The organism is Blastococcus sp. CT_GayMR16, assembly GCF_004570875.1.
In the GTDB taxonomy this organism is placed as follows: domain Bacteria; phylum Actinomycetota; class Actinomycetes; order Mycobacteriales; family Geodermatophilaceae; genus Blastococcus_B.
Genome location: NZ_SPQK01000026.1, coordinates 1 through 48,560 on the forward strand (window position 1 = coordinate 1; position 48,560 = coordinate 48,560).

The 48,560-nt window shown below is 72.2% G+C and carries 50 protein-coding genes and 2 pseudogenes; 30 read left to right on the plus strand and 22 right to left on the minus strand.

Annotation, left to right across the window (positions count from 1 at the left end):
• Both E4P38_RS20475 and E4P38_RS20480 read left to right on the plus strand, forming a co-directional pair.
• Window positions 1-353 (plus strand): annotated as a pseudogene (locus tag E4P38_RS20475) (DNA-3-methyladenine glycosylase 2 family protein); the annotation flags it as partial.
• Entirely contained in the window at window positions 353-892 is a 540-nt protein-coding gene (locus E4P38_RS20480; protein ID WP_135133839.1) for a methylated-DNA--[protein]-cysteine S-methyltransferase, read from the plus strand. The pseudogene E4P38_RS20475 and the gene E4P38_RS20480, both read left to right, overlap by 1 nt.
• A gap of 4 nt (window positions 893-896) precedes the next feature.
• On the opposite strand, the gene E4P38_RS20485 is transcribed toward E4P38_RS20480, so the two are convergent.
• Window positions 897-1,349, minus strand: a complete 453-nt coding sequence (locus tag E4P38_RS20485) for a VOC family protein (RefSeq protein ID WP_135133883.1) — start codon at window positions 1,347-1,349, stop codon at window positions 897-899.
• Between the two features lie 141 nt (window positions 1,350-1,490).
• Here E4P38_RS20485 and E4P38_RS20490 point away from each other — a divergent pair, with 141 nt between their 5' ends.
• Window positions 1,491-2,591 carry a DNA recombination protein RmuC gene (locus E4P38_RS20490; protein WP_245161196.1) on the plus strand — a complete coding sequence of 367 codons (1,101 nt, stop codon included), beginning with the start codon at window positions 1,491-1,493 and terminating at the stop codon, window positions 2,589-2,591.
• 22 nt (window positions 2,592-2,613) lie between these two features.
• On the opposite strand, the gene E4P38_RS20495 is transcribed toward E4P38_RS20490, so the two are convergent.
• A complete protein-coding gene (locus tag E4P38_RS20495) occupies window positions 2,614-3,687 on the minus strand; it encodes a glycosyltransferase (RefSeq protein WP_135133840.1) in 1,074 nt (357 codons plus the stop codon).
• Window positions 3,688-3,853: 166 nt separating this feature from the next.
• The gene (locus tag E4P38_RS20500; protein WP_135133841.1) at window positions 3,854-4,816 is read right to left on the minus strand and encodes a 4-hydroxy-3-methylbut-2-enyl diphosphate reductase; all 963 of its coding nucleotides are present in this window, start codon (window positions 4,814-4,816) and stop codon (window positions 3,854-3,856) included.
• Between the two features lie 128 nt (window positions 4,817-4,944).
• Between E4P38_RS20500 and E4P38_RS20505 the strand changes: the two genes are divergently transcribed.
• The 3 genes from E4P38_RS20505 to E4P38_RS20515 are packed head-to-tail and all read left to right on the plus strand — an operon-like array spanning window position 4,945 to window position 7,713.
• Window positions 4,945-6,198 carry a hypothetical protein gene (locus E4P38_RS20505; RefSeq protein ID WP_135133842.1) on the plus strand — a complete coding sequence of 418 codons (1,254 nt, stop codon included), beginning with the start codon at window positions 4,945-4,947 and terminating at the stop codon, window positions 6,196-6,198.
• 49 nt (window positions 6,199-6,247) lie between these two features.
• On the plus strand, window positions 6,248-7,498 hold the full coding sequence (xseA, locus tag E4P38_RS20510) for an exodeoxyribonuclease VII large subunit (RefSeq protein WP_135133843.1): 1,251 nt from the start codon (window positions 6,248-6,250) through the stop codon (window positions 7,496-7,498).
• The gene (locus tag E4P38_RS20515) at window positions 7,495-7,713 is read left to right on the plus strand and encodes an exodeoxyribonuclease VII small subunit (RefSeq protein ID WP_135133844.1); all 219 of its coding nucleotides are present in this window, start codon (window positions 7,495-7,497) and stop codon (window positions 7,711-7,713) included. Before xseA ends, E4P38_RS20515 begins: the two co-directional genes overlap by 4 nt.
• Before the next feature lie 23 nt (window positions 7,714-7,736).
• Here the strand turns inward: E4P38_RS20515 and E4P38_RS20520 are convergent, their stop codons facing one another.
• Window positions 7,737-7,919 carry a hypothetical protein gene (locus tag E4P38_RS20520; protein WP_135133845.1) on the minus strand — a complete coding sequence of 61 codons (183 nt, stop codon included), beginning with the start codon at window positions 7,917-7,919 and terminating at the stop codon, window positions 7,737-7,739.
• Window positions 7,920-8,221: 302 nt separating this feature from the next.
• Entirely contained in the window at window positions 8,222-8,845 is a 624-nt protein-coding gene (locus tag E4P38_RS20525; protein ID WP_135133846.1) for a DUF4245 domain-containing protein, read from the minus strand.
• 66 nt (window positions 8,846-8,911) lie between these two features.
• Here E4P38_RS20525 and glpX point away from each other — a divergent pair, with 66 nt between their 5' ends.
• Window positions 8,912-9,964, plus strand: coding sequence for a class II fructose-bisphosphatase (gene glpX / locus E4P38_RS20530; protein ID WP_280791098.1), 1,053 nt, complete (start codon window positions 8,912-8,914; stop codon window positions 9,962-9,964).
• A 24-nt stretch (window positions 9,965-9,988) separates the two neighbouring features.
• On the opposite strand, the gene E4P38_RS20535 is transcribed toward glpX, so the two are convergent.
• The 3 genes from E4P38_RS20535 to E4P38_RS20545 form a co-directional block, all read right to left on the minus strand.
• Window positions 9,989-10,630: a DUF1707 domain-containing protein gene (locus tag E4P38_RS20535; protein ID WP_135133847.1), complete on the minus strand. Its 642-nt coding sequence runs from the start codon at window positions 10,628-10,630 to the stop codon at window positions 9,989-9,991.
• Between the two features lie 112 nt (window positions 10,631-10,742).
• Window positions 10,743-11,552: a hypothetical protein gene (locus E4P38_RS20540; protein WP_135133848.1), complete on the minus strand. Its 810-nt coding sequence runs from the start codon at window positions 11,550-11,552 to the stop codon at window positions 10,743-10,745.
• Window positions 11,553-11,664: 112 nt separating this feature from the next.
• Complete coding sequence (locus E4P38_RS20545; protein ID WP_135133849.1) at window positions 11,665-12,243, minus strand: hypothetical protein; 579 nt, start codon at window positions 12,241-12,243, stop codon at window positions 11,665-11,667.
• Between the two features lie 157 nt (window positions 12,244-12,400).
• Here E4P38_RS20545 and E4P38_RS20550 point away from each other — a divergent pair, with 157 nt between their 5' ends.
• Window positions 12,401-13,804: a class II fumarate hydratase gene (locus E4P38_RS20550; protein WP_245161197.1), complete on the plus strand. Its 1,404-nt coding sequence runs from the start codon at window positions 12,401-12,403 to the stop codon at window positions 13,802-13,804.
• 77 nt (window positions 13,805-13,881) lie between these two features.
• Here the strand turns inward: E4P38_RS20550 and E4P38_RS20555 are convergent, their stop codons facing one another.
• The 4 genes from E4P38_RS20555 to E4P38_RS20570 are packed head-to-tail and all read right to left on the minus strand — an operon-like array spanning window position 13,882 to window position 17,743.
• Window positions 13,882-15,261 (minus strand): NAD(P)-binding protein, encoded by a 1,380-nt coding sequence (locus E4P38_RS20555; RefSeq protein ID WP_135133851.1) that lies wholly within the window; start codon window positions 15,259-15,261, stop codon window positions 13,882-13,884.
• Window positions 15,261-16,196, minus strand: coding sequence for a GNAT family N-acetyltransferase (locus E4P38_RS20560; protein WP_135133852.1), 936 nt, complete (start codon window positions 16,194-16,196; stop codon window positions 15,261-15,263). Before E4P38_RS20560 ends, E4P38_RS20555 begins: the two co-directional genes overlap by 1 nt.
• Window positions 16,197-16,200: 4 nt before the next feature.
• The gene (locus E4P38_RS20565; RefSeq protein ID WP_167760648.1) at window positions 16,201-16,932 is read right to left on the minus strand and encodes a class I SAM-dependent methyltransferase; all 732 of its coding nucleotides are present in this window, start codon (window positions 16,930-16,932) and stop codon (window positions 16,201-16,203) included.
• Between the two features lie 34 nt (window positions 16,933-16,966).
• A complete protein-coding gene (locus E4P38_RS20570) occupies window positions 16,967-17,743 on the minus strand; it encodes a class I SAM-dependent methyltransferase (RefSeq protein ID WP_167760649.1) in 777 nt (258 codons plus the stop codon).
• A 253-nt stretch (window positions 17,744-17,996) separates the two neighbouring features.
• On the opposite strand from E4P38_RS20570, the gene E4P38_RS20575 reads away from it, so the two are divergent.
• The 6 genes from E4P38_RS20575 (at window position 17,997) to E4P38_RS20600 (ending at window position 25,519) form a co-directional block, all read left to right on the plus strand.
• The gene (locus E4P38_RS20575) at window positions 17,997-18,539 is read left to right on the plus strand and encodes an FdtA/QdtA family cupin domain-containing protein (protein WP_135133855.1); all 543 of its coding nucleotides are present in this window, start codon (window positions 17,997-17,999) and stop codon (window positions 18,537-18,539) included.
• Window positions 18,536-19,657, plus strand: coding sequence for a DegT/DnrJ/EryC1/StrS family aminotransferase (locus tag E4P38_RS20580; RefSeq protein ID WP_135133856.1), 1,122 nt, complete (start codon window positions 18,536-18,538; stop codon window positions 19,655-19,657). The genes E4P38_RS20575 and E4P38_RS20580 overlap by 4 nt, the downstream gene beginning before the upstream one ends.
• A gap of 102 nt (window positions 19,658-19,759) precedes the next feature.
• Complete coding sequence (locus E4P38_RS20585; protein WP_135133857.1) at window positions 19,760-21,646, plus strand: glycosyltransferase family 4 protein; 1,887 nt, start codon at window positions 19,760-19,762, stop codon at window positions 21,644-21,646.
• A gap of 57 nt (window positions 21,647-21,703) precedes the next feature.
• Complete coding sequence (locus tag E4P38_RS20590) at window positions 21,704-23,020, plus strand: citrate synthase (protein WP_135133858.1); 1,317 nt, start codon at window positions 21,704-21,706, stop codon at window positions 23,018-23,020.
• A gap of 145 nt (window positions 23,021-23,165) precedes the next feature.
• Entirely contained in the window at window positions 23,166-23,357 is a 192-nt protein-coding gene (locus tag E4P38_RS20595) for a hypothetical protein (RefSeq protein WP_135133859.1), read from the plus strand.
• 185 nt (window positions 23,358-23,542) lie between these two features.
• Window positions 23,543-25,519 carry an NlpC/P60 family protein gene (locus E4P38_RS20600; protein ID WP_245161198.1) on the plus strand — a complete coding sequence of 659 codons (1,977 nt, stop codon included), beginning with the start codon at window positions 23,543-23,545 and terminating at the stop codon, window positions 25,517-25,519.
• A 3-nt stretch (window positions 25,520-25,522) separates the two neighbouring features.
• Here the strand turns inward: E4P38_RS20600 and E4P38_RS20605 are convergent, their stop codons facing one another.
• Together E4P38_RS20605 and E4P38_RS20610 are read right to left on the minus strand one after the other, a co-directional pair.
• Complete coding sequence (locus E4P38_RS20605) at window positions 25,523-26,287, minus strand: hypothetical protein (protein ID WP_135133860.1); 765 nt, start codon at window positions 26,285-26,287, stop codon at window positions 25,523-25,525.
• Window positions 26,284-26,631 (minus strand): hypothetical protein, encoded by a 348-nt coding sequence (locus E4P38_RS20610; protein ID WP_135133861.1) that lies wholly within the window; start codon window positions 26,629-26,631, stop codon window positions 26,284-26,286. The genes E4P38_RS20605 and E4P38_RS20610 overlap by 4 nt, the downstream gene beginning before the upstream one ends.
• Before the next feature lie 217 nt (window positions 26,632-26,848).
• Between E4P38_RS20610 and E4P38_RS20615 the strand changes: the two genes are divergently transcribed.
• The gene (locus E4P38_RS20615; RefSeq protein ID WP_135133862.1) at window positions 26,849-28,135 is read left to right on the plus strand and encodes a PQQ-binding-like beta-propeller repeat protein; all 1,287 of its coding nucleotides are present in this window, start codon (window positions 26,849-26,851) and stop codon (window positions 28,133-28,135) included.
• Between the two features lie 111 nt (window positions 28,136-28,246).
• On the opposite strand, the gene E4P38_RS20620 is transcribed toward E4P38_RS20615, so the two are convergent.
• The 8 genes and pseudogenes from E4P38_RS20620 to E4P38_RS20655 form a co-directional block, all read right to left on the minus strand.
• A complete protein-coding gene (locus tag E4P38_RS20620; protein ID WP_245161199.1) occupies window positions 28,247-29,245 on the minus strand; it encodes a hypothetical protein in 999 nt (332 codons plus the stop codon).
• Between the two features lie 162 nt (window positions 29,246-29,407).
• Window positions 29,408-30,508, minus strand: coding sequence for a flagellar biosynthesis protein FliA (locus E4P38_RS20625; RefSeq protein ID WP_135133863.1), 1,101 nt, complete (start codon window positions 30,506-30,508; stop codon window positions 29,408-29,410).
• Between the two features lie 70 nt (window positions 30,509-30,578).
• Window positions 30,579-31,073 carry a hypothetical protein gene (locus tag E4P38_RS20630; protein ID WP_135133864.1) on the minus strand — a complete coding sequence of 165 codons (495 nt, stop codon included), beginning with the start codon at window positions 31,071-31,073 and terminating at the stop codon, window positions 30,579-30,581.
• 413 nt (window positions 31,074-31,486) lie between these two features.
• Window positions 31,487-31,660, minus strand: a pseudogene (gene csrA, locus E4P38_RS23980) (carbon storage regulator CsrA); the annotation flags it as partial.
• Window positions 31,661-31,772: 112 nt separating this feature from the next.
• On the minus strand, window positions 31,773-32,228 hold the full coding sequence (locus E4P38_RS20640) for a flagellar assembly protein FliW (protein ID WP_135133865.1): 456 nt from the start codon (window positions 32,226-32,228) through the stop codon (window positions 31,773-31,775).
• Window positions 32,229-32,271: 43 nt separating this feature from the next.
• Window positions 32,272-33,153, minus strand: a complete 882-nt coding sequence (flgL, locus tag E4P38_RS20645; RefSeq protein ID WP_135133866.1) for a flagellar hook-associated protein FlgL — start codon at window positions 33,151-33,153, stop codon at window positions 32,272-32,274.
• 5 nt (window positions 33,154-33,158) lie between these two features.
• Window positions 33,159-34,565, minus strand: a complete 1,407-nt coding sequence (flgK, locus tag E4P38_RS20650; RefSeq protein WP_135133867.1) for a flagellar hook-associated protein FlgK — start codon at window positions 34,563-34,565, stop codon at window positions 33,159-33,161.
• Window positions 34,566-34,638: 73 nt separating this feature from the next.
• Window positions 34,639-35,124: a flagellar protein FlgN gene (locus tag E4P38_RS20655; protein WP_135133868.1), complete on the minus strand. Its 486-nt coding sequence runs from the start codon at window positions 35,122-35,124 to the stop codon at window positions 34,639-34,641.
• A gap of 199 nt (window positions 35,125-35,323) precedes the next feature.
• Here E4P38_RS20655 and E4P38_RS20660 point away from each other — a divergent pair, with 199 nt between their 5' ends.
• The 15 genes from E4P38_RS20660 to E4P38_RS20730 form a co-directional block, all read left to right on the plus strand.
• Window positions 35,324-36,292 (plus strand): sigma-70 family RNA polymerase sigma factor, encoded by a 969-nt coding sequence (locus E4P38_RS20660; protein WP_135133869.1) that lies wholly within the window; start codon window positions 35,324-35,326, stop codon window positions 36,290-36,292.
• Window positions 36,293-36,441: 149 nt separating this feature from the next.
• On the plus strand, window positions 36,442-37,710 hold the full coding sequence (locus tag E4P38_RS23935; protein ID WP_135133870.1) for a flagellin: 1,269 nt from the start codon (window positions 36,442-36,444) through the stop codon (window positions 37,708-37,710).
• 106 nt (window positions 37,711-37,816) lie between these two features.
• Window positions 37,817-39,217, plus strand: coding sequence for a flagellar filament capping protein FliD (gene fliD / locus E4P38_RS20670; protein WP_135133871.1), 1,401 nt, complete (start codon window positions 37,817-37,819; stop codon window positions 39,215-39,217).
• Between the two features lie 49 nt (window positions 39,218-39,266).
• Window positions 39,267-39,653 carry a flagellar export chaperone FliS gene (fliS, locus tag E4P38_RS20675; RefSeq protein WP_135133872.1) on the plus strand — a complete coding sequence of 129 codons (387 nt, stop codon included), beginning with the start codon at window positions 39,267-39,269 and terminating at the stop codon, window positions 39,651-39,653.
• Window positions 39,650-40,009 (plus strand): hypothetical protein, encoded by a 360-nt coding sequence (locus tag E4P38_RS20680; protein WP_135133873.1) that lies wholly within the window; start codon window positions 39,650-39,652, stop codon window positions 40,007-40,009. The genes fliS and E4P38_RS20680 overlap by 4 nt, the downstream gene beginning before the upstream one ends.
• Before the next feature lie 360 nt (window positions 40,010-40,369).
• Window positions 40,370-40,717 carry a flagellar basal body rod protein FlgB gene (gene flgB / locus E4P38_RS20685; RefSeq protein WP_135133874.1) on the plus strand — a complete coding sequence of 116 codons (348 nt, stop codon included), beginning with the start codon at window positions 40,370-40,372 and terminating at the stop codon, window positions 40,715-40,717.
• Window position 40,718: 1 nt separating this feature from the next.
• Window positions 40,719-41,126, plus strand: coding sequence for a flagellar basal body rod C-terminal domain-containing protein (locus E4P38_RS20690; RefSeq protein ID WP_135133875.1), 408 nt, complete (start codon window positions 40,719-40,721; stop codon window positions 41,124-41,126).
• A gap of 2 nt (window positions 41,127-41,128) precedes the next feature.
• The gene (gene fliE / locus E4P38_RS20695; RefSeq protein ID WP_135133876.1) at window positions 41,129-41,443 is read left to right on the plus strand and encodes a flagellar hook-basal body complex protein FliE; all 315 of its coding nucleotides are present in this window, start codon (window positions 41,129-41,131) and stop codon (window positions 41,441-41,443) included.
• Window positions 41,443-43,041, plus strand: a complete 1,599-nt coding sequence (gene fliF / locus E4P38_RS20700; protein ID WP_135133877.1) for a flagellar basal-body MS-ring/collar protein FliF — start codon at window positions 41,443-41,445, stop codon at window positions 43,039-43,041. Before fliE ends, fliF begins: the two co-directional genes overlap by 1 nt.
• A 73-nt stretch (window positions 43,042-43,114) precedes the next feature.
• Window positions 43,115-44,200, plus strand: a complete 1,086-nt coding sequence (gene fliG / locus E4P38_RS20705) for a flagellar motor switch protein FliG (RefSeq protein WP_135133878.1) — start codon at window positions 43,115-43,117, stop codon at window positions 44,198-44,200.
• A complete protein-coding gene (locus E4P38_RS20710) occupies window positions 44,184-44,960 on the plus strand; it encodes a FliH/SctL family protein (protein WP_135133879.1) in 777 nt (258 codons plus the stop codon). The genes fliG and E4P38_RS20710 overlap by 17 nt, the downstream gene beginning before the upstream one ends.
• Window positions 44,957-46,267 (plus strand): FliI/YscN family ATPase, encoded by a 1,311-nt coding sequence (locus tag E4P38_RS20715; protein WP_135133880.1) that lies wholly within the window; start codon window positions 44,957-44,959, stop codon window positions 46,265-46,267. The genes E4P38_RS20710 and E4P38_RS20715 overlap by 4 nt, the downstream gene beginning before the upstream one ends.
• Window positions 46,268-46,310: 43 nt before the next feature.
• Window positions 46,311-46,778: a flagellar export protein FliJ gene (locus E4P38_RS20720; RefSeq protein WP_135133881.1), complete on the plus strand. Its 468-nt coding sequence runs from the start codon at window positions 46,311-46,313 to the stop codon at window positions 46,776-46,778.
• On the plus strand, window positions 46,766-47,713 hold the full coding sequence (locus E4P38_RS23940; protein ID WP_135133882.1) for a transglycosylase SLT domain-containing protein: 948 nt from the start codon (window positions 46,766-46,768) through the stop codon (window positions 47,711-47,713). Before E4P38_RS20720 ends, E4P38_RS23940 begins: the two co-directional genes overlap by 13 nt.
• Window positions 47,714-47,864: 151 nt before the next feature.
• On the plus strand, window positions 47,865-48,560 hold a 696-nt coding region (locus E4P38_RS20730; protein WP_209309230.1), incomplete at its 3' end, for a hypothetical protein.

Consider the following 48,560-nt stretch of genomic DNA (forward strand, 5'->3'; position numbering starts at 1 on the left):
CCCGGCGCCGCACCGTGCACGCGCTGTCGTCGGCGCTGGCCGGCGGGGACATCGCCCTCGACCCCGGCGCCGACCGCGCGGAGGCCGCCCGGGCGCTGCTCGCCGTCCCCGGGATCGGCCCGTGGACGGCGGCACTGGTCGGGCTGCGCGGCCTGGCCGATCCCGACGTCTGGCTCCCCGGCGACCTCGCCCTGCGGAAGTCGCTCACCGCGCTGGGCAGCACCGACGCGGACGCCGCCACGCGGTGGCGCCCCTGGCGGTCCTACGCCGTCCTGCACCTCTGGGCACTCGCCGTGCCGTCTCTCTTCACCCGTCCGACCACAACTGGATCCGCCCTCCCGAGGAGCGCCTGATGACCGCCCTGTCCCATTCCGCCCGCCACGCCACCATCGCCACGCCGCCCGGTCCCTTCACCGTCGTGGTCAGCACCGACGCCGAGGGCCGGGACGTCGTCCTCGCCAGCGGCTGGACCGCCGACCTCGGCGACCTGCTGCCCGTCATCCATCCGACCCTGCGACCGGTCTCGTCGCTGCGGGCCGACGACCTCCCCGTCCTCGACGTGGTGGAGAAGTTCTTCGCCGGCGAGGTCACCGCCATCGACGACGTCCGGGTGAGCCAGCGCTCGGGCCCGTTCCTCACCGAGGCGTGGGAGATCCTGCGCACGGTGCCCGCGGGGCACCCGGACAGCTACGCCTCCTTCGCCGCCCGCTGTGGCCGGCCGGCCGCCGTCCGGGCAGCCGCGAACGCGTGCGCCCGCAACGCCGCCGCACTCTTCGTGCCCTGCCACCGGGTCCTCGGGTCCGACGGCGGCCTGGGCGGCTTCCGCTGGGGGACGCCGGTCAAGCGCCTACTGCTCGACCACGAGGCGGAGCACGCCCCCTTCTCCGCCTGAGCTGTCAGCTGGGTAAGGGGGCGGTGAGTTCGAGATTGATGTCGTCTGGGTCCTGGACGGACAGGATGGCGATCCCGAAGCCGGCCAGCTCCGTGACCTCACCGTGGTCGACGCCGCTTGCGTCCAGACGGGCCGCGGCGGCCTGCAGGTCCTCGGGTGATCCGACAGCGAGGCTGAGGTGGTCGAGCCCCACCCTGGTGGACCGGAAGCGATCTCCTGCTTCAGCCACCGGACGCAGTCCCAGCAACTGGTCGCCCACGGAGAAAACACAGCCGCCGTAGAGGCGCGCCGGGTCCTCCTGCACAGCCGGGTCACCGCTCTGGTCACTGAAGTCAGCGGCGGGCCCCACCCCCAGCAGGCGCACGTAGAAGTCCTTGGATCGGGCGATGTCGGTCACCGTCAGCCGGACGTGATGGATGGCGCCGGGCCGGGCCAGCGGCTCAGAGGTGTCGGTCATCACGTCACCTTGCGCCATGGTTCCGGTTCGCGCCGGACGCGACGCCACGAGCTGTCGCCGGCCCCACGGCCGGCACCCCGGGGCCGCGGGTCCCACCCGACCTCCGCGGAGTTGTCGGACCCCTCCGGCACCCTCCGGGGCATGGACGCCGCTTCCCTGCTCACCGGTCTCCTCCTCGGCGCACTGCTGGCCACCGCGGTCACCCTCGGCGTCGTCACGCTGTCGGCCCGCCGCCGGCCCGAGGGGTCCGGTCTCGAGCCGGTGCACGAGTCGCTGGACCACCTGCACCGGCTGCTCGCCGGGATGGAACGTGCGCGGGCGACCGCGCACGGCGAGCTGCGCGAGCAGATGGGCACCGTCGGGCAGACGTCCGACCAGCTGAAGCACGAGACGGCGGCCCTGGTCACCGCGCTGCGCACCCCGCACGTGCGGGGCCGGTGGGGTGAGGTGCAGCTGCGCCGGGTCGTCGAGGTGGCCGGGCTGCTGGAGCACTGCGACTTCGTCGAGCAGCCGTCCGGGGTCAACGACCAGGGCGCCGGGGTCCGGCCCGACCTGATCGTGACGCTGGCCGATGGGCGACAGGTCATCGTCGACGCCAAGGTGCCCTTCAGCGGCTACATCGAGGCGGTCCAGGCCACCGACCAGGCGGTCCGCGACCAGCGCGTGCAGATGCACGCCCGCCAGCTCCGCGCCCACGTCGACGCCCTCGCCGCACGCCGCTACCCGACGGCGTTCCGCCCGGCCGCGCCGTTCACCGTGCTCTTCGTCCCCTCCGACGGCTTCCTCACCACCGCCCTGGAGGCCGAGCCCGGGCTGCTCGAGTACGGGTTCGCCCGCGACGTCGTCCTGGCGACCCCGAGCACGCTGCTCGCGCTGCTGCGCACCGTCGCCTACTCGTGGCGGCAGGAGCGGCTCGCCCGCGACGCCGACCAGGTGCTCGAGGTCGGTCGCCGGCTGCATGCGCGGCTCAGCACGCTGTCCGGGCACCTGACCCGCCTCGGCTCGGCCCTCGGCACCACGATGACGCGCTTCAACGAGACGGTCGGCTCCTACGAGCGCTCGGTGCTGACGGCGGCCCGCCGGTTCGACGACCTGGGCATCGCCGAGAGCCCGGTGCCCGAGCCGGAACCGCTGGAGGCCACGATCCGTGCCCTGCGTCCCGAGGCTCCGGCATCGCCGGATTCCTTCGACTTGCTCGAGGATGACGAGCCGTTGGTGGCGCGCGACGGCACCGGCGGCTGAGCGCTCCGCGAGAACCGACCCGCTACGCGCCCTTGCGCCCGGCGCGGACGCGGACGTCGATGGCCTGCTGCCAGGCGTCCACCCAGTGCGCTGCCGTGTGCTCGGTCAGGTGTGCAGCCAGCACGGTCTCCCGCGCACGGACGGCGTGCTCCCGACGATGCTCGGCGTCCTGGATGCCCTTCGTGATCCACTTCGCCCAGTCCCGCGGAGACCGGGCGCGCATCCCGAGGCCGAGGCGCTCGTACTCCGCGCTCGGCGAGCGCACGACGTAGACCCCCCGCGCCGCGAACTCCAGAACCTTCAGCCAGCTCTTGGCCGTGTTGAACCGGTCGTCGCGCAGCGGCGCGACGCCCACGTCGAACAGCTCGCCGATCGCCCCCGCGTACCCGTCGACCTCCCGGATCCAGGGCACGTGCCCGGGCTCCTCCGTCAGCGCCAGCCGCTGCCGCGCGTCCTCCTTCTGCCCCAGGATCGTGAAGCGACTGGTGCCGCGGGTGGAGGCCAGCGCCTGCTGCAGTCCGGTGCCCATCTCCTGCAGGTCGTACGGGTGCCCGAGCACCGCGCCCGTCCATCCCACGGTGACGATCTCCGGCACCCGGTCGTAGGCCGGCGGCAGCTCGGCGATCCGGCGCGGAATGGCGTTGGGGACGACAGCTCCCCGGCCGCGAGAGGCGTACTCCGCCAGCAGCAGCGGCGTGGACGTCGTCACGAAATCGGCCGCCCTCGCGCACTCCAGAGCGATACGGGCCAGGCCTTTGCGAACGAGGGTGCCGTGGGCGGGGTGACCGAAGGGGACCGCGGACAGCAGGTCGTCCATCTCCACGACCACGGCCACGCCCTGCGCCTGCAGGATGCGGATGCAGTCGAGCATCGCCGGCGTCTTCGGCAGCTGGAGCACCACGACGTCGGCACCCTGGGCGTCCACGTCGCTGATCTGCGGTACCCCACCGGCGGACGACGGCCGCATGCTCGTCGTGAGCCCGCTCTGGACCGTGACGCGGACCCCGAGCCCGGACTCCCCGACCGCCCGGGCCGGCTCCTCGACGCGGTAGTAGTCGGAGCCGATGTGACCAACGGTGGTCAGCAGAACGTTCATCGTCGGAGAAGACCCTTCCGGAGCAGGCGCCTCGCAGGAGGACCGCTGGCCCCGGCACGTCAGGCGGGCGCGGGTCCGGTGCAGCCCTCGGAGGACAGAGGAGTACTCCGGTAGGTATCGGCAGCCCGGACGGGAACCTGCCCCTCAGCGCTCCGCCCGCGCGAGCTCAGTCGCCGGTGACGGCCCGTCGCTGGCGCAGCTCGTGCGGGAGGGCGAAGACCAGACGCTCCTCGGCGGCCTTGACCGTCTCGACGTCCGGGTAGCCGCGCTCGGCCAGCCAGTCCAGCACCTCGCTGACGAGGATCTCCGGCACCGAGGCGCCACTGGTGACCCCCACGGTCCCCACGCCGTCGAGCCAGGCCGGGTCGATCTCGGAGGCGAAGTCGACCAGGTGGGAGCCACGGGCGCCCGCCTCCAGCGCGACCTCGACGAGCCGCACGGAGTTCGACGAGTTGGTCGAGCCCACGACGATCACCAGGTCGCACTCGCCGGCCATCTGCTTCACGGCCTGCTGCCGGTTCTGCGTGGCGTAGCAGATGTCGTCACTCGGCGGTGCCTGCAACCCAGGGAAGCGGTTCTTGAGCTGGTCGACCGTCGCCAGCGTCTCGTCCACCGAGAGCGTGGTCTGCGACAACCAGACCACCTTCTCGGGATCGCGCACCTGGACGTTGGCCACGTCGTCGGCACCGTCGACGAGCTGGATGTGGGACGGCGCCTCACCGGCGGTGCCCTCGACCTCCTCGTGACCGCGGTGACCGATCAGCAGGATGTCGAAGTCGTCGCGGGCGAACCGCTTCGCCTCCTGGTGCACCTTCGTGACCAGCGGGCAGGTCGCGTCGATCGTGCGCAGCTGCCGCGCCGCGGCCTCCTCGTGCACGGCCGGGGAGACGCCGTGGGCACTGAAGACGACCACCGAGCCCTCGGGCACCTCGTCGGTCTCCTCGACGAAGATCGCCCCGCGGCGCTCGAGAGTGGCGACGACGTGCTTGTTGTGGACGATCTGCTTCCGGACGTACACGGGGGCACCGTGGATCTCCAGCGCGCGCTCGACGGCGACCACCGCACGGTCCACGCCGGCGCAGTACCCCCGCGGGTCGGCCAGGAGGACACGTCCACGCTGCTCAGCCATGCCCCCATCGTAGGTGGGCCGGGGGCACGTCCCCCGGGGCTGCGGGGTGGAACCGGACACCACCACCTCGCCGGGTGGATCTGGACACATCGGGTGTCGCGCTGGAAGTTGTGGGGCAGGGTGTGCCCATGGCTCGAGAAATCCCTGAGGTTGTCCGCGCGGCCGCTGGTCTGGCCGCCACCGTTCTGGACGAGGCGCGCAAGCTGCCCGAGACGCTGCCCGGGCTGCCGGTGCGCGTCATCGGACTGGCCATGCAGCAGGCGATGAAGGTCCAGCAGCAGTACGCCGGCTTCGTCGCCCGCGGCGACGAGCTGTTCACCGGGCTGCGCGGCGAGGACGAGCCTGGCCTGGCCACCTTCGACGACGACGACGAGCCGGCGCCGGCCTCCACCGGCTTCCGGGAATCCGCCTTCGACCGCGCCGGTGACACCGAGCCCACCAGCGCGAGCGCCGACCTGATCGTCGACGAGGAGGTGGCCGACCTCCCCGACGACCCGGCCGCCGACGCGGTCACCGCCGTCGTGGACGACCTCGCCGAGCAGGTCGAGGACGGTCGTCAGACGATCGAGGAGCTCGCCCAGGAGGCGCCGGACGCCGAGGCGATCCTCGACGAGATCGCGATCGACGAGCTCGTCGACCAGGCCCCCACGCTGGAGGAGACCGCTCCCGTCGCCTCCGAGCCGACGACGTCGGCCAAGGCTCCGAAGCCGGCCAAGGCCGCCAAGGCGACCAAGCCCCGGAAGTCCGGCAAAGCGGCCGCGAAGGCCCCCGAGGACGCCGTGGTCACCGAAGATGCTGCGGTGACCGAGGACGCCGCCGCGGTGGAGACCGCGCTCGTCGAGGGAACACTGGCCGCCACCGACGCCGCCGAATCCCCCGCAACGGACTCGGCCACCGCTGCCGACACCCTGGACGCCGAGCCGACGGCCGGCGTCGCCACCACCGTGGACGTCCTCACGCCCGCCGGCGAGGTCGACACGGTCGAGGCGACGGTGACCGACGAGGGCGTCGCGGCCCCCGAGAGCCCGGCGGACGCCGAGCCGGCTCCTCCGGCCGACGCGCCCGCCACGGAGAACGACGCCTCCACCGCGACCGACGAGAGCGGCACCCCGGTGGCCGCATCCGGCACCGGCGAGACCCAGGGCGCGAGCGCCAACTCCCAGGCCGCCGGCACCGCCCCGATCGACGGTTACGACAGCTTCTCGGTCGCCCAGCTCCGGGGCCGACTCCGCGGCTACGCGCTGAGCACCGTCCAGGAGCTCGTCTCCTACGAGGAGGCCACCCGCGCCCGCGCGCCCTACCTCACGATGCTGCGCAACCGGCTCGAGAAGCTCGAGGAGCAGGCGGTCGAGTCCAGCCCGCTCGCACCGCGCGGCGCCTGAAACTCCGCGAGCACGGGAGCCGTCAGGAGCTCATGGCACCCTCGGCGGCGTGACCGCACCCTCCTCACCCGAGGCACCGTGGCCGGTGCGCACGGTGGCGCGGAAGATCGCCGACTGGATCGGCCGGCTCGGTGAGGTCTGGGTCGAGGGCCAGGTCGCCCAGCTCTCGCGCCGCGGCGGTGCGGCCACGGTGTTCCTGACCCTGCGCGACCCGGCGGCCGACCTGTCGGTGCCGGTCACCTGCCACCGGGACGTCGCCGAGCGACCGGACCTGGAGCTCACCGAGGGCTCGCGGGTGATCGTCCGCGCGCGGCCCGACTACTACGTCGCCCGCGGCTCGTTCTCGCTGCGCGCCACCGAGATCCGGGCCGTCGGGCTGGGGGAACTGCTCGCCCGCATCGAGCGGATCCGGCAACTGCTCGCCGCGGAGGGGCTCTTCGACGCCGTCCGGAAGCGGCCGCTGCCGTTCGCCCCGGCGGTCGTCGGCGTGATCACCGGCCGCGACAGCGCCGCGGAGCGCGACGTCCTCGTGACCGCCCGCCGGCGGTGGCCCGCCGTCCGCTTCGAGATGTTCAACTGCGCCGTCCAGGGACCGCAGGCGGCGCAGAACGTCATCGACGGGCTGCGCAGGCTGGACGCCGATCCCGCCGTCGAGGTCATCGTGATCGCCCGGGGCGGCGGGTCCGTCGAGGACCTGCTGCCCTTCTCCGACGAGGGGCTGGTGCGTGCGATCGCCGCGACGCGTACGCCCGTCGTCACCGCCGTCGGCCACGAGACCGACACGACGCTGGTCGACCACGTCGCCGACGTCCGGGCGGCCACTCCCACCGACGCCGCGCATCGGATCGTGCCGGAGATCGGCGAGCAGCGGCGCCTCGTCGACGGGCTGCGGTCACGCGCCCGGAACCTCCTCACCGGCCGGCTCGAGCAGCAGGCGCGCTGGCTGGAGTCGATGCGCACCCGCCCGGTGCTCGCGTCGCCGGACCGCCTGCTGCACGGGCGGGAGGAGGACGTGCTGGGCCTGCGCACCCGCGCCCGGAGGACTCTCGTCCACCGCGTCGAGGGCGCCGAGCGCGACCTCGAGCACGCCCGCGCCCGGGTCGCGGCGCTCTCCCCCGCGGCCACGCTGGAGCGCGGCTACGCGGTGGTGCAGCGGGTCGACGGCGCCCTGGTCCGCGATCCCGCCGAGGTGGCAGACGGCGAACTCCTCCGGGTGCGCGTGGCCGGGGGGCGGCTCCCGGTTCGCGTCGACCGCAGCACCGACCAGACACCGCCCATCGAGGAGGATCAGCAGCCGTGAGCGAGAACGCCGAGCCGACCACCACCTACGAGCAAGCCCGCGAGGAGCTCGCCGACGTCGTCCGCCGACTGGAGGCCGGCGGGCTGACCCTCGAGGAGTCGCTCGCACTCTGGGAACGCGGCGAGGAGCTGGCGAAGCTCTGCCAGCACTGGCTCGACCGCGCCCGCGAACGCCTTGCCGCCGCCGCGCCGGTCGACGACGCCGGGCGGGACTGACCCGGCGTCGTCGTCCGCCCGCGTCAGGCGGCCCGCTGCGCGGGTCCGTCGGAGGTGACCACGAGACCGGCGTCGGACAACAGGGCGAGCACCCGGTCGGCCCGGAGTCGCAGGAGTCGGGAGATCTGCATGTCGGCGAGCCGGTGGTTGTTGGCGTCGGGCGCGAGCGGGTCACCCGGGCCGTCGTAGAGACAGCGCGCGAGCATGTCGCGGACCTCGGGCGGCACGAGCGGACCAGGGCGCACCGGAGGCCTGGGGGACGGCACCCGGGTCACCATCCCGCAGGCACACGAACCGCCGGTGGCGGGGGGCCGGTGGTCGCCGCCGGGGCAGAGAACACGAGGGGGCATGGGGGCTCCTGGATGCTGCGCGAGTGGCTCGCGTGACTGGTGGGACGGAAGAGTCCCGTGAGCCACGGACCGCCGACGCGCGGCGCTCCGGAGAGTAACCATCTCGTGACATTCGCCACAATTGCGCTCCTCCACCGCCGAATTGCGGCCGTAGCAAGTCAGGCGGAGTACGGCTCCACGGCGGCCGCGACGGTCTCCAGCTCCTCGTCCGAGGCCGAACCGCTGACCGCGACGATCGCGACGCCGTCCTCCCGGGACAGCACGGTCTCCCCGTTCTGGGCGGTGGACCGGGTCCATGAGCGGCCCTCGACGTCCACCGTCCCCTGCGCTTGAGCCCCGTCCAGCACCTTCGCCAGCGGTTCAGCGCGCCGGTCATCGCTGACGACGAAGCCGGCGAACTCCTCGGACGGGGTCACGTAGCCGATCTCCAGTGTCACCGGGTCGCCCTCGGATGCGGCTCCGGCGTCGGTCCGTGCGCTGGTCGGGACGTAGTCCTTCCCGAGGCCCTGGGGGTACTGGATCGGGTAGCTCGCGCGGGCGGCGGCCAGGTCGACCGTCGTCGCCGGGTCGATCTCGCGGATCGGGTCGACATCGGGGCTCTGCCGGAACGTCGTCCACGCCACGATGACGAGGCAGATCACCACGAGCGGCAGCAGCGACCGCACCATGTTGGCCGCGTTCATCCGGGCCGCCCGCTGGATCGCCGGGCTCTCGGCCGGCGCCGGAGCGGCGTCGTCCTGCGGCTGGGAGGGTCGCTGGCTCGTCGGGCCCACTCCGGTCATGCACCTAGGATCGCAGGAGAGCTCGCCCCCATTGCCACCAGCGCCGGTGGCCGATCTGGAGGTCCCGTGTCGCTGCCCGTCCCCGCAGGTCCCGTCCCGTCGAGCGGCGGGTTCAGCACCGACCGGCCGGCACCCGACCGCAACCTCGCCCTCGAGCTCGTCCGCGTCACCGAGGCGGCGGCGATGGCCGCCGGTCGCTGGGTGGGCCGGGGCGACAAGAACGGCGGCGACGGCGCGGCGGTGGACGCGATGCGGGCGCTCATCGGGACGGTGAGCATGAACGGCGTCGTCGTCATCGGCGAGGGCGAGAAGGACGAAGCGCCGATGCTCTACAACGGCGAGCAGGTCGGCGACGGGCAGGGGCCGGAGTGCGACGTCGCCGTCGACCCGATCGACGGCACCACGCTGATGGCCAAGGGCATGCCGAACGCGATCGCCGTCATGGCCGTCGCGGACCGGGGCGCCATGTACGACCCGTCGGCCGTGTTCTACATGGAGAAGCTCGCCACCGGTCCCGCCGCCGCCGACGTCGTCGACATCACCGCGCCGGTGGCCGAGAACATCAAGCGCATCGCCAAGGCCAAGAAGAGCTCCGTCGGCGACGTGACCGTCTGCATCCTCGACCGTCCCCGCCACGAGCAACTCGTGCAGGACGTCCGCGAGGCCGGCGCCCGCATCAAGTTCATCACCGACGGCGACGTCGCCGGCGCGATCGCCGCCGCCCGCGAGGGCACCGGGGTCGACCTGCTGCTCGGCATCGGGGGCACGCCGGAGGGGATCATCGCCGCCTGCGCGCTCAAGTGCATGGGCGGCGCGCTGCAGGGCAAGCTGTGGCCCAAGGACGACGACGAGCGGCAGAAGGCCCTCGACGCGGGGCACGACCTCGACCGCGTCCTGCACATCGACGACCTCGTGCGGGGTGACGTCTTCTTCGTCGCGACCGGCATCACCGACGGCGAACTGCTGCGCGGCGTCCAGTACCGGTCCGGCGGCTGCACGACGCAGTCGCTGGTGATGCGGTCGCGCTCGGGCACGATCCGCTCGATCGAGAGCCTGCACTCCCTGGAGAAGCTGCGCGCCTACTCGGCGGTCCCGTTCGACCGGAACGACGAGGAGTAGACCCGTGACCGGCCCCCGCGCCGGTCACGGCTGCGGGGGTGGCGGCTGGCGCTCGGCGAGCCGGTCCAGCAGCGCTCGCCACCGGCTGGGCGACTCCCCCGGGGCCAGGCTGCGCAGGCGGAGGTCACCGAACACCGTCCGCCCGTGGACGACGATCAGCGGCGTACCGGCCAGCCGCTGCACCGGTGCGAGCTCGACCTTCCGGTCGCCGAGCACCGTTCGTCCGTGCAGCTCCGCGTCCACCCCTTCGGCGACGATCACGTCGACGTCACCGAGACCGGTGCTGAGGTAGAGGTCGATCCGGTCGGCATCGGTGCGCAGCGTGCGCAGGTCGAGCCGGATGTCGCCGAACACGGTGCTCACCCGCTGCGGAGGCGCCGCCCCGACCGTCAGTACGACGTCGCCGAAGACGCTCCGGACCTCCTCCTGGGCCCGCATGCCGACGATCTCCGCGGCCGGCCGGGGCTGCGCCGGGAGGTCGGCCATGAGGACGTCGAGCTCGGCGGTGGTCACGGCCGCGTAGGCGGCGTCGGCCCGCTGGCCGAACTCGTCGAGGTTGATCCGGCCCTCACCGACGGCCGTCTGGAGCCGGGTGATCACCGCTTCCCGGTCGGCGTCGGACGCACGAACGGCAGGCGGACGGTCGGGGGACTCGTTCTCCTCCACGGTGCCGCACCGTAGTCCGGCTCGGCGGTGCGAGGGCCGGCCCGGGACGCGGAGCGACCCGGCACCTCACGCGAGGTACCGGGTCGCCCGGGCGTTCGATCCCTTCCGGGCGTCAGGCCCCCGGGAACGCGTCGACGCAGTACACCGTGTCGGAGTTCCCGACCGGCTGGCGGCCGGCGCAGGTGCCGCCGTAGATCTCGTAGAGCGAGTCGACCTCCGACTCGTTGTAGAGGTCGTCGCACGACTGCATGTCGCCGTCGTAGCAGCTCTGCGCGTACTGGTTCAGGACCGGGTCGTCGCCGAGACCGTCCGGCGTCACGGTGGCGGGCGGGATGTCGGTGCTGCCGCTCGTCGGCGCCGAGCTGGAGGAGCTCGAGGACCGCGAGGTCGACGTGGACGACCGGCTGGACGTCGACGCCGAGCTCGAGGTCGCAGCCGTCGTCGTGGAGCTGGCGGTGTTGCTCTCGTCGTCGTTGCCCAGCAGCAAGAACAGCGCCACGCCGATCGCGGCGAGCACGACGACGCCGGCCACGATCAGAGCGATGAGGGTGTTCTTGTTGCCCTTCGGCTGCTGACCACCGGGCCCACCCGGAGGGGCCCACTGCTGACCGGGCGGGCCGTACGGCGGCTGACCCGGCTGCTGGCCGTACTGGGGCTGGCCGTACGGCGGCTGACCCGGCTGCTGGCCGTAGGGGGGCTGCTGCCCGTACGGCGGCTGCCCGCCGTAGGGCGGCTGACCCGGCTGACCCGGCTGCTGGCCGTACGGCGGCTGCGCGAACTGCTGCGTCTGATCACGCTCGCCGGGGGTGCCGAACTGCTGGGTCGGGTCGTTCGCACCGCCCGGCGGATTCCAACCCTGTGAACCGGGCTGCTCACCTCCGGGCTCGTTGCCGCCCTGCGGCGGGTACGGCGGCTGTGACATGGGGAGACTCCTCGGAAGACGCATGGGTCGGCGGTGCGGATGCTAAGGCCCCGGGGCACCGACCTCCACCATCTCGGCCGCGCCCAGCGTGCGCGCTCGGCGCGTCCCCGTCCTAGTCCAGGTCGGTGCAGGCCATGACGGCGAACTGCTTGACCCGTCCGCCGCACGTGCCGGCGTACTCCTCGTAGGCCGACATGGGCGGCGACTCGTAGTAGAGGTCGTCGCACGCCTGCATGTCACCGTCGAAACAGCCCTGCGCGTACGCGTCGAGCACCGGGTCCGGCCCGAGCTGACCTGGGGCGGTCGCCGGGTGCTCCTCCACCGGACCCGGGCTGACGTACTCCGAGGACCACATGCCCTCGTCCGGGACGCCGAACATGCCGTCAACGGAGCCGGAGAACTCCTCCCCCATCCCGCGGCCGATGTCCTCCGCCGCAGCCGAGAACAGCACCGCCACCAGGAGCCCGGCGACGACCGCCCCGACGAGGGCGCCCGCGGCAGCGACGAGGGCCAGCACCAGCGGCCCACGGCCCGCGCTCGACGCCCGCGGCGGTGCCGTGGCGAACGGCGGCGCGGGAGGGTGCGCGTCCCAGGTCGGGACCCAGGTCGGTGCCGGCCAGCCGCCGACGCCGGACGAGGCGTACGGGTCGGACATGCCGGAGGCCGAGGGATAGGGCGGCGGCTGGGTCATGCAGACCCTCCTGTGGGCTCGGCTCGCGCGCGACCGGGCGGACGCCGCCTCCCCGTCATCGGCCTGCCCGGACCGGGCCGGAACCGTGCGGTCCTCACGACACTGTCTAGGGTCCCTTCCGGAGCACTGTCACCATCCACACCACCGGGAGCACAGCGTGGCCAGCGACAAGGACGGCGCGGAGTACCGCATCGAGCACGACTCCATGGGAGAGGTCCGCGTTCCCGCGTGGGCGAAGTGGCGTGCCCAGACACAGCGGGCGGTCGAGAACTTCCCGATCTCGGGCACCCCCATCGAGCGCGAGCTCATCGGCGCCCTCGCGGCGATCAAGGGCGCAGCAGCCACGGTCAACGCCGATCTCGGAGTCCTCGACGGCGAGATCGCCACCGCGATCAAGACCGCCGCCGCGACCGTCGCTCAGGGCGACTGGGACCAGCACTTCCCGATCGACGTCTTCCAGACCGGTTCGGGGACGTCGAGCAACATGAACACCAACGAGGTCATCGCCACGCTGGCCACCGAGGCGCTCGGCTTGCCGGTGCACCCGAACGACCACGTGAACGCATCGCAGTCGTCCAACGACGTCTTCCCCTCGGCGATCCACGTGGCCGCCACCGGCGCGATCGTGCGCGACCTGATCCCGGCCCTGCAGCACCTCGAGCTGTCGCTGTCGCGCAAGGCCGACGAGTTCGCCGACGTCGTCAAGAGCGGGCGCACGCACCTGATGGACGCGACGCCGGTGACTCTGGGCCAGGAGTTCGGCGGCTACGCGGCCGCCGTCCAGTACGGCGTCGAGCGCCTCCGCGCCTCCCTGCCCCGCATCGGCGAGCTGCCCCTCGGTGGGACCGCCGTCGGCACCGGGATCAACACCCCGCCCGGGTTCGCTGCCGCCATCATCGAGCAGCTGGCCGGCGAGCTGGACCTGCCACTGTCGGAGGCGCGCAACCACTTCGAGGCGCAGAGCTCGCGGGACGGGCTGGTGGAGGCCTCCGGCCAGCTCCGCACCATCGCCGTCGGCCTGGTGAAGATCGCCAACGACCTGCGCTGGATGGGCTCCGGCCCGCGCACGGGCCTCGGCGAGATCTTCCTGCCCGACTTGCAGCCCGGCAGCTCGATCATGCCGGGCAAGGTGAACCCGGTGCTCCCGGAGGCGACCGTCCAGGTGGCCGCGCAGGTCATCGGTAACGACGCCGCGGTCGCGTTCGCCGGCTCAACCGGCAACTTCGAGCTGAACGTGACCCTGCCGCTGATGGCCCGCAACGTGCTGGAGTCCATCCGGCTGCTGAGCAACGTGAGCCGGCTGCTGGCCGACCGCTGCATCGACGGCATCACCGCCAACGTGGAGCGCTGCCGCGAGCTGGCCGAGTCCTCGCCCTCGATCGTCACCCCGCTGAACAAGTACATCGGCTACGAGGAGGCCGCGATCGTGGCCAAGCAGTCGCTGAAGGAGAAGAAGACGATCCGCCAGGTCGTGCTGGAGCGCGGCTACGTCGAGCAGGGGAAGCTCAGCGAGCAGCAGCTCGACGAGGCCCTCGACGTGCTGTCGATGACGCACGCCTGAAAAGGACCCCCTCCTCCCCGCCCCTCGCACGCTCTGGGCGGTGCCCTGGAGGGGGCCGGTCGGGGTCACTCGCCCACTCAGCCGGCCGTCTCGGCGGCCTGCAGGCCCTGGATCACCTGCTCGTTGAACGAGTCGAACCCGAACGCCCGCGCGCCACCGATGACGGTCGCCGGCAGGCCGAGCGCGTGCAGCCTCTCGACGGCCCGGGCATGCGTCTCGACGTTGTCGGCCGTCGGATCGGTGAACGTGGGTCCGGCGAAGACGCCGAGGTCCTGTGTCGGCGCACCCTCGGCCACGATGCCCACCCGCTGCAGCACGTCCCGGGCCACGTCCGCAGCGACGTCCTTGGCTACGTCGTACGACAGTTCCACGCACAGGACGCGCGTCGCGGTCCGGTCGTCGAGCTCGCCGGGGGTGATGCGGTAGGCCGGGACGTCGGTGTCCAGCACGTGCAGGTAGCCGGGCAGACGGCGGACGTCGGCCTCCCGCGCTCCCACCCACGCGAACACCGAGTGGACCTTGCTCGGCGCGAAGGGGATGCCCACGGCGCCGAACAGATCGCCCGCCCCCACCCCCAGGATCGGACGATCGGCGACCTCTCCCCGACCGTCGGAGAGTCCGATGCGCACCTGCGCACCGACCTGCTCGACACCCGTCAGGGCGTCGCAGGACACCACCTCGACGAGCGGCGAGCGCAGGCGTGCCAGCAGTGCCTCGACGACGGGGCCCATCCCCCCGGGACGGACGACCGTGAGCGGCCGATCCGGGACGAAGCCCGGCAACCGCCCGCTGAAGACCTCGGCCACGGTCTGCGGCCAGAACAGCGGCATCCACAGCTTGCGCCGGAGGGTGGCGAGCACGTCCTGCCCGCCACCGGGCCGCATCTTCCCGATGAGCGGCGCGATCAGGCGCTCGTGGAAGGTGCGCCCGTGCTGGTGGAGGGAGGCGTCGTCGAAGGTGGCGGTCCCCAGCCGGTGACGTTCCTCCCCCGAGAGCCAGCCGGCGGGCCCGTGCGCGCGGACCGCTGCCTCCGCCTCGGCGGCGATCTGCCGAGCATCCTCGGCGCTGACCAGCTCGGCGCCCCGGGTCAGGTCGGACGTGAGCAGCACCTCGGGCCCGAGTCGACCACCGACGAACGAGGCCGGCTCATCGATGTCGACGATCCGATCGGCACCGACCAGCTCCCGCACCCACGAGTCGATCAGGCCGACGAAGGGCCGGTGCCCGTCGCCCTCCGGCCGGTACTCGGCGAGCGGGGGCGCCGTCGCCGTCCCCTCGTAGCGCAGTTCGAGGACGCGCATGCCGAGTTCGAGGCGGTGCCCGCCGCGCTCGATGGCCGTGAACCCGCCGCCGACCCCCTTGCGTGGGAGGAGCAGCCGCACCGGACGTCCGCGGGACGCCAGCGCGTCGGCCGCGGCGAGCGCCGCGACGGTTCCGCCGACCACCACTTGCGCCATCAGTCGAGCCCCGCCACGAAGACCTTGCGCGTGCCCGGTAGCGCCCCGACCGAGCGCTTGAAGTTCACCAGGCCGAGGTTCGGCGTCCCGTCCTTCTCGCTGGACGGGCCGAGGTCCACCAGCCGGGCGCCGGTCCGCAGGGACTCGGCGAGCACGAGATACGCGAGCAGACCCATGGGCGTGGGGCGCCCGTTCCGATCCGCATCCCCGGCGTCGGCCCAGTGGACGACCTGGTCGACGTCGGTCAGGACGCGGTACACGACGGCCGCGGCCACCGGGGTGCCCGCCTCCCGGAGGAGCAGCAGGCGGACCCGCTCCGGGAAAGCCTGCTTCATCCGCTCCAGGTACTCGCGCGGCAGCCCGGGGGGGCGCCCGTGGGCCACGCGGTTGTCGGCGATGATCCGGTGCAGCGTCGTGAGGTCCTCGCCTCCCTCGACCACGCTCAATTCGTGCGCTCGCCCCAGTGCGGCACGCACGTAGCGCCGGCGGCGGTCCTTGAAGAGCGACAGCACACCCGGCGCACCGTCGACGCCTGTCAGGTCGACGTGCTGGTTGAGGTCGCAGTGGGCCACCGTGAACCCCAGGTGCAGCAGCGCGTACTCCAGCAGCGGCTCGGCCGCCGAGTACACCGGGGGCCGCGCGCGGATCCGGACCTCCCGGATGCCGTCGGCCCGGAATGCGGCCAGTGCGCCGGTGACCAACCCGAGGACGTCGTCGACCGGCGTCGCCTCGACCAGATCCGGGCCTCCGAAGGGTGCGCTGTGCCCGGAGACGAAGACGTCGTCGGCAGCGACCCCGTCGAGCACCCCGACCAGCCGTCCGTCGGAACGGTGCTCGTACCGCCGGCGCTCTCCGACGGGGACCCCGTTGAGATCGTGGAAACGCGCATCGCAGAAGAGCAGGCCACCACCGAGGAGCGGCTCGGACGAGGTCACGGGATCAGTCCGTACGCCGCGCGCGGACGGCGATGTTGGCACCGAGATCGGCGGGCAGCTCGTCGCCGAGGTCGTTGAGCGCCTGGACGAGCTGCGGGGAGAAGTCGAGCATCATCGCGTTGGGGAGCGGCTTGAAGAACAGACCCTTGCGAGCGAACGGCTCCAGCCCGGCCCGGCGCAGGTCGTCCTCCAGCGTCGGGAGGTCGTAGACGCGCTGGTGCCCGACCAGGTGGTCTCTGGGGCTGAGCGTGTCGAGCTCGGGCTGCAGGCCCATCAGGACCGCGAGCCGCCGGTGCAGGGACCGGCGGTTGGGTACGACGACGACCATCTCCCCACCGGGCGCCAGCCAGGTGCGCAGGTGCTCGAGCAGCGGGACAGGGTCGTCCACGTGCTCGAGGACGTGCAGCGCCATCAGCTTGTCGCACGGCTCGTCGGGGACGTGCTGCTCGAACAGGGCCTCCACGACCTCGACCGACGGGTACTCGTCCCGCACCTGGGCGGCGAGACTGGGCGCCCCCTCCACCACGACGTACCTGCGGGGCAGAGCGGCCAGCCGGGAGAGCGTGATCCCCTCGCCGACGCCCAGCTCGATCACCACGTCCTGCGGGGAGACCAGGGCGGCGAGCCAGTCACAGCAGTGCTCCTGGCAGGCGTCCTCGATGAACTTGTCGGGGACGTCGTCATTGAGGTGGTACGTGTGCGCGATGCGCTCGAGCTCGTCCGTGCGGGCCTTCAACGGCGCTCCTTCGGTCGCGGCGGATCCCCGGTGATCAGGCATCGACCGGCTCGGCGTCCATCCACAGTTCCGACCCGAGGTCCGGGAGCAGCAGTGCCAGCGCATCGAGCCCGTCCAGCATCTGGGACGTCAGGAACTGCTCGTCGACCAGGTGCTGCATCTGGGCGTGCGTGAACGGCTTGACGAAGATGCTGCCCCGGTGCGTGACGGCGAACCCCGCGCGGTGGAGCTCGCCCTCGAGGCCGGCGGCGTCGTACACGCCCCGCTGCTGCATCGTGCGCTGGGTGTCGGACTCGGTCGTCACGTCGGGGATCAGGCCCATCGCCACCGCCAGGAGCCGGTGCAGTGAGCGGGCGCTCGGCACGTTGACGTGCAGCACTCCCCCGGCGGCGCACAGACGGCGCGCGGCGGCGAGCAGTCGCTGGGGGTCGGGCACCTCGTGCAAGAGGCAGCTCACGACGACCATGTCGAAGGGGCCGTCGGAGGCGTCGAGGTCCTCGGCGTACCGCTCGAGCACGGTGACCTCCGGCCGCCCGTCAGCCAACCGCCGGGCGTTCGCGGCGAACGCCGGGGCCGGCTCGACGACCACGGTCTCCAGACCCGGCAGGTCCAGGAAGATCGGGGACTCACCGCAGCCGATCTCGAGAAGCCGGCGAGGTCCGTGGGCGGCGACCCGGGCGAGGACACGCCGACGGCGAAACGCGATCTGCAGGGGCTCGAACGGCAGTGCCCGGTACTGCTCCACGTAGTCGACGAGGTCGCGCGGGGCATCGGTCACGGCGCCGTTCTCCTCGGGTCGGGGTTCCTGCACGACCGGCCGGATATCGGCCTCCTTCGCACGCTCACTCCGGCGCCACGGTAACCGAGGATCCACCCGGAACCCCGGAGGACGGCGACTGCGGCGAGCAGCCGGAACGAGCGCTCCGGGCCCGCACCGTCGGCTCATCGGCGGGAAGGAGCGGCCGCCTCTCCGGTTATCGTCGTCCGCGACCCGCTACCGAGCAGCGGCTCCGCACCGATCCGCGTCCGCGGTTCCGATCTGTTGCTTCCGGGATGGGCAAGTCATGAATCCGCACCTCTCCCCCCAGGGTTCCCCCGCCGGTCCCTCGTCCCCCACCAGCGACGACCGGCGGTCCGCCCAGCCGGGCCGGCGGGTCACCGACTGGAACCCGCCCCCGGAAGGCAACGGAGCGGGCTGCCGCATCGTCGACCTGCCCCGGGTCACCGATCCCCGCGGGAACCTCACCTTCATCGAGGGCAACGAGCACGTCCCGTTCGACATACAGCGCGTCTACTACCTCTACGACGTGCCGGGCGGTGAGTCTCGCGGCGGGCACGCGCACCGCGGCCTCGAGCAGCTGATCGTCGCGGCAGCGGGAAGCTTCGACGTCATCGTCGACGACGGGTCCGAGGTGGCCCGCTTCCACCTCAACCGCTCCTACTACGGCCTGTACGTGCCGCGGCTGACCTGGCGCGAGCTCGGCAACTTCTCGACCGGCAGCGTCTGCCTTGTCCTCGCCTCCCAGAAGTACGGCGAGGACGACTACTTCCGCGACTACGACGAGTTCATCGTCGCCCGGAACGTAGCTCAGGGAGTGACCCCGTGAACGCTCCCGCGGTCACTCCGCGCACCCCGTTCCTCGATCTCCAGGCGCTGCACACCGAACTCGCCGAGGAGCTCGACGAAGCAGCGCTGCGGGTGCTGCACAGCGAGCGGGTCCTGCTCGGACCCGAGCTGGAGTCGTTCGAGCAGGACTGGGCCGGGGCGGTGGGCGCCGGCGCCGCCGTCGGCGTCGGCAACGGTCTGGACGCGCTCGCGCTCGGACTGCGCGCACTCGGGGTCGGCCCGGGCGACGAGGTCGTCGTCCCCTCCCACACCTTCGTCGCGACCTGGCTCGGCGTCCTCCACGTCGGTGCGGTCCCCGTCCCCGTGGACGTGTCACCCGTGACGGGCGGGTGGGAGCCCGACGCCGTCGAGTCCGCCGTCGGGGAGCGGACCCGCGTGCTGCTCCCCGTCCACCTCTACGGGCACCCCGTCGACCTCGACCCGCTGCTCGATATCGCCCGACGGCACGGACTGGCGGTCCTCGACGACGCCGCGCAGGCACACGGTGCGCGCTACCGCGACCGGCCCGTGGGAGGCCTGACCGATCTCACGGCCTGGAGCTTCTATCCGGGCAAGAACCTGGGGGCCATCGGTGACGGCGGCGCGCTGACGACGTCGGACCCGCAGCTCGCCGAACGGTTGCGTTCGCTGCGGAACTACGGCTCTACCCAGAAGTACGTCCACGACGAGATCGGCTGGAACAGTCGGCTCGACGAGCTGCAGGCGGCGCTGCTGTCGGTGAAGTTGCGTCGTCTCGCCGAGCACAACGCGCGTCGCCGGGACGTGGCTGCCCGGTACGACATGGCCCTGGACGGCACGGAGCTGGTCCGGCCGCTGGCGCCCGCCTGGGGCACGTCGGTGTGGCACCTCTACGTCGTCCGGACGCCGCACCGGGACGCTCTCCGCGAGCACCTCACGGCATCCGGGATCGAGACGGGGATCCACTACCCCGTGCCGCCGCACCGTCAGCCGGCCTTCGCGGGGACGTCGCTGGCCGACGCGCACCTTCCCGCCGCCGACCTGCTCGCGCGGGAGGTGTTGAGCCTGCCCATGGGGCCTCACCTGACCGAACACCAGCAGGAGCGGGTGGTCGACGCAGTGCGGACGTTCCGCCCCTGACCCACCGTCACGGTCAGATGGCGGGCACGGGACGCCGATGACGTACCGGAGCTGTCGGCGGACACCGGAGACGGCGCACTGCATCTCCAGGAGGCACCACCCATGCATCGCGTCCCAGCCGCCGCGCACCCCCGGCTGCGCGCCAACCGCGCGCGGTACGACCAGGCGCTGGAGGTCGTCCTCCGGCGACACGCGCAGGGGGACGCCGAGGGCGTCCTCCGGGCAGCGACCGTGGCCGCGAACGTGGCGTGGCGGGCACCGAGCGAGCTGTTGAACGACCCGGACCTGGAGCGCCTGGTCATCTCCTCCGTGCGAGCACCTGGTGACAGCACCACCGTCGACGGCGGGCGCTCGACCGGCAGGGTGCTGCACGTCCTGTCCGAGGCCTACCTCCTCGGAGGGCACACCCGGTTGGCCTGGCGATGGATCGGCCGCGACAGCCGGCACAGCGACGTCGCCCTCACCAACCAGCACAGCCCGTTGCCCGAACCTCTGCGGGCCGCCGTGACGGCGGCGGACGGCTCGGTGTTCGACCTGCGCGCCGACCACGCCGACCTGCTGGAGCGGGCCGAGGCGCTGCGCCGGCTGATGGATCGCGCCGACGTCGTCGTCTACCACGTCCACCCCTACGACGCGGTGGCTCTCGCGGCAGCCAACCTGCCCGGACGGCGCCCGCCCATCGTCTTCGACAACCATGCCGACCACACCTTCTGGCTGGGGCTCGGCTGCGCCGACGTCGTCAGCGACAACCGCCTGCGCGCGCAGCAGCTGTCCCGGGAGCTGCGCGGGGTGCGCAGCGATCGCCTCGCGGTGCTCCCGCTGCCCCTGGCGGAGGTCGCCGGGTCGTGGACGGCCGAGGCGGCCCGCGCCCGCCTGCGGTTGGGGCCGGACGACGTCGTCGGCCTGTCCGTGGCAAGCGCGTTCAAGATGAGTCCGGTCTGGGGCCGTGGCTTCGACAGCCTGATCGCACGGGCTCTCACCGACTTCCCGCGACTGAAGGTGATCCTCGCGGGTGTGGGCGCCGAAGGGCCGTGGGCGCCGTTGGCGCAGCGCTTCCGCGGCCGACTCCTCCCGCTCGGCGTCGTCGGCGACCCGGAGCTGCTGTACGCCGCCGCCGACATCTACCTCAACTCCTATCCCCTGCCCGCCGGCACGTCCGTGCTGGAGGCGGCCGCCACCGGGCTGCCGGTGCTGAGCCTGCTGGACCTGGGCGAGAAGGACGGCCACGCGACGGTCCTCCAATCCGGCGCGCCAGGGCTCGACGGCGTCCGGCACGCCGAGGCGACCGAGGACGACTACCTGCGCCACCTGCGCAAGCTGGTCAGGGACGGTCGGCTGCGGGCCGAGCGGGGGGCCGCGGCGCGGGAGAGCGTGCTGGCAGCGCACACCGGTGACGGCTGGTCGCGCCGGTTGGAGGCCCTGTACGAGGCCGCGCGCCGCGTCGACGCGGCCGACCTCGACGACTACCCGGACCTGCCCCAGGACCGGAGCTATGCAGCGATGGTCCTGTCGTTCGCCGCGTCGTTGGACGCCACCATCGACCTGGTGACCGCTGCGGCGCCCCTGGGACCGCAGGCGGGCGACCTCGCCCACGACCTGTTCGCGGCGAGCAACCGCGACGAGGGCCCGTCGGTCTCGGTGCGGATCAGGTCGGGCTGGGAGCACCAGCCGGAAGGGGCCCGGCGCCTGCTGGCGCTCGCCCGGGCGCACCCCCGGCTGGCCGTCAGCCTGCCCTTCGCGGCCGGCGACGACGCCGAGGCCTCCCGCACCGTGGCGCTGCTGACGTCGTTGCTCGCGCTCGACGGGACGACCACCAGCGACTGCGGCGACATCAGCCTGGACGCCGACGCCCCCGCGGTCACCGGGCCTGCCGTCCCCGGGGAGATCGCCCTCGGCTCCGAGGCACTGGACGAGCTCGAGGCCCTGCTCATCTCGCCGCTCTGGCAGCCCTTCGTCGCCGACGCGGAGGCCTCGACCGTCGCGGTGTGAGGCGCCCAGCTGCCCGAGGGAGGGCGCGCGGTCAACCGGGGCAGTAGCGTCCGTTCGGTGAGCGAATCAGCCAACGCACCCGTAGCCGGCTCCGCCGACGTGGCCCTGCGCTACCCCGGTGGAGAACTGCCCCTTCCCGTCGTCAAGGCGACGGAGGGCGCCGACGGCTTCGACACGAGCAAGCTCCTGTCGACGACCGGCAAGGTCGCCCTCGACATCGGCTTCGTGAACACGGCCTCCTGCACCTCGGCGATCACCTACATCGACGGTGACGCCGGGATCCTGCGCTATCGCGGCTATCCGATCGACCAGCTCGCGGGCAAGGCCAGCTTCCTCGAGGTCACCTATCTGCTGATCTACGGCGAGCTGCCGACGGCCGACCAGCTGGGCGAGTTCGACCAGCGGATCCGCCGGCACACCCTGCTGCACGAGGACCTCAAGCAGTTCTTCAAGGGTTTCCCGCGCGACGCGCACCCCATGCCGGTGCTGTCCTCCGCCGTCAGCGCGCTGTCGACCTTCTACCAGGACTCGCTGGACCCCTTCGACGAGGAGCAGGTGGAGATCTCCACCCTGCGCCTGCTGGCGAAGCTGCCGACGATCGCGGCCTACGCCTACAAGAAGTCCGTCGGCCAGCCGTTCCTCTACCCGGACAACTCGCTGGGTCTGGTGGAGAACTTCCTCCGGATGACGTTCGGACTGCCGGCCGAGCCGTACGAGATGGATCCCGACCTCGTCGAGGCGCTGGACATGCTCTTCGTCCTGCACGCCGACCACGAGCAGAACTGCTCGACGTCGACCGTCCGGCTCGTCGGCTCCTCGCACGCCAACCTCTTCGCGTCGGTCTCCGCCGGCATCAACGCGCTCTTCGGCCCGCTGCACGGCGGCGCCAACCAGTCGGTGCTGGAGATGCTCGAGGGCATCCAGGCCGACGGCGGGAACATCCCCCGGTTCGTCGAGCGGGTGAAGAACAAGGAGCCCGGCGTCAAGCTCATGGGCTTCGGCCACCGGGTCTACAAGAACTACGACCCGCGCGCCGCCATCGTGAAGTCCGCGGCCGACACCGTGCTGGACAAGCTGGGCGGCAACAACGAACTGCTCGACCTGGCCCGCCAGCTCGAGGAGATCGCGCTAAAGGACGACTACTTCGTCGAGCGCAAGCTCTACCCGAACGTCGACTTCTACACCGGCCTGATCTACCGGGCGATGGGCTTCCCGACGCGGATGTTCACCGTGCTGTTCGCCATGGGCCGGCTGCCCGGGTGGATCGCCCAGTGGCGCGAGATGATCGCCGACCCGAGCACCAAGATCGGCCGGCCGCGTCAGCTGTACGTCGGGGAGACCGAGCGGGGATTCGTCCCACTGTCGGATCGCTGACAGCGGAACCCGTCCTTCTCGCGACGGGGCCACGGGCCGGGTAGCCCTCCAGCGACGGAGGGCTACCCGGCCCGTGCCTTCTCCTGGCCCCCGCCCTACGGTTGGTGCGCTCCCGCCCGGCACCGGCACGACAGGAGGACAGCCCATGGTCGAGCCGCTCGGCGACGACGTCCTCGTCGTACCCCCGATGCCCCTGGCGACCGGGCAGCTGCTGGAGTCCGAGGACGACGGCCCGCCGGTCCGGATCACCAAGCTCGAGTTCGTCGTCTCCACCGAGGACGGCAACGAACTGCGGATCCCGCTCGTCCTGCGGCACGGCGCCTGGTGGGCGCCCTGACCCGTCACCCGCGCGGGTCACCTGCACAGATGCCCCCGAAGGTTCACCCTCACCCGGACGGGTGAGTTCCGAGTACGAGCCTTTCAGCCACCCCCCTCGGCACGTCGATACGAGGTCCAACGCCCCGCTGCACCCGCAGCGGAGCAGGCCACGTAACGACGACGAGACCGCCGGGGGACGCTGCAGTGCCTGCATCACGCACGTCCCCCGCCCGTCCGCGTCCGGTCATCAGCGCCCGCGAGGCGCAGGCCTTGCGCGAGGCCATGGCGCTGCGCCAGACGCTCGCCGCCGGTCAGACGCTGACCCCCGCCCAGGCGACCGCACTGCGCACCGCCGCTGCCGCCGCGGTCCGGACCGCTCCCCCCGGCAGCCGGCCCGGGTCCCCCGCCGTCCGCCGGAAGCCAGCGCCCGGTCGGAGCGCCGCGAAGCGTGCGCCGGCCCGCAAGCCGAAGAGCCGGGCGAAGGCCTCCGCGCGTCCGGAGAAGTCGGCTCTCGCCTCGCGCTGGTCCACGCGGCTGGGCGTGGTCGCCATGAGCACCCTGCTGCTCCCCGCCGTCGCCGTCCTGGTGCTGCCCGGCTCCGACGACGGCGGCTCCGCCAACGGTCCGCTCGACGTCACCACGCTGGCCCTGACCGCGCAGAGCTCGCTGCTGGAGCAGGCCGGCCGGTACCGGCAGCTGGAGCAGGAGGTCGCCCAGCGGCAGACCGAACTGCAGCAGGCCCGGGACGCCGAGCTGACCGTCCGCGCCCAGGTCGAGGCCGAGCAGGCCGTCGTCGGCACGACCGCCGCCGACCTGTACCGGTCCGCGCCGGCCGAGCGCTTCCCCGTGCTCGGCCTGGACGTCGAGGACGACGCCGCGACCACTGACGCCCTCTATCGCGAGGCGCTGGCCGAGCGCGCCGAACGGGCGCTGGAGGGTGTGGTGGTGCGCGCGGAGCGGACCGGCACCGCCCTCGTCGCTGCCACCGACCGGGTGGCCGAGGCCGAGGCCGCCGTCGCCGCGGCCAGCGACCTGGCTGCCGGTGTCCTGGCGAAGGTGCGCGACAAGGTCGAGGACCTCAGCCCCGCGGTGACCGCGCAGCTCGCCGCCCTGGGCGGAGGGGCCGGAGTGGAGCAGGATCGCAACAGCCAAGCCCTGGTGCGCTGGCAGACCTACCTCGGCCAGCTCGCCTCGGCCGGGATCGAGCCGCCCTCCGCGGCCGCTCTGGCCGACGCGACCGACCTGCCGTCCGGGCTCTCCCCCGCCCTCGACGCCACCGGCCGGCCGGTGCCGGGGGTCGCCTGGGCCGTGATCGGCAGCAGCCCCGTCACGGTGCTGCCCGCCGAGACCGTCGCCGCCGTCAGCACCGCCCTCTCCCAGGTCGGCAAGCCCTACGTCGACGGCACGTCCGGCCCCGAGACCTATGACTGCGGCGGTTTCACCTCCGCGGCCTGGCTGCTGGCCGGGTACGCCGTCCCCTCGACGCCGGAGAACCAGTGGGCGACCGGCGCACCTGTCGCCCTGGCCGACCTGCAGGTCGGCGACCTCGTCTTCTCCCCGGGCGGCCAGGACGTCGGCATCTACCTCGGCGACGGCGACGTCGTCGGCGCCTCGGCCGGCACCTACCAGGTCGGCGTCCGTTCGGTGCCGGCCGGATCCTCGGCCACCCGGGTGACGTTGCCCGCGCCTGCCCAGACCAACGCTGCGCTGCCTCCGGGTGGCGACACCGGGATCTGCGGCGCGGCCCTGCCCGTGCCGGGTCCGGTCAGCCCGGCCTGGGGCGGCTACGCCAACGGCCAGATCCCCGGCGAGGCACTGTGCGCCCTGGGTGCGGCCCGCCACGCCCTGCGCTGCGACGCCGCGGCGTCCTACGTCCGCATGAGCACGGCGTTCGAGTCGGCCTTCGGGTCACCGCTGTGCATCACCGACTCCTACCGGTCCTACGCCAGCCAGGTGTCGGCGTTCGCCCGCAAGCCGGGCCTGGCCGCCGTGCCCGGCACGTCCAACCACGGGTGGGCCCTGGCGGTCGACCTGTGCGGCGGGATCAACGTCGCCGGGTCGCAGCAGTGGACCTGGATGACGGCGAACGCGGGTCGCTTCGGGTTCGTGCAGCCGGAGTGGGCACGGCCGGGCAACGAGAAGCCCGAGCCGTGGCACTGGGAGTTCGGCTACATCTCCTGAGGATCAGGTCCAGGGCAGGTCGGCGAGGTCCCGCGACGGCAGGGTGACGCTGGCCTCGGTCGTCTCCCCCGCCAGCCGGGCGGCGATCCCGGGGCCGGCACAGGCGACCGGCCGGTGCGGGGTCACCACCACGTGCATGTCGGTCATGGCCAGCCCGGCGGCCGTGATCCGCCGGAGCATCCGCTCGGGCGCGACGAGGGCCGCCGTGGCCAGGACGGGCACCGTGGCGTGCGACCACAGCGCCACGGGCCCCTCGACCCGGAGGTCCAGGGCGACGTCGTGGGCACGGCCGCTCGCGGCCGAACGGGCGCGGTGCACCTCCGCCGGGCCGGCGGCGGTCGAGGGGGTCCACGGCAGGGCCAGGTCACCCCGGAGGACGACGACCCGCCAGCCCACCGACGCGTGCCGGGCGTCGGACCAGTCGAGGACGGCGATGCCCGCGGCCGCCGCAGCGGCGTCGGGCACCGGGCGGTGGGCCACCCAGGACGTGAGGGCGGCGGAGATCCCGGCGGCCGTCGGGGGGACGCCGGCGCGGGTCATGTCGTCGGCCAGCTCGCCCAGCCCGATGCGCACCTGCCGCTCGTCCTCCTCGACGACGACGACGGAGCCGGCGCCCGAGCGCTTGACCAGGCCCACCCGCAGGCGGGGCGTGGCCAGGGAGGGCAGGAGACCGTCGGCGACCTCGCGCAGGTCGGCCACGCCGATCCGCGTCGGCCGCAGCCGCTGCATCAGGCCGGCGGACGAGCCACCGAACCGGGTGTCCGTCACTCGGCGGTTCCGCTGCCGAGGAGGACGCGCACCGCGGCCGGCAGGTCGGGTATGGCGAGCACGCCGGCCAGCTCGGCGGCGCTGAGCCGGACCGGGAGCATGTCCTCGTCCCAGCCGGTCGCCAGCCGGACGCGGGCCGCCGAGGCCGGCCAGACGGCGTCGCGGGCGGCGGCGACGTGGAGTTCGGTGAGCACGTCCTCGAGGTGGATCGCGGCGACGGGGTGCACCAGGCAGCCGGTCAGGGCCGCCCGCACCGCGGTCGCGAGCTGGGTGCGGTGGGTCCCGGTCAGCCAGTACGGCACGAGAACCTCGGAGCCCGGCTCGCCGGCCGGCAGGGCGCTCACGGGCGCCCACCGCGGTCGAGGGGAACGACCCGCACGCCCGCAGGCCCGGTGCCGTCGTCGTCGTTCCCCCGTGGTGTCACGAGGTGGATATCGGCAGCGCGGCACCCCGATCGACCCGTGCGGGGAGCGTTTTCCGCCCCACTCCCAGACTCCACGCGCGTAACCGCCGGGCATCTGGGGCGTTGCCATTCCGTAGCCGCTTCCAGGAGGCACGTCCATGCGCCGCACCGTCACCGTCGCTCTCGCCGTCGCGCTCGCCACGTCCGTGGTCACCGCGGGTTCCGCGGCCGCACAGGGAAAGCCAGGCAGCCAGGGGACGCCCCGCGACGTGATGTTCGTGGGGAACAACTGGGAGGGCACCGCGACCGTCGTCGACGCTCGCACGCACCGCGCCGTCCGGACGCTGGACATGATCCCGGACAAGGCGGAGCGGATGGCCGAGATCCTGACCCATCCGGACAAGCTGGCGTTCTACCTGGCGATCCAGCAGGGCGTGGGCGAGGGGCACGACCAGTACACCGACGACATGTTCACCACCGCCGACGGGCGGATGGTGGCGGTGAGCCGGCCGAGCTTCGCCGACGTCGTCGGCATCGACCTGGCCTCGGGTGCGATCGTGTGGCGCTTCCCGATGGAGGGCTACCGGGCCGACCACATGGGCGTCTCGCCCGACGGGCGGCGCCTGCTGGTCAGTGACTCGACGGCGAACAAGGTGCACGAGCTCGACATCGTGACCGGCGCGAAGCTGCGAGAGTTCGCCAGCGGCGACACCCCGCACGAGAACAACTACACGCGGGACGGCGAGCGGATCTTCCACGCCAGCATCGGCACGGTCTACACGCCCACTGACCAGCCGGTGTTCGACACGAGCAAGGGCGAGCGGGTGTTCCAGATCGTCCGGAACAGCGACATGGGCATCGAGGCCCGGTGGGACATGGGCAAGGAGCTGGCCGAGGCCGGCTACCCCGACATGAGCTCCGCTGTGCGCCCGATGGCCGTCGCGCCGGACGAGCGGTTCGTGTATCTGCAGGTCTCGTTCTTCCATGGGTTCGTCGAGTTCGACACCCAGGCACCGGACGCCGACCCCGCGCAGACCTACGACGGCGAGCCCGCGGTCGGTGCGGTCCGCCGCGTCGTCCCGTTGCCGGACCGGACCAACGGCTTGCCACGGGAGCAGTACGTCCTGGACTCCGCGCACCACGGCCTCGCGATCAACGAGGCAGGGACGACGCTGTGCGCCGCGGGGACGATGTCGGACTACGCCGCGATCGTCGACCGGGAGAGCCTGCGTACGACCATCGTCGACGTGGGCGACAAGCCGTACTGGTCGACCAACGGCGCCGTCGGCGACACGTGCTGGGTGTCGGTCAGCGGCGAGGACAAGGTCGTCGTGATCGACTACTCGTCCGCCCGGACGGTCGCCACCGTGCCCGTGGGCGACCATCCGCAGCGCGTGCGTGAGGGCCTCGTGGCCCGCGACGTCCTGACGTCCTGGAACCGCTGAACCCCGCGGGTCGCCCCTTGTTGATCAGGAGACCTGATCAACAGGGGTCCTGGCTCAGCGTCGATGGTGAGCCAGGACCCACGATGGTGAGCCAGGACGGCGTTCCGGCGGTCAGGCAGCGTCCGACGTCCGGACCGGTTCCGCTCTCGTCACCGTGCGGAAGCGCCGCTCCGTCACGTACGGGGCGGCCAGCAGGCTCCGGATCCGGGTCGCTGTCTGCGGCCACCCAGGGCCGAGATCGTCGTTGACGACGCGGACGACGCGGACACCGGCGTCCCGCAGCCGGTCCTCGCGCCGCTTCTCCTGCCACAGCACTTCACCGGACGGCGACCCGTTCCGGGGATCGGTGTACTTCACCCGCCCGTCGAACTCCACGGCGACCGCCGCCTCCTCGTACCAGGCATCCACGCGTCCGAGGAAGCCGGCGTCGTCATGGATCTCGACCTGCAGGTCCGGGCGCGGCATCCCCGCGAAGAGCAGCGCCAGCCGTCCTCTGGTCTCCAGTGGGGACTCGGCCCGGCCGTCGCTCAGGTCCAGGGCCCGAGCCGCCCCCGAGATGCCCACACGATGGGTGCCGGCCAGGACGGCGCGCAGAAGCTCTGCACGATCGACCTTCAGGGCCCGCATGGCGGCGTCGACGGCGATCACGCTGTCGGTCAGAGACCACTCGCGCGCACAGTCGACCAGCGTCCGCGCCACGGACGTCGTCCCGAATGCCAGCCACGGGCGGACGTCGTCGTCGGGGAGCGCCGCTCGGGCGACGCGGTAGCCACGGCCACGCCGCCACTGGTCGACTGCGGTGACACGGACGTCGCGCGGCTCGGTCCGCGGGACGATCAGGTCGTGCAGACGCGCGGCGGATGCGTGACTCAGCACGGGACCGGATCGGAGGCTCAGCAGCACCGCGAGGCAGTCGGCGAGGTGTTGCTGTCGTGGATCGGTCGTGGCGACGTCGTCCGCAGCGATGTAGACGCCCTTGCGCAAGCGGACCCACCGGCGGGCGCTGAGCTCGGCGCGGACGTCCTCGACCCGGTAACCGACCGCCAGCGCCTCCTTGCTGGTGAAGACGCCGAGACGGGCACTGGCGATGGTTCGCAGCCGCGGATGCACCACAGGAGTGTCGCGACCCATCCGGATGGGTGGCAGGGCACCGGCGAGCTCTGTGGACAACCGTCGTCCTGGCTCACCGTTTCGGGTCCTGGCTCACGGTCGACGGTGAGCCAGGACCCGTAATGATCAGGAGACCTGATCATTACCGCCCCAAGCGGGGGGTCAGTCGACGAGTTCGGCCAGGCGCGTCTTGAGCGCCTGCTCCACCCGGTCGGCGTACACGTTCATGTTCCGCACCGAGGTGTTCAGGTCGGTCGAGAGCTGCGTCTTCGTCTGCCCGCCCCAGGTGGTGAGGTACCAGGTCGCCCAGCCGAGCACGTTGGGCTGACCCGCACGCTGGTCCCGTCGCGCGGACGGGTCGGGGGCGCAGGCGGCCGTCAGGGCGTGCGACAGCAGCGTCTGCTCCGCCTCGCCCATGATCTCGTCGGGCGCCTCGGAGGAGTCCGGCAGCAGGATCTCGGTGGCGTCGGGCCCGCCGTCCAGGGACTGCAGGTTGCGCAGCCCGTTCAGGGTCGCGACCGTCTGCGAGTTGCGCCGCAGGGTCGCCACGCTCTGCCCCATGTAGGCGGCGAGCTCCTTCTCACTGGGCCTGCGCTGGTTCTCGGCGATGAAGGCCGCGATCGCCTTCTGCTGCTTGTGCTCGGTGTCGGCGGCGGTGCGCCCGTGGGCGTTGCGGCCGAGGTCGTGCACCCACTTCGACAGCTGGGTGGCGAGGAACGCCCCGAACGGGACGCCCTTGGTCTCGTCGTACTGGGCGACGGCCTTCAGCACCCACTCGTAGACCTGCTGGCCCAGGTCGTCGGGGTCGGGCAGGTGCAGCCGGATCGTGCTCATGTTGCGCTGCAGCCGCTTGAGGCTCACCGGCCCGTAGTGCCGGCAGAGGTCGTTCAGGAAGTCGGCGGGCAGGTCCCGCGGGGCGCGGCGCCGGACGTCGGTCTCGGCCCGCAGGCCGATGGTCGAGGAGCCGTGGCGGGCGGCCCAGGCGCGGATCCAGTCGGCCAGCACCGAGGCGGACCCGCAGGCGCCGTCGACCCGGTAGAGCCCGTCGCCCTGGTCGTAGCTGACCGTGACGCCGTCGGGAAGTTCGCTGCGGAACTCCTCGAGCGGGAGCTCGTGGTCGACGCGGAAGTGCACCCGGTCGCGGGGCGTGATGGGCGCGAGCGTCCAGCCGTCGGCCTCGGGGAGGCCGCCGAACACGAGCGGCTGGCGGATCCGGTTGCGGTTGTCGGTCTCAGTGGACGTGGGGAAAAGGGTGTCGGACACCGGTACTCCTGGGGACCTACGGGGAAGGAGGGCCTCGGGGAAGGAGGCCCGGAAGTCACTCGGGAGGCCGTCAGGCCGGGATGCGTTCACCCGGGCCGGGCATCCGCGGGGCCGGCACCGGCGAGGCCGGCACGACCGGGAGTCCCTCGAGGACGTCCGCGGCGATGGCGCCACCGGCCGCCTGCTCGATGAGGACGGCGGCCGCAGCGCGCTCGGCGCCACTGGGCTCGGCGGTGTAGACGGGCATGTGGTCGTACAGCGAGGTGAAGATCGCGCTGACGAACGCATAGGCGGCCTGGGCCTGCGGCGAGAACTTGGCGACGGCGGTGCGGGGACCGAGGTCGACGCCGACGGTCACCCGGACGACGCGGTCGTCCTTGCTCAGGCCGGTGACGGCGAAGGAGACCTCATCGTGCTCGGCGGCGAGCGTCGCGAGGGCGGCCAGGCACTTGCGAGTGGCACCACGTCGCGGCCGGAGCTGGACGTGGACGACCACGGTCTCCGGCTCGGCCTGGTTGATGGCCTGGGCGTTGAATGCCTCTGCCTGCGTTGCACTGCGTTCCATGCTGATCGCCCCCTGTCACTTGCTTGAGGGGAAATCTGCCCTATGCCTCGGCAACGAAGGCCACAACACTCGCCGTGTCATACGCAGTTATGCGCGACTACTTCGGCAGAAGTTGCCCGTGTCGGCGCAGCTGAGGACTGGTTCACAGACTCGCTGGCAGGCTCTGCCAAAGCAGAGGTCCCCCAGGCCATGCAGATCTGTCAGGCGGGAGCGTCCTTCGGAGCGTCGACCGGGGTTGCGACAGCCGCAGCGGCGTCGGTCGCTGCGTCGCCGGTCGCGGCGTCGCCGGTCGCCGCGTCGTCGGTCGCCGCGTCGTCGGTCGCTGCGTCGTCGGTCGCGGCGGCGGCCTCGGTCGCGGCCGGCGAGGGAGCGAAGGCGGCGAGGGCGCCGAGACTGTCGGCGGTCACCTGCGCGGCGAGGAGGTTGGCCTCGGCGATCTGCCGGTAGACCTCCTCGCGGTGGATCGCCACTTCGCGGGGGGCCTTGAAGCCCAGTCGCACGGTGCCACCGCGGACCTCGACGACGTGGACCTCGATGTCGTCGCCGATGCGGATCGTCTCGCCGACGCTGCGGGTGAGTGTGAGCACGAATACCCCTCCATGGGTGTCTGTGGAACTAGCCGTCCTTGGCGTTGCCCGTCACACGGGCCGTTCACGAGTGGGAGCAGCCGCGTCACGATGCCACGGCGCCCCGATGGGGTTATCGGCGCAGTGGCCGCCTGATGGGATGCACCCCGTCGGTGAGGACGAGTTGCCGGGCTCGCTGATTGTCGGGGTTGACGACCAGCGGCGCACGCAGGTTCGCCGTCGCCGCGGTGACGTCCCCGTCGGGAACCGTCACCAGGCAGTACAGCGACGCATCCTCCGCCGCCGCCATACCCAGCTCGGTGCAGGCGGCTCCCGGCAGGGCCGGCGCGTAGTCGGGGAAGAAGGACGCGGCGGAGACGGCGAGGAACCGGGGCCCGTCGGGGGCGACGGACTGCAACCAGAACAGGTGGCCACCGCCGTCCGCGGGCACCAGGACGTAGTCGCGGTGCCCGGGAAAGCCGGGGAGCGGCTCCGCGAGATCCAGCACCTGAACGAGCGGCGGCACCGGAACCCGGGCAACCGAGGGCCGCGCGGGTGCCGGCCGCGTCGCGACCGGGGACGGCGTCATGCGGGCAGCCTCCTCGGCGCCTCGGGTGTCGGGTACCGGGACATCAGCGCAGGTAGTCCAGCAGCGTGGGCGTGAGGGCCTTGGCCGTCGCGGCCAGCGCCGCCTCGTACCCGACCTTCTGCATCTGCAGCTGCATGATCGTGTTGGGCAGGTCGATGTTCTCGGTCTCGGCCAGGCGCGACGAGAGCGTCAGGGCACGGTCGGAGTTGACCTGGTCCTCACGGTCGACGCGTGCGGCCCGGGACCCGACGTCGGCGACCGCGGTGAGCATGCCCTTCATGACCACGTCGAGGTCGGCCAGGTGGCCGGCCAGGGCGGTCGGGTTGGCGACCACGTCCGTGGCGATCTTGTCGGCGATGGCGAAGATGTCCGCGCCGGCCGGCCCGAACGCCTGCGGCCCCGGCGTGTCGACCTGGACGACCTCGGTGTCGGACACCCGGCGCGTCACCGGCGGCCCGACCTGGCCCACGTAGGTGCCGGCCGCGTCGTAGGCCTTGCTTCCCGGCGTGACGCCGCCGAACAGCGGCCGCCCCCCGATCGAGCGGTTGGCCAGGCTCAGCAGGCCGTCCCGGAGGGAGGAGACCTCGGTGGCGATCGCCTGGGCGCTGACGTCGCTGTTCGAGCCGGTGTTGCTGCCCTGCACGGTCAGGTCGCGGATGCGGCGCGCCGTGGAGAGCATCTCCTGCAGCGAGGAGTCGGTCTGCTCGAGCCAGCTCTTCGCGTCGTTGATGTTGCGGGACTGCTGAGCAGTGGCGGCCTGGTCCGACCGTGCCTGCATCGCCCGGTTCGTGCCGGTCGGCGAGTCCGACGGCGCATTGATGAGCCGACCGGAGGTGAGCTGCTGCTGCAGCTTCCCGACCGCGTCGAGGTTCCGGTTGAGACCCTGGAGACTGGTGAGCGCGACGGCGCGCTGGGTGATCCGCATTCAGATCAGCGCCCCACGAGCCCGGTGCGGTTGATCAGCTGGTCCAGCGTCTCGTCGATCGCCGTCACCAGCCGACCGGCGGCCGAGTAGGCGTGCTGGAACGACAGCATGTTGGTCATCTCCTCGTCGATGTTGACGCCGGCCACCGACTCGCGGGCTGCGTCGACCTGGGTGCTGATGACCGCCTGGATGTCGAGGTTCCGGCTGGCGACGGCCGCCTGCACCCCGAGCTCGACGATCATCTTCCGGTAGCCCGCATCGGTCCCGGTCGTGGACTGACGCAGCTGCGCGATCGCGTCGGCGTTCCCGTGGTCGAGTGCGGGGACACCGGCGGTCGGGCCCACGCTGGAGGCGGCCACCTTCTTCGGGTCGGTGATCATCACCTTCAGCGACGCCGCCGTGATGGGGCCGCTGGCCGATCCGAGCAGCGGCGTGCCTGCGACCCCGGCCAGGTCGAATCCGGTCGCGTGGGCGGTGTTCAGGCCGGTCGCGAGGCTGACCGCGGTGTCGTCCAGGGCCTTGCGGTAGCTCGGGATGATCGTGGTCAGCGAGTTCAGCTGCCCCTCGGCCGTGCCGCCGGGCCGCACGGTGTAGCCGCCGGAGCCGGTCACGATCCGGGGCGCGTCGGCGGTGACGCCGTCCACGCTGTAGGTGCCCGCGGTCGCCAGGCTCGACGCCGAGGACCCGGACACGAGGGTCATGCCGCCGACGAGCACGTCGACGACGCCGTCGTCGCCGTGCCGCACCGTGGCGCCGACCTGGTCGGCCAGCTTCATGACGAGCAGGTCGCGCTGGTCGGAGAGGTCGTTGGCCGGCAGGCCGCTCTGGTGGGCCCGCTGGATGGCCTTGTTGAGGTCGGCGATGGACGTGGCAGAGGCGTTCACATCGGCCACGAGGACGTCGAGGCTCTCGCGGGACTGCGTCCACTGCGCGCCGAGCGAGGCCTGGCTGAAGTGGATGCCACCGACCAGGGTCTCCAGGCGCTTGAGCATCTGCCCGCGGGCGGCCTCGTCCTGGGGCTGGTTCGCGACGTCCTCCCAGCCGGACCACATGTCCGCCAGGAGGCTCTGGATGCCGGTGTCGCCGGGCTCGCGGAAGGCCTGCTCGACCAGCTCGAAGGTCTCGTTCTCCACGGTCAGCCGGGCGCTGTTGGCATGCTCGGTGTGCCCGCGGCCCTCGAGGAAGGCGTCCCGGATCCGGGTGACCTCGTCGGCGCTCACGCCGCCGCCGATGCCGTTGCTAGTGGAGAAGAAGGCCGGGACGACGCTGCCGCCGATGGCCGCGAGGTCGACCCGCTGGCGGGAGTACCCCTCGGTGTTGACGTTGGCGATGTTCTGGCCGGTCACGTCCAGCGCGCGCCGCTGCGCCCAGAGGGCGGTGGTGGCCGCGTTCAGCGACGAGAACGTGCTCACGTGGACTCCTCGCTGACGCTCGTCGTGTGCGTTCGCATGGCTCCGTTGCCCATCGGTGAACTCGCAAGCTCGTTCACAGCGCACCGTCCAGGGTGACGGCGCGGTGCGAACCGTCGTCCGTGCGACCGGTCGAGCCGTAGGTGCCGGCATTCGGGGTCTTCACCGACAGCAGGGCGTCACCGATGGCGGCCAGGCCGCCCTCGATCAGCTCCCGGTTGGCGTCGGAGAGGCTGCGCAGGTCGGTGACGAGGACGAGCAGCGCCTCGTGGTGCTTGGCGAAGAGGTCGTTCCACGGCGCCGGAGCGGCGTCGGCGACCTGACGCAGGGACGGGTTGGCACCCAGGCCCAGCTTGACGGCGATGGCCTCGGTCGCGGCGGCGCGCTCCACCTCGAGCGTGCGGAGCTGGTCGAGGACCACCTCGATCTCGTGGGCGATGCGCGCCAGCCAGCGGGTCTTGCCCGTCAGGATCAGGTACTGCTTCTCCTCGGCCTTGAACAGCAGCAGGTCCAGGAGCTCCTGCTCCCGCCACAGCAACGTCGACAGGTGCTGGTAGTCCACGTGTCCACCGCCCTTCCGTCGTGTCTCTCCGCATCGCACCGGGGGCCACTTCTGGCAGCTCCCGGCGGATCTTCGTCGACCTGCCATCGGCATGCCGTCGCGAGCCCTCAAGCCGAAGCCGACAACTCGGTGCTCAAGTCGAAGAGGAAATGTGCCGACAGCGGTGCGATCCGGGCCACGGTCAGCCGAGAAGGAGGACGTGAGCCCGACCCGTGCCCTGGCGGCCGACCGCCCCCTGCGTGAGCGGCCCCTGCGCGATCGAAATCAGCGCGAACGGACCCCGAACGCCCGACCGCAACAGTCGGCGCGGGGCCGGTCGCAGCAGGAGATCGACGCGCTCGTGACCGAACACCTGCCCCTGGCGTCGTTCGCGGTCAACGCCGTGGCGGCGCGCATCTCGCTGCCCGGCCACGTCAGCCGCGACGACCTCCTCTCCTGTGCGCACGTGGCACTGGTCGAGGTCGCCAAGCGGTTCGACCCCTCCGCGGGAGCCTCGTTCGCCACCTATGCCCTGGCCCGACTGCAGGGGGCGGTGCTCGACGAGCTGCGCTCCGGCGACTGGGCCAGCCGGTCGGTGCGCGCTGCGGCCCGACGCAGCGATGCCGCGGCCGACGCACTCACCATCTCCCTCGGCCGGCCTCCCACGCGGGAGGAGCTCGCCGTCAGCCTCGGCGTCCCCCGCAGCGAGCTCGACAGCCTGCAGGTCGACGTCCACCGGGCCGTCATGGTCAGCATCGACGCCGAGACCGGTGGCGACGGCACGTCGCTGGACCTTCCCGACACCGGGGAGTCCCCCGAGCGCGCCCTGCTGCGCGGCGAGCGGGCTCGCTACCTGCACGAAGCGATCCGTGCACTGCCCGACCGGCTCGACGAGGTCGTGGAGCGCAATTTCTTCGGTGACGAATCACTGACCGACATCGCCGATGACCTCGGCGTCACACTCTCGCGCGTCTCGCAGATGCGAGCACGCGCGTTGACCCTCCTGCACGCCGCGATGAGCGAGGTGTGGGAGGGCCGGCCGGTCCCCGCCGACGGCGGGGTCCGTGCCCGGAACCAGCAGAAGAGTTACGTGGACCGGGTTGCCGGCCGCGCTCCGACGCCGGTCACGGTCCCCCGCCAGCGGGCGGGATGGCCGATGGCCGGACACGGGACGGCCCAGCCCGCCTGAGCTACGCCCGACCAGGTGAAACGGCCGAGAAATGCGGTCGTTCGCCTCAAGGTGCGGCCCACCCGGGCCGTAATGACCACTGAGACAACACAACCACCCGCAGCACGGATGCAGCGGGATCTCCAGAACCCCTTCCAAGGAGGAACATCGTGGGTCTGCGCGTCAACAACAACATCGCGGCGCTCAACGCGTACCGCAACCTGTCCGTCACCGACGGCCAGATGAGCAAGTCGCTGGAGAAGCTCTCCTCCGGCTTCCGTATCAACCGCGCTGCAGACGACGCGGCCGGCCTCGCCATCTCCGAGGGTCTGCGCTCGCAGATCGGTGGCCTCAAGGTCGCCGTCCGCAACACCCAGGACGGTATTTCGGTCGTGCAGACGGCTGAAGGTGCGCTCACCGAGACGCACAGCATCCTGCAGCGCATGCGCGACCTGGCTGTCCAGGGCTCGAACGACGGCGGTCTGAACACCGACGCCAAGGGCAACATCCAGTCCGAGATCACGCAGCTCAAGTCCGAGCTCGACCGAATCGCGAGCTCCACCACCTTCAACGGCAAGAAGCTCCTCGACGGCAGCTACCAGGCCAGCTTCCAGGTCGGCGCCAACGCCGGCGAGACCATCGCCGTCAGCATCGGCACCGCCATGGGCGCGGCCGGCCTGAAGGTCGACGGGGTCGACGTGACCGGTGCGGGGGCCTTCGCCTTCCAGACCGGCACCGCCGCCGCGTCGGGCAAGGCCGTCATCTCCACCGCGGCGACGACCGCCGCCGCCGCGGTCATGACGATCACCGAGACCACCGCCGGGTCCGCCGCCGACTGGAGCACCGGTTCCGGCTCGGTCGCCGCTTACCAGTCGCTGTCGGGCACGATCGGGTTCGGCGGCAAGACCCTGGACCTGGGCGCCGTGGACTACGGGTCGGCCACCACCGCCACCCAGGCGCTGGCTGCCCTGAACACCGCCGCGCAGGCCGCGTTCGGTCTGGCCTCCGGTGTCAACCCGTTCGCGGGTTCGACCACCGGCGTGACCTTCACGGTGCCCGCCGTGGCAGTCGCGGGCTACACCACGGCCAGCGGTTTCGCCCTGAGCTCCTCGGCCGGCGACGTCGCCAAGGCCACCCCGACCTTCACCGCCGCCAGCGGTGCGGACGCAGCCATCGACCTGCTGGACACGGCCATCAAGAAGGTCTCCACCCAGCGGGCCGACCTCGGTGCGATCCAGAACCGGTTCGACCACACCATCAACAACCTCAACGTCGCGGTCGAGAACCTGACCGCCTCCGAGAGCCGCATCCGCGACGCCGACATGGCGCAGGAAATGGTCCAGTTCACCCGGAACCAGATCCTGTCGCAGGCCGGCACCGCGATGCTCGCGCAGGCCAACCAGGCCTCGCAGGGTGTCCTGCAGCTGCTCCAGGGATGAGCTAGCCGACAGCTAGGCGCAGCTCCACCCGGGTGAGGGGGGAGGCCCACCGGCCTCCCCCCTCACTCACACCCGCCCGATCCGCGTACCGACCCAGGAGGCAGACATGAGCATGAGTGTCGACGGACTGGTGTCGGGCATGGACACCACGAGCCTGATCAACCAGCTCATGCAGGCCGAGGCCGGGCCGCAGACGGCTCTCAAGACCAAGCTCGCGGCGTCGCAGAACAACGCGTCGGCCTACCGCACGGTCAACACGACCTTCCTCGCGGTCACCGCCGCCGCCGAGGCCCTCACCGCGGCGTCCCTCACGGCCGCCCGCAAGGTCAGCGCCAGCAACTCCAGCGTCACCGCGAGCGCCGGCACCACCGCCGTGCCGGGCGCCGCCATCAACTTCACCGTCACGAACCTGGCGAGCACCCAGTCCGTCCTCAGCAACACCGAGTGGAGCTCGGCCACCGCCGACGTGCGCACGGTCGAGCCCGCCTGGCCGATCGAGATCCTCAACAGCGACCTGACGTCGCGCGGCACCGTGAGCGTCCCGCCCGGCGCGACCCTCGCCGAAGCCGTCGCAGCCATCAACACGGCGAACCTGGGCGTGAAGGCCTCCACCGTGAGCACCGGCGGCGGCAAGTACCGCATGCAGCTGACGAGCGCGACCCCGGGCGCCGAGGGCACGTTCATCGTCAAGAGCGCCACGGAGACCCCGGCCACCGCCGGCACGAAGTTCGTCCAGACCAGCGCGGGCCAGGACGCCACCCTCGACCTGGGTGGCGGCGTCGTCGCCACGTCCACGAGCAACACCTTCGCCGACCTGCTGACCGGCGTCTCGGTCACCGTGTCCAAGGTCGATCCCGCCGCGGTGACCCTGACCGTCGCCAGCGACACCGACTCGGTGACCAGCAAGGTCCAGGCCCTCGTCGACGCGATGAACGCGGCGCTCAGCACGGTGAAGACCTACACGTCCAACGCCAGTGGCAGCACGGCGGCGCTCAAGGGCGACTACTCGGTCACGTCGCTCGCGGGCAAGCTGCTCGACGCGGTGTCGAGCGCGGTGGGGGCCGACGGTTCCCCGGCCCAGGTCGGCTTCCAGCTCAGCAAGGACGGCAAGGTCACCTTCGACAAGGCCAAGTTCGCCACCGCGCTCAAGGACAACCCGGCCCTGGCGCAGCGGATGGTGGGCGGCACGCTCGGCAGCTTCGGCCCGGACGGCGTCGTCGGCGGCACGGACGACGTCGCCGCCACCACGGGCATCGCCGGCCGCATCCTCGCCGTCTCGAAGTCGGCGTCCGACGCCACGACGGGGACGCTGGTCGCCCTCGCCAACGGCCAGGACACCATGGGCAAGGACATCAAGGACCGCATCGCCGCGTGGGACCTGCGCCTGGCCAAGCGCAAGGAGACGCTCACCCGCCAGTTCACCGCCATGGAGACGGCGCTGAGCTCGCTCAAGAACCAATCGACCTGGCTCGCCGGGCAGATCAACTCGCTGTCGTCGTCGTCCTGATCCCCCGCAGACCCTGCTCGATCTTCCCCACGCTCCAGGAGAAATCTCGATGAGTGCCGCATCCCTCCGCGCCCGCTACCTCGGCGACTCCGTCGCGACGAGCTCGCCGCAGCAGGTGCTGGTGATGCTGTACGACCGACTGGCCCTCGACCTCGAGCGCGCCCAGAAGGCCGTCGCCGCCGGCGAGCGCGAGGCGGCCAGCGAGCAGCTGCAGCACGCCCAGGCGATCGTCCTGGAACTGCTGTCCAGCCTCCAGGTCGAGGCCTGGGAGGGCGGCCCGCGGCTCGCCTCGCTGTACAACTGGCTGATCGGCGAGCTCGTGCAGGCCAACATCAAGCTCGACACCAACCGGATCTCCGCCTGCCGCCAGGTGGTCGAGCCGCTCCGTGACGCGTGGCGCCAGGCCGCCGCCTCACTGGCGGGCAGTCCGTCATGACCGGCCGGCGCCCCTTCGAGGGCGCGCACCAGCAGCCGACCCCGATCAACTGGACGGTCGTCCTGGACCACCTCGAGGGCGAGGTCCTCGCGGCCGAGGAGACGATGGCGCGCGGACGCGCCGACGAGATCGCCGCCTGGGGACGACGCGCCGACGACTGGGTCCCGCCGTCCAGCCTGGGCACGATCCCGACCGACCTGCGCGAGCGGGCGGCCCGCCTCCTGCAGCACCAGCTCGCCGTCGCCGAGGCGCTGATCGAGCGGATCACGCAGTCCCAGCGCCAGCGTGACGTCGCCGCCCGGATGTCCTACGCACCCGCTCGCCCGGTCGCCTCCTTCATCGACAAGGCGCTCTAGACCGCTCTCCCCCGTCGCCCCGTCACCCGCCCTGCCGGTGACGGGGCTCTTGTGCGTTCTCGGCGTCCTTCGGCGTCCAGCGGCCTGATCGTGCACGGAAGGTGCCAACTCCCCCGCCCCCGTCGGCTCAGGACACGGCGAGGTCACCGCTGGTCACATGCACCACGGCGATCTCCTGCGACCCGGGCGCCCCTCCTGTGGGGGACCCGCGGTCACCCCCGGAGAGCCGGGTGCCGATGAGGCAAGAGCACGGACAGCACCACTTCGCCACGGATCGGCGGACCCCGCACTCGCTCGCGAGTGCCTTCCGCATACCCGGAGGTCGATCGTGTTCTGCTGCATCCGTCGGCGACCCGTTCCATGATCAACGACTCCACCTCGACGGCCCTGCACGCCGCCCTCTCCGGGCTGGCGCAGCGCCAGCGGGTCACCGCGGACAACATCGCCAACATCCAGACTCCCGGATTCCTCGCCGGCCGCGTCGACTTCGAGTCCTCGCTGCGCGGGGCACTCCGCAGCGGTGAGGCCCCCGCGGTCAACGGCGGTACGACCGCCCGTTCGCTCGAGCCGACCAACACCAACGGCAACAACGTCAACCTGGACCAGGAGACGGTCATCGCCACCGAGACCGGCCTGCGGTACCAGCTCGCCCTCAATGCGCTGGACGGCAAGTACAACGTCCTGCGCAGCTCCCTCAGGACGCAGTGAGATGGCCGTCTTCGACACCCTCGGCATCTCGGCGTCCGGCCTCATGGTCAACCGCAAGTGGATGGACGCCGTCTCGGACAACATGTCCAACCTCAACACGGTCAACCCGTACGAGGCCGAGCCCTTCCGCGAACGGCTGATCGTCGCCCAGGCCGTGGACTACGGCTCCGGGACCGGCGGCGTGCGCGTGGCCCGGGCCGAGTTCGGCGGGGACCCCCAGGGACGCATCGTCTACGAGCCCGACCACCCGCTGGCCAACGAGGAGGGGTACGTCCGGTACCCCGACATCGACATGGGTGACCAGATGGTCCAGCTGATGATGGCCCAGCGCGGCTACCAGGCGAACCTCGCCGTCGTCGAGCGGGCCACCAACGCGTACCAGGCCGCTCTGCGGCTCGGGAAGGGCTGACCATGACGTTCCCCCTCGGCGGCATCATGCCCGTCGGTGTCGGCGCCACCTCCGGTGTGGCCGGCGCACTGACCGGCGTCCCGCAGGCGCAGAACTCCGACGGCTTCGCGGCCGTCCTGGCGTCGTCCATCGACGGGCTCCAGGGTGCGCAGAAGACCGCGGACACCCTGGCGACCCAGGCCGCCACCGGCGACCTGAAGGACGTGCACGACTACATGATCGCCAGCAACGAGGCAGCGCTGGCGACCGAGATGGTCGTGACGATCAAGAACAAGGCCGTTGAGGCGTTCAACGAGATCATGAGGATGCCTGTCTGATGAAGTCGGCACTCGCCGGGACGCTGGAGCGCGCCCGCTCTACGTTCTCAACGATCAGCTTGGGGCAGAAGGTCGTCATCGGCCTTCTGCTCGTCGGGCTGCTTCTCGGCGGGTTCTTCTTCTTCCGCTGGATCACCGCCCCCACCCAGGCCCCGCTGTTCTCCAACCTCGCGTCGGCGGACGCCTCGGCGATCGTCGACGAGCTGAACGCCGCCGGTGTCGCCTACGAGCTCACCGACGGTGGCCAGACGATCATGGTCGCCCAGGACTCCGTCTACGACCTGCGCCTGAGCATGAGCGGCAAGGGACTGCCGGCCGGCCAGGACACCGGGTACGCCCTTCTGGACCAGCAGGGCATCACCACGAGTGAGTTCCAGCAGCAGACGACCTACCAGCGGGCACTGGAGGGTGAGCTGTCCAAGACCCTCGAGGCCCTGGACGGCGTGCAGACGGCGGTCGTGCACGTCGCCCTCCCCAAGGACGAGGTGTTCGTGACCGAGCAGTCCAAGCCCACGGCGTCGGTCATGCTGACGCTGGCGGCCGGCACGGCTCTGAGCGGCGAGCAGATCCAGGCGGTCACCAACCTCGTGTCCTCCAGCATCCAGGACATGGACCCCGATCAGGTGACCGTCACCGACTCCACCGGCCAGGTACTCGCGGCGCCCGGAACTGGCGTCACTGCCGCGGCCGGCGACGCCCGGTCGCAGGTCGAGCAGGAGTACGAGGGGCGCCTTTCGGCGAGTGCGCAGAGAATTCTCGACTCCGTCCTCGGCCGGGGCCGCTCGGTCGTGTCGGTGCGCGCGGACGTCGACCTGTCCCAGCGGCAGTCGACGTCGGAGACCTACACCTACCCCAACGGCGCCCCGCCGCTGTCGTCGAGCACCACGACGGAGGCCTACACGGGAAGTGGCACGCCTGTGGGCGGCGTCCTCGGACCGGAGAACATGCCCGACGCGGCGGCCAACGCCGGTGGGGGCGGCTCTACCTACAACAAGGGACAGACGACCGAGAACAACGCCGTCGACAAGACAGTGGAGACCGTCGAGTCCGCGCCGGGCGTGCTCAACCGGCTCACGATCTCGGTGGTGATGGACGACGCCGTCGCCGCGAACCTCAACCAGCAGCAGATGCGCGACCTCATGACCACAGCCGTCGGTCTCGACACGGCACGCGGCGACGCCATCACTGTCGCCTCCCTGCCGTTCGACACCACGGCCGCCGACGCTGCCGCCGCGGACATGGCGGCCGCCCGCGCGGCCGACGCCAGCGCCCAGATGTGGTCGATGATCCGCACCGGCGGCATCGCGGCCGGCATCGCGCTCGTCGTCCTCCTGGTGTGGCTGCGCTCCCGCCGTCAGGAGGAGATCGAGGACGACTACGAGCCCCTCGAGCTCACCGACGACATGCTCGCCGAGCTGGACCGGCTCCGGATCTCCAGCACCCGCGAGGAGCTCCGCCCCAAGGTCGATACCGCAGCCATGGAACTCGAGGCCGCCGAGCGGCAGAAGGTACGGGGGGAGATCTCCACCATGGTCAGCGAGCGTCCCGACGAGGTCGCGGCGATGCTCCGCGGCTGGTTGAGCGAGAACAAGTCGTGAGCGAGCGCGCGAGCTCACGCATGAGCCCAGCACGGCCCGGTATGGCGGCGACGAGCGTCAGCGAGGAGTCGTCATGACGATGGCAAGCATGGAGCAGCTCGTCGGGATCGGCGGGGCAGCGTCCAACCTGCCCGCCGTCGCGGCGCCTCCCGCGCGCGCCGAGCTCCCCGGCCTGCGCAAGGCCGCCGTCTTCCTCGCCCAGATGAGCAAGGAGGAGGCCGGCGTCCTGCTGTCCAAGCTCCGGCCGCGCGAGGTCGAGTCGCTCACCCGCGAGCTGATGCGCCTGGGCTCGGTCGAGTCCGAGGACGTCGACGGCGTCATGAACGAGTTCCACGGCCTGATGACCGCACAGCACTTCATCGGCCGCGGTGGCGTGGACTTCGCCCGCGAGATCCTGGCCGCGGGCCTGGGCGAGGACAAGGCCGAGGGCATCCTGTCGCGGCTCAACGTCGTCTACACCGAGGTCCCGTTCGCCTCGCTGCGCAATGCCGACACCCGCCAGCTCGTGACGTTCCTCAAGGACGAGCACGCGCAGATCATCGCCCTGGTGCTCGCGCACCTCACCGCAGGGCAGTCGGCCGAGGTGCTCTCCGGTTTCGCGCCGGAGCAGCAGGCCGAGGTCGCCCACCGCATCGCCACCATGGACCGCACCTCCCCGGAGATGGTCCGGCTGGTCGAGGAGGAGCTGGGCCGCCGGATGGGCTCGCTGCTCGCGCACCAGGACATGACCACGGTGGGTGGCGTCGAGACCCTCGTCGAGATCATCAACCGCTCGCCGCGGCCCACGGAGCGCTCCATCCTCGAGTGGCTGGACAACACCGACCCCGAGCTCGCCGAGCAGGTCCGGTCGCAGATGTTCGTCTTCGAGGACATCGTCACGATCGACGACCGGTCCCTGCAGCAGGTGCTGCGCGAGGTCGAGGCCAACGACCTGGCCACGGCGCTCAAGGGTGTCCGGCCCGACGTCCGCGACAAGGTCGTCCGGAACCTCTCCGAGCGCGCCTCCGAGAACCTCAACGAGGAGATCGAGCTGCTCGGCCCGGTGCGCACCCGCACCGTCGAGGAGGCCCAGGCGAAGGTCGTCACGGTCATCCGGACGCTCGAGGAGCAGGGCGTGCTCACGCTGACCCGCGGTCAGGACGATGAGTTCGTTGCGTGAGGGAGTGCTGCTGCGCGGCAGCGGAGCAGAGCGGGCCACGCCGTATCGCGAGCAGGGTCCGGTCCAGCACCACATTCCCCAGCAGCAGACGCAGCCCCGCGAGGAGCACCTCCAGGTCGAGGAACGGCGGTCGACCATCCGCCGGGCCGCCGATCTGCCGGTCGTGGGCGGCGGCGCCTCCTTCCGGCTCGGCGACGTGTACGCCGAGGAGCTGGAGCGGCTGCGCCAGCACGCCCACGCTGAGGGCTTCGCCGCCGGCCACGCCGAGGGCATGGGTGCGGCCGCCGCGGTCGTCGCCGAGGCGGAGCGGGCGGCCGCCGAGAGGCTGGCCGACGTCCAGGCGCGGTGGGAGCGGCGGGTCGCCTCGGCGACGGCCGCGCTCGGCGCTGCGGTGACCCGGCTCGACGAGGCCGTCGTCCCCGTCGCCGACGAGGTGCGCGAGACGATCATCGGGATGGTCCTGACGCTGGTCGAGGACATCCTCGGCCGGGAGCTCGCCCTGGCCGAGTCCCCCGTGCTCGACGCCGTCCGCCGTGCGCTGGCCCTGTGCCCGTCCGACTCGCCGACCGTCGTCCGCGTCCACCCCGACGACCTCGCCGAGATCCCGGCCGAGGCGCTCGCCGAGCTGCCGGACTCCGTCCGGGTGCTCGGCGACCCGGCCGTCGAGCGGGCCGGCGCGGTGGCCGAGACCGGTCCTCGCCGCATCGACGCCCAGCTGATGTCGGCTCTCGAGCGGGTCCAGGCGGTCCTGACCTCATGAGTCTCCCCAGCGCCCTGATCACGCGGGCCCGCGCCGCGGCCCGGCCGCAGGTGACCGGTTCGGTCAGCGGGGCCATGGGCCTGACGATGACCGTCGACGGCCTGTCCGCCGCGGTCGGCGACCTCGTGGAGGTCAACCCGGGCGAGCGGGGGCTGCTGGCCGAGGTGGTCGCGGTCGGCCGCGACCGGCTGACCTGCATGCCGCTCGGCACGCTCTCCGGCGTGCACGCCGGCGCCCCCGTCCGCGCGACCGGCATGCCGCTGCAGGTGCCGGTCGGCGAGGCACTGCTCGGCCGGGTGCTCGACGGGCTCGGCCGGCCGGTCGACGGCGGTCCGCCGCTGGGCTCCCGCGTCTCCTACGTCGACCTGGCCAGCGAGACCCCGCACGTGCTGTCGCGCAGCCGGGTCGACGAGCCACTGACCTTCGGCGTGCGCGCCCTCGACACCCTGGTCCCCTGCGGCAAGGGACAGCGACTCGGCATCTTCGCCGGTTCGGGCGTCGGCAAGTCCAGCCTGCTGGCCCAGATCACCCGCGGCACCGACGCCGACGTCCGCGTCATCGGCCTGATCGGCGAGCGTGGTCGTGAGGTCCGCGAGTTCATCGAGGAGAACCTCGGGCCCGAGGGCATGGCGCGCACCGTCGTCGTCGTCGCCACCTCCGACGAGCCGCCGCTGGTGCGGCTGAAGGCCGCATTCGTCGCCACCCGTATCGCCGAGGCGTTCCGTGACCAGGGCCGCGACGTGCTGCTGCTCATGGACTCGATCACCCGCACCGCGATGGCCCAGCGCGAGGTCGGCCTGTCGGCGGGCGAGCCCCCGGCGACCCGCGGCTACCCGCCGAGCGTGTTCGCGATGATGCCGCAGCTGCTGGAGAAGGCCGGTACGGGAGTCACCGGGTCCATCACCGGGCTGTACACCGTCCTGGTCGAGGGCGACGACCACAACGAGCCGATCGCCGACACCGCCCGCTCGATCCTGGACGGGCACATCGTGCTCACCCGCAAGCTGGCCACCGTCGGCCACTTCCCGTCCATCGACGTCCTCGAGTCGATCTCCCGGGTGGCAAGTGCCGTCGTCCCGCCGGAGCAGATGGCCGACGCCCGCGAGGTCCGCCGGCTCATGGGCGCGCTTCGCGACGTCAAGGAGCTCATCGAGATCGGCGCGTACCAGACCGGCACCGACCCCCTCGTCGACCGCGCCCGCCAGCTCGCGCCGTCGATCGAGTCGTTCCTGCAGCAGCCCATGGGCGAGTCGACGCCGCCGGAGGAGTCCTGGTCGTGGTTGCAGCGGATCGTGAGGGGCGCATGACAGCCCGATCGACGTGGCCGCCCGAGTTGCGCGGGGGTATGGCGTGAAGCGCGCCGTCTTCCGGCTGCAGCCGGTCCTGGAGCTGCGCCGCACCGAGGAGCGCGCCGCCGCGGCCGCCGCAGCGCAGGCCGCGAACACCGCTGCCGACGCCGACCGCCGGGCCACCGACTACGAGACGGCGCTGGCCGGCGCCTCCCTTCCGCGCATGCTGCCCGCCCGCGACTTCGTCCTCGCGATGACGCTGCTGCGCACCGCCGCGACCGACGCCTCCGACGCCCGCTCCCTGGCCACCGCGCAGGCGGAACAGGCCGAGCTCGTCCGTGCCCAGTGGACGGCGGCCGCCCAGCGCACCAAGGGCATGGAGAAGCTGCGCGAGCGACACCAGGTCGCCCTCCAGCACGCGGAGGACGCCGCCGAGGAGCGGGCGGTCGACGACCTCGTCACCGGCCGCGCCGGCCGGGCGAAGACCACCGGAACCGACGTCGCCGAGGGGGTCTCGTGGACGGAGTGACTCAGGTCCAGACCCGGATCAGCGAGATCCAGTCGCGCTTCCTCTACGCACCGAAGTCGACGGGCTCCGGCGACTGGGCGAGCGCGGCCGCGGCCGCCGGCCTCAACTCCACTGGCGCGACCTCGGCCGGGAGTTCGACTGCGTCGGCCTCGGAGAGCGCAGTCGTCGCCGAGGCGCAGAAGTACATCGGGGTGCCCTACCTCTGGGGTGGCACCGACCCGTCGAAGGGCCTGGACTGCTCCGGCTTCACGCAGCAGGTGTTCGAGAACCTGGGCATCGACCTGCCGCGGACTTCCTCCCAGCAGGCGACCGCCGGTCGTCCGGTCGCGTCGGTCGCCGACGCCCGCCCGGGCGACCTGGTGTTCTTCGACTACTCGTCGGATCGGCCGGGCATCGATCACGTCGGCATCTACCTCGGGGACGGCAAGATGATGGACTCGCCGAAGCCCGGGGACACCGTGGGTGTCCGCAACGTCGGCACACCCACCCTCATCCGCCGCGTGCTTCCCGAACCGACGCTGTCGGCCGCTTCGTCGAGCGGTGGCGCGGCGCTGGCCGGCGTGCCCTATGCCGACCTCTTCAGCCGGGCGGCCAGCCGGTACGGGGTGGACGCCTCACTGCTCGCGGCGGTCGCGTCGCAGGAGTCGAGCTTCAATGCCTCGGCGGTCTCCCCGGCCGGCGCCCAGGGGCTCATGCAGTTCATGCCCGCCACGGCCAAGGGGCTCGGCGTCAACGCCCTCGACCCGAACTCGGCCATCGACGGCGCGGCCCGGTACCTCAGCCAGCTCACCAAGCAGTTCGGTTCCACCGACCTGGCGCTGGCGGCCTACAACGCCGGCCCCGGCACGGTGAGCCGCTACGGCGGGATCCCGCCCTACCCCGAGACCCAGAACTACGTCCGAAGCGTGATGAGCAAGGCGGAGGCCTACCGATGAACGAGCTCGCGAGTCCATCCAGGAACGCAGCACCGTTCGGTCACGAGGCCGACGAGCGACAGCGAGGAGGACCCGTGACCGAGCTCGCGAGGGAACACAGGGACAGAGCACCGGTGGTCGCGACAGCGACGAGCCCCGGCGAGGAGACATCGTGACCGCTCCCGTGATCCCGTCCGCGCCAGGGGCTCGGACGACGTCCGCGAGCGGTGCTGCATCTCGCAGCAGCACCGGACCCTCGCCCTTCGCCTCGATGCTGGACGACGCGCTGTCCGCCGACCGGCCCGCGGGCCGCGGTCCGGCTGACCGGGGCGTGGAGCGGCGCACCTCCTCGGACGAGCGGGACGCCCGCGCGGCGGACCGCGCTGCCGACACGGCCGACCGCGCCGCCGACCGGGTGGCCGACAGGGCCGACCGCGCCGTCGACCGGGCCGCTCACCGGGCGGAGCGCGCAGCTGCGCACGCCGCCTCCCGTGCGGGCCGGGCCGGCGACCGGCCGTCCGGGACGTCCGACGTTCCCGAGGGCGACGGTCCCGTCGGCGACGCGAAGACCGTGGTCGCCCCCGAGACCCCCGTGTCAGCAGCGCCCGAGGCGAGCACGGAGCCGGTCCCCTCCGGACTGCCGGCCGCCGTATGGGCGCTGTTGATGGGTGGCCCTGCCGTGGTCCCGGTGCAGACCGAGGTTGCGCCGGGGACGACCGACGCGACCACAGCGGTCGCACCGGTCGCTGCGGTGGCTGCCGCCTCGGCCGATCCGACGGACCTGCCTGCCGGCCCGCCCGTCGTGCCGGCCGGAGCCGCTGCCGCGGAGACCGTCGCCGTGCCGGCCGCCGGGCCCGCCGCACCGCCC

Coding starts and splice junctions, on each gene's coding strand:
- fliF (WP_135133877.1), top strand. CDS start 41,443: ATGAAGTCGGCACTCGCCGGGACGCTGGAGCGCGCCCGCTCTACGTTC.
- E4P38_RS20555 (WP_135133851.1), bottom strand. CDS start 15,261: ATGGCGCAAGTGGTGGTCGGCGGAACCGTCGCGGCGCTCGCCGCGGCC.
- fliE (WP_135133876.1), top strand. CDS start 41,129: ATGACGTTCCCCCTCGGCGGCATCATGCCCGTCGGTGTCGGCGCCACC.
- E4P38_RS20640 (WP_135133865.1), bottom strand. CDS start 32,228: ATGACGCCGTCCCCGGTCGCGACGCGGCCGGCACCCGCGCGGCCCTCG.
- fliS (WP_135133872.1), top strand. CDS start 39,267: ATGAGTGCCGCATCCCTCCGCGCCCGCTACCTCGGCGACTCCGTCGCG.
- E4P38_RS20575 (WP_135133855.1), top strand. CDS start 17,997: ATGAATCCGCACCTCTCCCCCCAGGGTTCCCCCGCCGGTCCCTCGTCC.
- E4P38_RS20585 (WP_135133857.1), top strand. CDS start 19,760: ATGCATCGCGTCCCAGCCGCCGCGCACCCCCGGCTGCGCGCCAACCGC.
- fliD (WP_135133871.1), top strand. CDS start 37,817: ATGAGCATGAGTGTCGACGGACTGGTGTCGGGCATGGACACCACGAGC.
- E4P38_RS20520 (WP_135133845.1), bottom strand. CDS start 7,919: ATGCTCGCGCGCTGTCTCTACGACGGCCCGGGTGACCCGCTCGCGCCC.
- fliG (WP_135133878.1), top strand. CDS start 43,115: ATGACGATGGCAAGCATGGAGCAGCTCGTCGGGATCGGCGGGGCAGCG.
- E4P38_RS20505 (WP_135133842.1), top strand. CDS start 4,945: ATGGCTCGAGAAATCCCTGAGGTTGTCCGCGCGGCCGCTGGTCTGGCC.
- flgL (WP_135133866.1), bottom strand. CDS start 33,153: ATGCGGATCACCCAGCGCGCCGTCGCGCTCACCAGTCTCCAGGGTCTC.
- E4P38_RS20690 (WP_135133875.1), top strand. CDS start 40,719: ATGGCCGTCTTCGACACCCTCGGCATCTCGGCGTCCGGCCTCATGGTC.
- E4P38_RS20525 (WP_135133846.1), bottom strand. CDS start 8,845: ATGACCGGAGTGGGCCCGACGAGCCAGCGACCCTCCCAGCCGCAGGAC.
- E4P38_RS20715 (WP_135133880.1), top strand. CDS start 44,957: ATGAGTCTCCCCAGCGCCCTGATCACGCGGGCCCGCGCCGCGGCCCGG.
- E4P38_RS20500 (WP_135133841.1), bottom strand. CDS start 4,816: ATGGCTGAGCAGCGTGGACGTGTCCTCCTGGCCGACCCGCGGGGGTAC.
- E4P38_RS20490 (WP_245161196.1), top strand. CDS start 1,491: ATGGACGCCGCTTCCCTGCTCACCGGTCTCCTCCTCGGCGCACTGCTG.
- flgB (WP_135133874.1), top strand. CDS start 40,370: ATGATCAACGACTCCACCTCGACGGCCCTGCACGCCGCCCTCTCCGGG.
- E4P38_RS20485 (WP_135133883.1), bottom strand. CDS start 1,349: ATGACCGACACCTCTGAGCCGCTGGCCCGGCCCGGCGCCATCCATCAC.
- E4P38_RS20540 (WP_135133848.1), bottom strand. CDS start 11,552: ATGTCACAGCCGCCGTACCCGCCGCAGGGCGGCAACGAGCCCGGAGGT.
- E4P38_RS20710 (WP_135133879.1), top strand. CDS start 44,184: ATGAGTTCGTTGCGTGAGGGAGTGCTGCTGCGCGGCAGCGGAGCAGAG.
- E4P38_RS20495 (WP_135133840.1), bottom strand. CDS start 3,687: ATGAACGTTCTGCTGACCACCGTTGGTCACATCGGCTCCGACTACTAC.
- E4P38_RS20545 (WP_135133849.1), bottom strand. CDS start 12,243: ATGACCCAGCCGCCGCCCTATCCCTCGGCCTCCGGCATGTCCGACCCG.
- E4P38_RS20480 (WP_135133839.1), top strand. CDS start 353: ATGACCGCCCTGTCCCATTCCGCCCGCCACGCCACCATCGCCACGCCG.
- E4P38_RS20630 (WP_135133864.1), bottom strand. CDS start 31,073: ATGGAACGCAGTGCAACGCAGGCAGAGGCATTCAACGCCCAGGCCATC.
- E4P38_RS20680 (WP_135133873.1), top strand. CDS start 39,650: ATGACCGGCCGGCGCCCCTTCGAGGGCGCGCACCAGCAGCCGACCCCG.
- E4P38_RS20595 (WP_135133859.1), top strand. CDS start 23,166: ATGGTCGAGCCGCTCGGCGACGACGTCCTCGTCGTACCCCCGATGCCC.
- E4P38_RS20615 (WP_135133862.1), top strand. CDS start 26,849: ATGCGCCGCACCGTCACCGTCGCTCTCGCCGTCGCGCTCGCCACGTCC.